The 42869-nt window shown below is 63.3% G+C and carries 33 protein-coding genes and 2 pseudogenes; 25 read left to right on the forward strand and 10 right to left on the reverse strand.

What is annotated here, in order from left to right; translation table 11 throughout:
* Positions 1–71: 71 nt before the first annotated feature.
* Together mreC and mreB are read right to left on the reverse strand one after the other, a co-directional pair.
* A pseudogene (gene mreC / locus B3361_RS13625) lies at positions 72–1025 on the reverse strand (rod shape-determining protein MreC); the annotation flags it as partial.
* Between the two features lie 165 nt (positions 1026–1190).
* Entirely contained in the window at positions 1191–2228 is a 1038-nt protein-coding gene (gene mreB, locus B3361_RS13630; protein ID WP_003255163.1) for a rod shape-determining protein MreB, read from the reverse strand.
* Between the two features lie 205 nt (positions 2229–2433).
* On the opposite strand from mreB, the gene gatC reads away from it, so the two are divergent.
* The 5 genes from gatC (at position 2434) to B3361_RS13655 (ending at position 7234) form a co-directional block, all read left to right on the forward strand.
* On the forward strand, positions 2434–2721 hold the full coding sequence (gene gatC, locus B3361_RS13635) for an Asp-tRNA(Asn)/Glu-tRNA(Gln) amidotransferase subunit GatC (protein ID WP_003255165.1): 288 nt from the start codon (positions 2434–2436) through the stop codon (positions 2719–2721).
* A 15-nt stretch (positions 2722–2736) separates the two neighbouring features.
* Complete coding sequence (gatA, locus tag B3361_RS13640) at positions 2737–4188, forward strand: Asp-tRNA(Asn)/Glu-tRNA(Gln) amidotransferase subunit GatA (RefSeq protein ID WP_029885531.1); 1452 nt, start codon at positions 2737–2739, stop codon at positions 4186–4188.
* A gap of 11 nt (positions 4189–4199) precedes the next feature.
* Positions 4200–5645, forward strand: a complete 1446-nt coding sequence (gene gatB, locus B3361_RS13645; RefSeq protein WP_286920247.1) for an Asp-tRNA(Asn)/Glu-tRNA(Gln) amidotransferase subunit GatB — start codon at positions 4200–4202, stop codon at positions 5643–5645.
* A 110-nt stretch (positions 5646–5755) separates the two neighbouring features.
* Positions 5756–6130 carry a septal ring lytic transglycosylase RlpA family protein gene (locus B3361_RS13650; RefSeq protein WP_054905735.1) on the forward strand — a complete coding sequence of 125 codons (375 nt, stop codon included), beginning with the start codon at positions 5756–5758 and terminating at the stop codon, positions 6128–6130.
* A gap of 60 nt (positions 6131–6190) precedes the next feature.
* Positions 6191–7234 carry a calcium/sodium antiporter gene (locus tag B3361_RS13655; protein WP_054905741.1) on the forward strand — a complete coding sequence of 348 codons (1044 nt, stop codon included), beginning with the start codon at positions 6191–6193 and terminating at the stop codon, positions 7232–7234.
* A 16-nt stretch (positions 7235–7250) separates the two neighbouring features.
* Here the strand turns inward: B3361_RS13655 and B3361_RS13660 are convergent, their stop codons facing one another.
* The 4 genes from B3361_RS13660 to B3361_RS13675 all read right to left on the reverse strand — a co-directional run bounded on the left by B3361_RS13660 (position 7251) and on the right by B3361_RS13675 (position 11579).
* Positions 7251–8612, reverse strand: a complete 1362-nt coding sequence (locus B3361_RS13660; protein ID WP_286920248.1) for an amino acid permease — start codon at positions 8610–8612, stop codon at positions 7251–7253.
* Between the two features lie 56 nt (positions 8613–8668).
* Positions 8669–9610, reverse strand: a complete 942-nt coding sequence (locus tag B3361_RS13665) for an AEC family transporter (protein WP_029885057.1) — start codon at positions 9608–9610, stop codon at positions 8669–8671.
* Positions 9611–9762: 152 nt separating this feature from the next.
* The gene (locus B3361_RS13670) at positions 9763–10323 is read right to left on the reverse strand and encodes a response regulator transcription factor (protein ID WP_029885058.1); all 561 of its coding nucleotides are present in this window, start codon (positions 10321–10323) and stop codon (positions 9763–9765) included.
* The gene (locus B3361_RS13675) at positions 10323–11579 is read right to left on the reverse strand and encodes an ATP-binding protein (RefSeq protein ID WP_009685158.1); all 1257 of its coding nucleotides are present in this window, start codon (positions 11577–11579) and stop codon (positions 10323–10325) included. The genes B3361_RS13670 and B3361_RS13675 overlap by 1 nt, the downstream gene beginning before the upstream one ends.
* Before the next feature lie 201 nt (positions 11580–11780).
* Between B3361_RS13675 and B3361_RS13680 the strand changes: the two genes are divergently transcribed.
* The 9 genes and pseudogenes from B3361_RS13680 (at position 11781) to B3361_RS13720 (ending at position 23474) form a co-directional block, all read left to right on the forward strand.
* A complete protein-coding gene (locus tag B3361_RS13680) occupies positions 11781–12497 on the forward strand; it encodes an SIMPL domain-containing protein (protein WP_054905733.1) in 717 nt (238 codons plus the stop codon).
* A 413-nt stretch (positions 12498–12910) separates the two neighbouring features.
* Entirely contained in the window at positions 12911–14536 is a 1626-nt protein-coding gene (locus B3361_RS13685; protein WP_009685156.1) for an ABC transporter substrate-binding protein, read from the forward strand.
* Between the two features lie 145 nt (positions 14537–14681).
* Positions 14682–16274: pseudogene (locus B3361_RS13690) on the forward strand (ABC transporter substrate-binding protein).
* 146 nt (positions 16275–16420) lie between these two features.
* On the forward strand, positions 16421–17800 hold the full coding sequence (locus tag B3361_RS13695; RefSeq protein WP_029885060.1) for an OprD family porin: 1380 nt from the start codon (positions 16421–16423) through the stop codon (positions 17798–17800).
* Positions 17801–17878: 78 nt separating this feature from the next.
* Complete coding sequence (locus B3361_RS13700) at positions 17879–19489, forward strand: ABC transporter substrate-binding protein (protein WP_054890023.1); 1611 nt, start codon at positions 17879–17881, stop codon at positions 19487–19489.
* 90 nt (positions 19490–19579) lie between these two features.
* On the forward strand, positions 19580–20590 hold the full coding sequence (locus B3361_RS13705) for an ABC transporter permease subunit (RefSeq protein WP_009685151.1): 1011 nt from the start codon (positions 19580–19582) through the stop codon (positions 20588–20590).
* 10 nt (positions 20591–20600) lie between these two features.
* A complete protein-coding gene (locus B3361_RS13710; protein WP_009685150.1) occupies positions 20601–21527 on the forward strand; it encodes an ABC transporter permease subunit in 927 nt (308 codons plus the stop codon).
* Between the two features lie 10 nt (positions 21528–21537).
* Entirely contained in the window at positions 21538–22506 is a 969-nt protein-coding gene (locus B3361_RS13715; protein WP_029885062.1) for an ABC transporter ATP-binding protein, read from the forward strand.
* A complete protein-coding gene (locus B3361_RS13720; RefSeq protein ID WP_009685148.1) occupies positions 22506–23474 on the forward strand; it encodes a peptide ABC transporter ATP-binding protein in 969 nt (322 codons plus the stop codon). The genes B3361_RS13715 and B3361_RS13720 overlap by 1 nt, the downstream gene beginning before the upstream one ends.
* A 317-nt stretch (positions 23475–23791) precedes the next feature.
* Here the strand turns inward: B3361_RS13720 and B3361_RS13725 are convergent, their stop codons facing one another.
* Entirely contained in the window at positions 23792–24691 is a 900-nt protein-coding gene (locus B3361_RS13725) for a hypothetical protein (protein WP_029885064.1), read from the reverse strand.
* A gap of 211 nt (positions 24692–24902) precedes the next feature.
* Here B3361_RS13725 and B3361_RS13730 point away from each other — a divergent pair, with 211 nt between their 5' ends.
* The 4 genes from B3361_RS13730 to B3361_RS13745 all read left to right on the forward strand — a co-directional run bounded on the left by B3361_RS13730 (position 24903) and on the right by B3361_RS13745 (position 28679).
* Positions 24903–25703: an AraC family transcriptional regulator gene (locus tag B3361_RS13730; protein ID WP_009685145.1), complete on the forward strand. Its 801-nt coding sequence runs from the start codon at positions 24903–24905 to the stop codon at positions 25701–25703.
* A gap of 64 nt (positions 25704–25767) precedes the next feature.
* A complete protein-coding gene (locus B3361_RS13735) occupies positions 25768–27174 on the forward strand; it encodes an NAD(P)/FAD-dependent oxidoreductase (protein ID WP_029885065.1) in 1407 nt (468 codons plus the stop codon).
* 31 nt (positions 27175–27205) lie between these two features.
* Entirely contained in the window at positions 27206–27547 is a 342-nt protein-coding gene (locus tag B3361_RS13740) for a cupin domain-containing protein (RefSeq protein ID WP_009685143.1), read from the forward strand.
* Between the two features lie 52 nt (positions 27548–27599).
* A complete protein-coding gene (locus tag B3361_RS13745; RefSeq protein WP_029885066.1) occupies positions 27600–28679 on the forward strand; it encodes a polyamine ABC transporter substrate-binding protein in 1080 nt (359 codons plus the stop codon).
* Between the two features lie 132 nt (positions 28680–28811).
* Here the strand turns inward: B3361_RS13745 and B3361_RS13750 are convergent, their stop codons facing one another.
* Positions 28812–30395: a peptide chain release factor 3 gene (locus B3361_RS13750; RefSeq protein ID WP_003248481.1), complete on the reverse strand. Its 1584-nt coding sequence runs from the start codon at positions 30393–30395 to the stop codon at positions 28812–28814.
* Positions 30396–30850: 455 nt separating this feature from the next.
* Here B3361_RS13750 and B3361_RS13755 point away from each other — a divergent pair, with 455 nt between their 5' ends.
* From B3361_RS13755 to B3361_RS13775, 5 genes are all read left to right on the forward strand, one after another.
* Positions 30851–31564: an ABC transporter permease gene (locus B3361_RS13755; RefSeq protein WP_054905882.1), complete on the forward strand. Its 714-nt coding sequence runs from the start codon at positions 30851–30853 to the stop codon at positions 31562–31564.
* 13 nt (positions 31565–31577) lie between these two features.
* Positions 31578–32492 carry a glycine betaine ABC transporter substrate-binding protein gene (locus B3361_RS13760; protein ID WP_029885068.1) on the forward strand — a complete coding sequence of 305 codons (915 nt, stop codon included), beginning with the start codon at positions 31578–31580 and terminating at the stop codon, positions 32490–32492.
* Positions 32489–33142: an ABC transporter permease gene (locus tag B3361_RS13765; RefSeq protein ID WP_054905881.1), complete on the forward strand. Its 654-nt coding sequence runs from the start codon at positions 32489–32491 to the stop codon at positions 33140–33142. Before B3361_RS13760 ends, B3361_RS13765 begins: the two co-directional genes overlap by 4 nt.
* Positions 33139–34296, forward strand: coding sequence for a betaine/proline/choline family ABC transporter ATP-binding protein (locus B3361_RS13770; RefSeq protein WP_054882130.1), 1158 nt, complete (start codon positions 33139–33141; stop codon positions 34294–34296). The genes B3361_RS13765 and B3361_RS13770 overlap by 4 nt, the downstream gene beginning before the upstream one ends.
* Positions 34297–34801: 505 nt before the next feature.
* Positions 34802–35965, forward strand: a complete 1164-nt coding sequence (locus tag B3361_RS13775) for a type III PLP-dependent enzyme (RefSeq protein WP_029885071.1) — start codon at positions 34802–34804, stop codon at positions 35963–35965.
* Between the two features lie 105 nt (positions 35966–36070).
* On the opposite strand, the gene B3361_RS13780 is transcribed toward B3361_RS13775, so the two are convergent.
* Entirely contained in the window at positions 36071–36820 is a 750-nt protein-coding gene (locus tag B3361_RS13780) for a tetratricopeptide repeat protein (protein ID WP_054882129.1), read from the reverse strand.
* 2 nt (positions 36821–36822) lie between these two features.
* The gene (locus B3361_RS13785) at positions 36823–37503 is read right to left on the reverse strand and encodes a Fe2+-dependent dioxygenase (protein WP_054905880.1); all 681 of its coding nucleotides are present in this window, start codon (positions 37501–37503) and stop codon (positions 36823–36825) included.
* A gap of 220 nt (positions 37504–37723) precedes the next feature.
* On the opposite strand from B3361_RS13785, the gene B3361_RS13790 reads away from it, so the two are divergent.
* The gene (locus B3361_RS13790; RefSeq protein ID WP_054905879.1) at positions 37724–40027 is read left to right on the forward strand and encodes a TonB-dependent receptor; all 2304 of its coding nucleotides are present in this window, start codon (positions 37724–37726) and stop codon (positions 40025–40027) included.
* Between the two features lie 149 nt (positions 40028–40176).
* Positions 40177–42732: a sulfite reductase flavoprotein subunit alpha gene (locus B3361_RS13795; RefSeq protein WP_286920249.1), complete on the forward strand. Its 2556-nt coding sequence runs from the start codon at positions 40177–40179 to the stop codon at positions 42730–42732.
* The last annotated feature ends 137 nt before the right edge of the window (positions 42733–42869 follow it).

The following is a 42869-nucleotide window of genomic DNA, read 5'->3' on the forward strand; positions in this document are numbered from 1 at the left end:
CAGCCTCCCAAAGTGCTGGGATTACAGGCATGAGCCAGCGCGCCCTTTTTTTTTTAATGATACGGCGACCACCGAGCTGCAGGGGTACCCGTGGCCGGTGCGGCCTGCTCGCCGGTTGTGGCTGGCTGGCCGGCGGGCGCGGTGCCCTTGCGGTCGGCTTCTTCCTGGGCCATGGCAGCATCGGTGGCACGCTGCTCTGGGGTGCGCCGGTCACTGAACACCAGCAGCATGTAGCGGCTGCGGTTGAGCGCGGCGGTGGGGATGGCACGCACGATAGCGAACGGCTGCCCGGAGTCGTGGATCACTTCATTGACGGTGGCCACCGGGTAGCCGGCCGGGAAGCGCTGGCCCATGCCGGAACTGACCAGCAGGTCGCCTTCCTTGATGTCGGCGGTATCGGCCACATGGCGCAATTCCAGGCGCTCGGGGTTACCGGTACCGCTGGCGATCGCGCGCAAGCCATTGCGGTTGACCTGCACCGGAATGCTGTGGGTGGTGTCGGTCAGCAGCAGCACCCGCGAGGTATAGGGCATCAACTCGACCACCTGCCCCATCAGGCCGCGGGCATCGAGCACCGGCTGGCCAAGGAACACGCCGTCACGCTCGCCCTTGTTGATCAGGATACGGTGCGTGAAGGGGTTGGGGTCGACCCCGATCAGCTCGGCCACTTCGACCTTTTCGTTGACCAGCGCCGAGGAGTTGAGCAATTCGCGCAGGCGCACGTTCTGCTCGGTCAGGGCCGCCAGCTTCTGCAGGCGCCCCTGCAGCAGCAGGGCCTCGGTCTTGAGCTTCTCGTTTTCGGCAATCAGTTCGGTGCGGCTACCGAACTGGCCCGCCACGCCCTGCCAGGCACGCTGCGGCAAGTCGGTGATCCAGTACGACTCCATCAGCACCAGGCCCATCTGGCTGCGCACCGGTTTGAGCACGTCGAAGCGCGCGTCGACAACCATCAACGCGACTGACAGCACCACCAGAACGAGCAGGCGAACGCCCAGCGAAGGGCCCTTGGAGAAAAGCGGTTTAATGGGCCGTTCCTCGTGGACGACTCAGGAGGTCATTGGACATGGGACAACGCACCAGCCTGGTTGCGGGTTGACGGATACGGCGCCCGTGTGGGCGCCAGCCCAGCACATACAGGTAGCACTGTGCGTACTACCTGTAAACCGGGCGCTCATGAACCGCGAGCAGGATCACTCGCTGGAGAGCAGGTCCATCGCGTGCTTGTCCATCATCTCCAGGGCGCGACCACCGCCACGGGCGACACAGGTCAGCGGGTCTTCGGCGACTATCACCGGCAGGCCGGTTTCCTGGGCCAGCAGCTTGTCGAGGTCACGCAGCAGCGCACCACCACCGGTCAACACCAGGCCACGCTCGGCGATGTCGGAGGCCAGCTCGGGCGGCGATTGCTCGAGGGCGCTCTTCACTGCCTGAACGATGGTCGCCAGCGACTCCTGCAGCGCTTCGAGCACTTCGTTGGAGTTCAGGGTGAAGGCACGCGGCACGCCTTCGGCCAGGTTACGGCCACGCACGTCGACTTCGCGCACTTCGCCGCCCGGGTAGGCAGTGCCGATTTCCTGCTTGATGCGCTCGGCGGTGGACTCGCCGATCAGGCTGCCGTAGTTGCGGCGCACGTAGGTCACGATGGCTTCGTCGAAGCGGTCACCGCCAACACGCACGGACTCGGCGTAGACCACACCGTTGAGCGAGATCAGGGCGATTTCGGTGGTGCCGCCACCGATATCGACGACCATCGAACCGCGGGCCTCTTCTACCGGCAGGCCGGCGCCGATGGCGGCAGCCATTGGCTCTTCGATCAGGAACACTTCACGGGCACCGGCACCCAGGGCCGACTCGCGAATGGCGCGGCGCTCTACCTGGGTCGATTTGCACGGTACGCAGATCAGCACGCGCGGGCTTGGCTGCAGGAAGCTGTTCTCGTGAACCTTGTTGATGAAATATTGCAACATTTTTTCGCAAACGCTGAAGTCGGCGATCACGCCGTCCTTCATCGGACGAATGGCTGCAATGTTGCCAGGCGTACGGCCCAGCATGCGTTTGGCTTCGGTACCGACGGCGACGACGCTTTTCTGGTTGCCATGGGTACGGATGGCAACAACCGAGGGCTCATTCAGGACGATACCGCGCTCACGCACGTAAATAAGGGTGTTGGCAGTACCCAGGTCGATGGAAAGATCGCTGGAAAACATGCCACGCAGTTTCTTGAACATGGGAAAGTGACCCTGGGGAAAGCGTGGGTAAAAAAGTGCGGCAAACTCTAACAATGGCAGGGATTTTGGGCAAGGAGCCAATATGTTAAATTGGCTGTTTTTCCGAGCACGCCAGCAGAAATTCGCGGCTGTTAGACCGCCAAAAAGCTGACATGTTCCTCACTGCGGACCTAAATTCCGTTCTTTGTTTCCCTTGGAGATCCCCATGGCGCTTGAACGCTGCGACGTGGAAAAGATCGCCCATCTGGCCCGCCTGGGCCTGAATGATGGCGAACTGCCACGCATTACCGACGCCCTCAACAGCATTCTTGGGCTGGTCGACCAGATGCAAGCTGTCGACACCACTGGCATCGAGCCTCTGGCTCACCCGCTGGAGGCCAGCCAGCGCCTGCGTCCCGACCAGGTCACCGAAAGCAACCAGCGCGACGCCTACCAGGCCATCGCGCCATCGACCGAAAGCGGTCTGTACCTGGTTCCCAAAGTCATCGAGTAAGGGATAGAGCCTGCCATGCACCAATTGACCCTGGCCGAGATCGCCCGCGGACTCGCCGACAAGTCGTTTTCTTCCGAAGAGCTGACCGGCACGCTGCTGGCGCGCATCAAGCAGCTCGACCCACAGCTCAACAGCTTCATCAGCGTCACCGACGAGCTGGCCCTGGGCCAGGCGCGTGCCGCCGACGCCCGTCGCGCCGCTGGCGAGACCGGCGCGCTGTTGGGTGCGCCCATCGCCCACAAGGACCTGTTCTGCACCAACGGCGTGCGCACCAGCTGCGGCTCGAAGATGCTCGACAACTTCAAGGCGCCGTATGACGCCACCGTGGTCGCCAAGCTGGCCGAAGCCGGCATGGTCACCCTGGGCAAGACCAACATGGACGAGTTCGCCATGGGTTCGGCCAACGAATCCAGCCACTACGGCGCGGTGAAGAACCCATGGAACCTGGAACACGTGCCAGGCGGCTCGTCCGGCGGTTCTGCCGCGGCCGTGGCGGCGCGCCTGCTGCCAGCCACCACCGGCACCGACACCGGCGGGTCGATCCGCCAGCCGGCGGCGCTGACCAACCTCACCGGTCTGAAACCGACGTACGGTCGTGTTTCGCGCTGGGGCATGATCGCCTACGCTTCCAGCCTCGACCAGGGTGGCCCACTGGCGCGCACCGCCGAAGACTGCGCCTTGCTGCTGCAAGGCATGGCCGGCTTCGACGCCAAGGACTCCACCAGCATCGAAGAGCCGGTGCCGGACTACAGCGCCAACCTCGGCGCCTCCTTGCAGGGCCTGCGCATCGGCCTGCCCAAGGAGTACTTCGGTGCAGGCCTGGACCCACGCATTGCCGACCTGGTGCAGGCCAGCGTCAAGGAGCTGGAAAAGCTCGGTGCCGTGGTCAAGGAAATCAGCCTGCCGAACATGCAGCACGCCATTGCCGCGTACTACGTGATCGCACCTGCCGAGGCCTCGTCCAACCTGTCGCGTTTCGACGGTGTGCGCTTCGGCTACCGCTGCGAGGCGCCCAAGGACCTGACCGACCTCTACAAGCGTTCGCGTGGCGAAGGTTTCGGCGTTGAAGTCCAGCGCCGCATCATGGTCGGCACCTACGCCCTGTCGGCCGGCTACTACGACGCGTACTACGTGAAGGCGCAACAGATCCGCCGCCTGATCAAGAACGACTTCATGGCCGCCTTCAACGAGGTTGACCTGATCCTTGGCCCGACCACGCCGAACCCGGCCTGGAAGCTGGGCGCCAAGAGCAGCGACCCGGTCGCCGCCTACCTCGAAGACATCTACACCATCACCGCCAACCTGGCAGGCCTGCCGGGCCTGTCGATGCCCGCGGGCTTCGTCGACGGCCTGCCGGTCGGCGTACAGCTGCTGGCGCCGTACTTCCAGGAAGGCCGGTTGCTCAACGTCGCGCACCGCTACCAGCAAGTGACCGACTGGCACACCCGTGCCCCCAACGGCTTCTGAGGAGTTCACACATGCAATGGGAAGTTGTGATCGGGCTGGAAATCCACACTCAGCTCGCCACCCAGTCGAAGATCTTCTCCGGCAGCGCTACCACCTTCGGCTCCGAGCCGAATACCCAGGCCAGCCTGGTTGACCTGGGCATGCCGGGCGTTTTGCCGGTGCTGAACCAGGAAGCCGTGCGCATGGCCTGCATGTTCGGCCTGGCCATCGATGCCGAGATCGGCAAGCGCAACGTGTTCGCGCGCAAGAACTACTTCTACCCGGACCTGCCCAAGGGCTACCAGATCAGCCAGATGGACCTGCCGATCGTCGGCAAGGGCCACCTGGACATCGCCCTGGAAGACGGCACCATCAAGCGCATCGGGGTCACCCGCGCGCACCTGGAAGAAGACGCAGGCAAAAGCCTGCACGAAGACTTCAGCGGCTCTACCGGCATTGACCTGAACCGCGCCGGCACACCGCTGCTGGAGATCGTGTCCGAGCCTGACATGCGCAGCGCCAAGGAGGCCGTGGCGTACGTCAAGGCGATCCACGCACTGGTGCGCTACCTGGGCATCTGCGACGGCAACATGGCCGAGGGCTCGCTGCGTTGCGACTGCAACGTGTCGATCCGCCCGAAAGGCCAGGCTGAATTCGGTACCCGCTGCGAGATCAAGAACGTCAACTCGTTCCGCTTCATCGAGCGTGCCATCAACAGCGAGATCCAGCGCCAGATCGACCTGATCGAGGATGGCGGCAAGGTGGTGCAGGAAACCCGCCTGTACGACCCGAACAAAGATGAAACCCGTTCCATGCGCAGCAAAGAGGAAGCCAACGACTACCGTTACTTCCCCGACCCGGACCTGCTGCCGGTCGTGATCGAAGACAGCTACCTCGACAGCATCCGCGCTGCCCTGCCCGAGCTGCCGCCGCAGAAGGTCGAGCGCTTCCAGCACCAGTACGGCCTGTCGGCCTACGATGCCAACGTGCTGGCCTCCAGCCGCGAACAGGCCGACTACTTCGAAGAAGTGGTGAAAATTGGCGGTGACGCCAAGCTGGCCGCCAACTGGGTCATGGTCGAACTGGGGAGCCTGCTGAACAAGTTGGGCGTGGAGATCGACCAGGCACCGGTCAGCGCTGCGCAACTGGGTGGCATGCTGCTGCGCATCCGCGATAACACCATCAGCGGCAAGATCGCCAAGACCGTGTTCGAAGCCATGGCTGGCGGTGAAGGCGATGCCGACAGCATCATCGAAAGCAAAGGCCTGAAGCAGGTCACCGACACCGGCGCAATCGAGAAGATGCTCGACGAAATGCTGGCCGCCAATGCCGAGCAGGTGGAACAGTACCGCTCGGCTGATGAAGCCAAGCGTGGCAAGATGTTCGGCTTCTTCGTCGGCCAGGCCATGAAAGCCTCCAAAGGCAAGGCCAACCCGGGGCAGGTGAACCAAATGCTCAAGGCCAAGCTCGAAGGGTGATTGTCTTATCCCTGTAGTCCTGCGAGGGCTTCGCCCTCGTTCGCGGGCATGCCCGCTCCCACAGGTACAGCGCCGACCTGTGGGAGCGTCGCACTAGGAGAGCACCTGACTTGCTAAAACGATCCCTCGGCACCCTCGCCCTGTTTTCGTTCCTGGCCGGCTGCGCCAGCCATGACATCGACCCACGCGGTTACGACCAGACCGGCACCGCTTCCTATTACGGCTCGCGCCACCACGGCAAACGCACCGCCAGCGGCGAACCGTTCAACCAGCACGGCCTTACCGCCGCCCACCGCAGCCTGCCGTTTGGCAGCCGCGTTCTGGTGACCAACATGGCCAACCAGCGCAGTGTGGTGGTACGCATCAACGACCGTGGCCCGCATACCCGCGCCCGGCTGATCGACCTGTCACGCGCCGCCGCCGAAAAAATCGGCATGCTGCGTAGCGGCACAGCGCGGGTGCGGGTACAAGGGCTTAGCGACTGACGCGACAGGAGTTCGACCATTTTCGACTTGGCCACCCTTCCCACCTTCAGCCTGCTGCAACTGGGCACAGCCCTGCTGTTGCTGGTAGGCGGCGCCGAACTGCTGGTGCGCGCCGCCCTGCGCCTGGCGCAGCGCCTGCACGTGCGCCCGCTGATCATCGGCCTGAGCCTGGTCGCCTTCGGCAGCACCGCACCACAGTTGACCGTCAGCCTGCAGGCGGCCTACCAGGGCGCGCCGGATGTAGCGGTCGGCAGCGTGGTCGGCAGCAATATCTTCAATGTGCTGGTAGTGCTCGGCCTGGCCGCATTGATCATTCCGCTGCGGGTTTCGCGCCAGTTGGTACGCCTGGACATACCGCTGATGATCCTCGCCAGCGGCCTGGTCTACGCACTGTGCGCCAACGGCCAGCTGGGCCGGTTCGAAGGTGGGTTGCTGTTGCTGGGCCTGGCGGGCTACCTGGCCATGCTCTGGCACCAGTCGCGCCATTACGCACGCACCTACCCTGCCCCCGATGCCGCCCAGGCCAGCGCCGGGCGCTTCTGGCCAGCCACCGTGCTGCAGGTGCTGTTCGGCCTGGGCCTGTTGACCCTGGCAGGCCACTTGCTGCTTGAAGCCGCCGTCGAGGTGGCCACCGACCTGGGCCTGTCCGAGCGCGTCATCGGGCTGACCGTGGTCGCTGTGTGCACCTCCCTGCCGGAATTGGCCGCTGCCTTGATTGCGGCCCTGCGGGGCGAGCGGGAGATCGCCGTGGGCACGGTCATTGGCAGCAACCTGTTCAACGTGCTGGCGGTGCTGGGCCTGACCGCACTGGTGACCCCACAGCCGCTGTCGATTTCACCCAATGCGCTGTCGTTCGACCTGCCCGTGATGCTCGGCGTTGCCGTACTGAGTATGCCGGTGTTCTATTCCGGCTACCGCATTACCCGCGCCGAAGGGCTGGTCTTCCTGTGCCTGTACCTGGCTTATGGCCTGCACGTCGCGGCCTTCACCATGGGGCTGCCGCTGGCCGGCCGCCTTGAGCGGCTGATGCTGTTCTACGTGCTGCCGGTACTGGCCCTGGTGCTGCTGTACACCACCGTGCGTGCCTGGCGGCGGCAGCATTGAGGGGCATGAGCCCGACTCAGTACTTCCCCTGGCGAGCCTTCTTCAGCTTGAAGGCCACCCACAGCGCGGCAATCCATGCCGGTATCAGCATCACTGAAATGCGAATCGGCGGGGTCAGGTACATCACCACCAGGATCAACACGATGAATGCCAGGCACAGGTAGTTGGTCAGCGGGTGCCCCAGGCTCTTGTAGAACGGGGTGATGCCCGCGGCCAGCTTGGCTTTGCGGAACTTCAGGTGGGTGATGCTGATGCTCGCCCAGTTGATCACCAGCGCCGATACCGCCAGGGCCATCAACAAGCCAAAGGCCTCACCCGGCATCAGGTAATTGATCACTACGCACAAGCCGGTGGCGAACGCCGATACCCCCAGTGCGGTCAGGGGCACGCCGCTGCGGCTGACCTTCAGCAACTGGCGCGGCGCATCGCCCTGGCTGGCCAGGCCGAACAGCATGCGGCTGTTGGCATACACGCAGCTGTTGTACACCGACAGCGCCGCGGTAAGCACCACAATGTTGAGAATGGTGGCCACCAGGTCGCTGTCCAGTTCGTGGAAGATCATCACGAACGGGCTACCGCCTTGCACCACCTTCTGCCACGGGTACAACGACAGCAGCACGGCCAGCGCGCCGATGTAGAAAATGAGGATACGGTACACCACCTGGTTGGTGGCCTTGGGGATGCTCTGGCGCGGGTTGTCGGCCTCGGCAGCGGTAATGCCCACCAGCTCCAGGCCGCCAAACGAGAACATGATCACCGCCAACGCCATCACCAGGCCGCTGACGCCATTGGGGAAGAACCCGCCGTACTGCCACAGGTTGGCTACGCTGGCATCGGCGCCGCCCTGCCCGTTGCTCAGCAACCAGGCACCGAAGCCGATCATGCTGACAATGGCCACCACCTTGACCAAGGCGAACCAGAACTCCATTTCGCCATAGACCTTTACCTGGGTAAGGTTGATCAGGTTGATCACCACGAAAAAGATCGCCGCAGTGGCCCAGGTCGGGAATTCCGGCCACCAGTACTGCACGTAGATACCCACAGCCGTGAGCTCGGCCATGCCGACCAGCACGTACACCACCCAGTAGTTCCAGCCCGAGACGAAACCGGCGAACTCGCTCCAGTACTGGTGGGCAAAATGGCTGAAGCTACCGGCAACCGGCTCTTCCACCACCATTTCACCCAACTGGCGCATGATCAGGAAGGCCATCAGGCCGGCGATGGCGTAACCCAGCAGTACCGATGGGCCAGCCAGCTGGATGGTCTGGGCGATGCCCAGGAACAGCCCGGTACCGATGGCCCCACCCAGCGCAATCAGCTGGATGTGGCGATTCTTCAGCCCGCGCTGTAACCGCTCGGGCGTGCTCTGGTCTTGCATGAAGTGTCCTTTAGCTCAGTGAGGCAGTGCTGTTGCTGTTGTTTGCAGTCAAGGATCTAGATCCATCCGCCCCACTGCAAGATGAAAATACCAATGTTGGTGGTGATTGCTGCCATCAACGTGGTGATCACGATGATCGACGCCGCCAATTGGTGGTTGCCGTTGGCCGCGCGCGCCATCACGTAGCTGGCGGCCGCCGTCGGGCTACCGATGTACAGGAACAGGATGCCCAGCTCGGCACCGCGAAAACCACACAGCCAGGCACCCAGGGTGCCGAGCAGCGGTAACCACACCATCTTCACCAGGCTGGCATCGATGGCCAGGCGGCCACTGTCGCGCAGTGCCGCCAGCGACAGGGTGCCGCCGATGCAGATCAGCGCCAGTGGCAGGGTCATCTGCGCCAGGTAGTCGCCTGAAGTGAGCAGCCAGTTGGGCAGCGGCACCTGGCCGTAGGCCATCGGGGTGGCCACCAATACGCTGATGATCAGCGGGTTGCTGAAAATGCTCTTGCAGATGCTCCAGGGGTCGGACTTGAGGTCCGGGCTGTACACCGCCAGCACCACCGCGGACAGCGAGTTGTACATGAGGATGACCACGCCGGCGAGTACCGCCCCCAGGGAAATACCATAGTCCCCGTACAGGCTGGCGGCCAAGGCCAGGCCAATGACGCCGTTGTTGCCGCGAAAGGCGCCTTGGGCATAGATACCGCGATCGGCCATGGGGCTGCGCCAGATAGCCATGCCCCAGGCAAGGGCGAAGCCGATCAGGGTCGCTGCGATGAAGTACAGGATGACCCCGGGCTGGACCGCCGTAGCCAGGTCAGCGTGGTAGATGCCCAGGAACAGCAGGGCCGGCATGCACACATTGAACACCAGCTGCGAAGCGACCTGGTTGAAGTTATCGTCGATCAGGCGAATGCGTTTGAGCAGCACGCCCATGAACAGCATGGCGAAAACCGGTGCCGTAATATTCAGCGTCTGGATGAGAAGGGCGAGCATGCGCTAGCGATCCTGGAGGGGTTGCCGTCAGGTGGCAATGATACGCCAACAGCCGGGATTTGCGGGGATCGCGGGGTGTTACAGATAAATTTCTGTCCACACCGGCCCTATCGCCAGCTTGCCAGCGATGAGGCCGGTACAGGCAATATGAATCAGCGCCGAACCGGACGCTTCTGCAGTTTGCGCTGCAAGGTCCGCCGGTGCATGCCCAGCGCCCGTGCGGTGGCCGAGATATTGCCATCGTGCTCGGTCAGCACACGCTGGATATGCTCCCACTGCAGGCGGTCGACCGACATCGGGTTTTCCGGCACCAACGTGTCCAGGTCGGTGTGCTCCGACAGCAACGCCGCCAGCACGTCGTCGGCATCAGCCGGTTTGCACAGGTAGTTGCAGGCGCCGCGCTTGACCGCCTCCACTGCTGTGGCAATGCTCGAATAACCGGTCAGGATCACCACGCGCATTTCCGGGTCCAGCTCCAGCAGCTTGGGCAGCAGCACCAGGCCGGAGTCGCCGTCCATCTTCAGGTCCAGCGTGGCGTAATCCGGCAGGTCCTGCTGGGCCAGGATCAAGCCCTCTTCGGCGGAACCGGCAATGCTCACGCGGAACCCGCGACGGCTCATGGCGCGCGCCATGACCCGGGTGAAGGTGGCATCGTCATCCACCAGCAGCAGGTGCGGCAGCTCTTCGCTCTCGACCTGGTTTTCTTCGCTCATCATTCATCTCCTCGCTTGCCATAGGGCAGGCGCAGTTCGGTCAGGGTGCCACCCTGCTCATGACTATAAAGTTTTACCGAACCGCCCGCACGGGTCACGCTGGCCTTGCTCAAGAACAGGCCCAGGCCGAAACCTTTGCCCTTGGTGGTAATGAAGGGTTTGCCGATGGCTTCGGCAATGGCCGGCGGCACGCCAGGGCCATGGTCGCGGATGCTGATAACGATATCCTGAGCGTCCCAGTCAAGGCGCACTTCAAGGTCATCGGGGCAGGCATCGGCCGCATTGTTCAACAGGTTCAGCAGCGCCTGGGTCAGGTCCGGTGGCGGGGTCAGGCGCGGCACCTGGCCGTCACGCAGGCGCTGGAAGCGGTAGCTGCTTTCCGGGCGCATCAGGTGCCAGCGGTTCAGCGCTTCGTCCAGCCAGGCGGTGACATCCTGCTCGACCACCGCCAGGCGGCGGTTGGCTTCAGCGGCGCGTACCAGTTGCTGCAGGGTTTCCTTGCACAGCTTCACCTGGTCCTGAAGGATTTGCAGGTCTTCCTGCAACAGCGGGTCGGTGTGGTCCTGGCGCATTTCATTGATCAGCACACTCATGGTGGCCAGCGGCGTGCCCAGCTCATGAGCGGCGCCGGCGGCCTGGGTGGCTACGGCCAGCAACTGCTCGTCGCGCAGGCTTTCTTCACGCCGCTCGGAGCGTAGTTGCTCCTGGCGCCGCAGCTCTTCAGCCATGCGTGCCGCGAAGAAGGTGATCACCGCCGCCGCCAGGGCAATACTCAGCCACATGCCGTACACCTGCATCTTGTCCCGCGCCATGGGCAGGCCTTCGAGCGGGTAGAACTGCACCAGCAGCAAGCTGTAGGCGGTCAGGGCAATACCGGACAGGATCAGCGAATACAGCCACGGCAGGGTCACTGCGGCAATGGCCAACGGTACCAGGTAGTAGGACACGAACGGGTTGGTCGAGCCACCGGAGTAATACAGCAAGGCACTGTGGATCAACAGGTCACAGGCCAGCTGCAGGGCGTATTCCATTTCGGTGACGGGCACCGACAAGCGCAGGCGCAGGGCGGTGAAGGCACACAGCAGCGACGACAAGGCCAAGGTACCGGCCAGCGATAGCCAGGGTAAGGGCAGCAGTTCGGTCCAGTAGGCGACACCGACCGAGCCGGCCTGGGCAGCCAGGACCAGCACACGAATGACGGTCAGGCGCCAGAGGTTCTGGCGGGTAGCGGACAACGGTTGTACGGCGGCGAGCATGAGCTCTCCTGATGAGTGCTCCAGAAAATCGGCTGGAGTATACCGAAGCCGGGCCCCCTGCTGCAGCGCTGCGGCAAAGCGCCACACTTTGTCACACTGTCATGATGGCACTGTTGAACCCACTACACTGATGCCGGTCTGATTGGCCATGCGTGGCATGGATGACCAGCGACCACGCCTTTTATTGCCAAGGAGTACCACATGCACATTCCACGTCACGGCGCCGCCCTGATCATGTCTTGCGGCCTGCTCGCCAGCCTGCCGGCACTGGCGGCCGATGAACCGCGCTACAACCAGGTATCGCTGCGCGCCGAGGTCAGCAAGGAAGTGGCGCGCGACCTGATGGTCGTGACCTTGTATAGCGAAGCGCAGAACAGCGACCCCGGCAAGCTCGCCAAGCAGATCACAGAAACCATGAACAAGGCCGTGCAGCAGTCGCGCCAGGTCAAGGATGTGAAGATCAGCCAGGGCAGCCGCAACAGCTACCCCGTTTACGACAGCAAAGGCCAGAAGATCACCGGCTGGCGTGAGCGCGCCGAGCTGCGCCTGGAAAGCGCCGATTTCCCGGCCCTCTCGCAACTGACCGCCGACCTGCTGCAAGAGCTGAAAATGGGTGGCATGGACTTCTCCATCGCGCCGGCCACGCGCAAGTCCAGCGAAGACGAGCTGCTCAAGGATGCCATGGATGCGTTCAAGGCCCGTGCACAACTGGCCACGCAAGCCTTGGGCGGCACAGGCTACAAAGTGGTCAGCCTGAACCTGAACAGCAGCGGCTACCCACGGCCGTACCTGCGCAGCGCCCCCATGGCCATGAAGGCCATGAGCGCAGATGAAGCGGCGCCGGCGCCCGACATCGAAGCCGGTACCAGCGAGGTGAGCATGAATGCTGATGGGTTGATTGAAGTGCAGATGCCTTAAGCAACTAGCGCCGATATGCGCGGCCTGGGGTCGCGACGGGGCGGGGGCGCTCCCCTGTTGTAGCAGTGTGCTGCACAGGGGGCCGCTGCGCGCGGCCCATCGCGACGCAAGGCCGCTCCTACAGGGGCCGTGTGGGGGGCTGAAAAAAGCGTTTCAGACCTTTCTTACGCACCGTTCAGGTGCATCCTACAAAATTCCCGCCTCGAAACACCTCGAAAAAAGCCATCATTTTGCCCACGCAAACGTTTAACTTCGCCGAAAGTTATAGCGATGCGACATCCATGTACGTTCGTGCCACATTCCAGGCGCCAACTATCCTTGTACCTGTTGCATTGGGAACATCCCCTGCATAAGTATCCGCAGGTCGGCTCACGAGGCCACCTCACTCGAAAAATGACAAAAATGAGGCCACCATGCTCAAACACGCAGTCATACCGTTCCTGCTCGGTGCAGGCTTGCTCACCGGTGCTCCGTCGGCACTTGCCGCGTCCAACCTGGTGTTCTGCTCCGAAGGCAGCCCGGCCGGCTTCGATCCAGGGCAATACACTACCGGCACCGACTTCGACGCCTCGGCCGAAACCGTCTTCAACCGCCTGACGCAGTTCGAACGCGGCGGCACTGCAGTGATACCCGGCCTGGCCACCCGCTGGGACGTGTCCGACGATGGCAAGACCTACACCTTCCACCTGCGCGAGGGGGTGAAGTTCCACACCACCGACTACTTCAAGCCGACCCGCCCGTTCAACGCCGACGACGTGCTCTTCACCTTCAACCGCATGCTCGACAAGGACCACCCCTTCCGCAAGGCCTACCCGACCGAGTTCCCGTACTTCACCGACATGGGCATGGACAAGAACATCGCCAAGCTGGAGAAGCTTGACGAGCACACCGTCAAGTTCACCCTCAACGAGGTCGATGCAGCGTTCATCCAGAACCTGGCCATGAGCTTCGCCTCGATCCAGTCCGCCGAATACGCCGACCAGTTGCTCAAGAACGGCAAGGCCGCCGACATCAACCAGAAGCCGATCGGCACCGGCCCGTTCGTGTTCAGCAAGTACCAGAAGGACGCGCAGATCCGCTTCAAGGGCAACAAGGATTACTGGAAGCCCGAGGACGTGAAGATCGACAACCTGATCTTCGCCATCACCACCGACGCCTCGGTACGCATGCAGAAGCTGAAAAAGAACGAATGCCAGGTCACCCTCTTCCCACGCCCGGCCGATATCGAGCCGCTGAAGGCCGACAAGAACCTGCAGATGCCCCAGCAGGCCGGCTTCAACCTGGGTTACATCGCCTATAACGTGATGGACCAGATCAAGGGCAGCAACCAGCCCAACCCCATGGCCCAGCTGAAAGTGCGCCAGGCGCTGGACATGGCCGTGGACAAGAAGCGCATCATCGAGTCGGTCTACCAGGGCGCCGGCCAGTTGGCGGTCAACGCCATGCCGCCCACGCAGTGGTCGTATGACACCAGCATCAAGGACGCACCGTTCGACCCGGAAAAAGCCAAACAACTGCTCAAGGAAGCCGGCATCAAGGAAGGCACCGAAATCACCCTGTGGGCCATGCCCGTGCAACGCCCGTACAACCCCAATGCCAAGCTGATGGCCGAAATGCTGCAGTCCGACTGGGCCAAGATCGGCATCAAGGCAAAAATTGTCAGCTATGAGTGGGGCGAGTACATCAAGCGCTCCAAAGCCGGCGAACAGGGCGCCATGCTGATTGGCTGGAGCGGCGACAACGGAGACCCGGACAACTGGCTAGGCACCCTCTACGGCTGCGATGCCATTGACGGCAACAACTTCTCCAAGTGGTGCTACAAGCCCTACGACAGCCTGATCAAACAGGCCAAGGCCACCTCCGACCAAGCCAAGCGCACCGAGCTGTACCAGCAGGCACAGCGCATCCTCAAGGAGCAGGTGCCGATCACCCCGATCGCCCACTCCACCGTCTACCAGCCGATGAGCGTCAAGGTGAAGGACTTCAAGATCAGCCCGTTCGCGCTGAACGCCTTCTACGGCGTCAGCGTGGACAAATAGGGTAGCCCCGGCACCCGCCAGGCGGTGGGTGCCCTCCCCTCCAATCACTGATTTCTGTCGGCCTGCAGCTATCCGCTGCGGGGTCGGCACACTGTTGCCGCCATTCGTACCCGTAGGCGGTGCAAACAGAGGAAAAGGACTTGCCATGCGCCACGCCACCCGACTTGCTGCCCTGCTGGCCCTGGGCCTGATCAGCCAGGCCCCCCACCTGTACGCCAACAGCCTGGTGTTCTGCTCCGAAGGCAGCCCTGCCGGTTTCGACACCGCCCAGTACACCACCGCCACCGACAACGACGCCGCCGAACCGATCTACAACCGCCTGGTCGAGTTCGAACGTGGCGGCACCGCCGTGCACCCTGCCCTGGCTACCCGCTGGGAGGTGTCCGACGACGGCTTGAACTACACCTTCCACCTGCGTGAAGGGGTCAGGTTCCACAGCAACAAGGCCTTCACGCCCAGCCGCGACTTCAATGCCGACGACGTGTTGTTCACCTTCAACCGCATGCTCGACAAAGGCCACCCGTTCCGCCAGGCCTACCCCACCGAGTTCCCCTATTTCATCAGCATGGGCCTGGACAAGAACATCGCCCGGGTCGAGAAACGCGACCCTCTGACCGTGGTGTTCACCCTGAACGCGGTGGATGCCGCATTCATTCAGAACCTGGCCATGAGCTTCGCCTCGATCCTCTCTGCCGAGTACGCCGAGCAGCTGCTGGCCAGCGGGCGTGCCAGTGACATCAACCAGCACCCGATCGGCACCGGCCCGTTCGTGTTCCAGCGCTACCAGAAGGACTCGCAGATCCGCTACAAGGGCAACAAGGCCTACTGGGCCCCCGAGCAGGTAAAGCTCGACAACCTGGTGTTTTCGATCAACGTAGACCCCTCGGTGCGCATCCAGAAACTGCGCCGCAACGAATGCCAGGTCACCCTGCACCCGCGCCCGGCCGACCTGCCGGCCCTTCGCGCCGACAGCCAGCTGCAGGTGCTGCAGCAGCCGGGCTTCAACCTCGGCTACATCGCCTACAACACCCGCCATGCACCGTTCGACCGCCTGGAAGTACGCCAGGCGCTGGACATGGCGGTGAACAAGCAAGCCATCATCCAGGCGGTGTACCAGGACGCCGGCCAGTTGGCAGTCAACGCCATGCCACCGACCCAATGGTCCTAGGACAACAGCCTCAAGGATGCCCCTTACAACCCGGAAAAGGCCCGCCAACTGCTGCGCCAGGCCGGCGTAGCGCCAGGTACCGAGGTCACCTTGTGGGCCATGCCGGTGCAGCGCCCGTACAACCCCAACGCCAAGCTGATGGCCGAAATGCTGCAGGCCGACTGGAACAAACTCGGCCTCAAGGTGCGCATCGTCAGCTACGAGTGGGGGGAATACATAAAGCGCATGAAAAACGGCGAGCACGACATCGCCCTGATCGGCTGGACCGGTGACAACGGCGACCCCGACAACTGGCTGGGCACCCTCTACAGCTGCGCCGCCATTGGCAGCAACAACTACTCGCAGTGGTGCGATCCGCAGTACGACAGCCTGGTCATGCAGGCCAAGCGCGTGAGCGACCCGGTGCAACGCAGCGCCCTGTACCAGCAGGCACAGCAGCGCCTCAAGCAGCAGGTGCCGATCACCCCGGTGGCCCATTCCACCGTCAACCAGCCGCTCAGCGTCAAGGTTTCCCAATTCAAGGTCAGCCCGTTTGGGCGCAATGATTTCTCCGGTGTGAGTGTTGACTGATGGCCAACCTGCACCGGCCGCTTCGCCGGTACAGGCAACACAGCGTCCGGATCAAGCCCGGCAACCCCGCGGCAACCCTGGCAACACCGCAGCAAGCACCCGGCCCACAAGGCCGGCCATAACTAGAAAAGAAAGGGAGCTTCAACTTGAAACTATTCACCTTGAGCGCACTGGCCTTATCCATCAGTGCAGTGACCACCGTGGCCCAGGCTGACCCGCAAAGCCAGGCGTTCATTCCCATCACCCTCAAGAGCACCAGCGAGCAAGCCCAGGCCAGCGGTTTTATCGAGGGGCAGAACCTGTCCGGCAGCACCCGTAACTGGTACGCCCGCGAACGCGCGGCGCGCGCCCCCCTGTGGAAGTACTACAAGAACGACGGCACCCGCCACGACACCCACAGCCGTGAGAACTGGGTGCAGGGCACCATCCTCAACTACAGCTCCGGCTTTACCGAGGGTACCGTCGGCATCGCCGTCGAGGCCGCCGGCTACAATGCGATTGCGCTGCAGCAGAGCCGCCAGGCCGTAGCCGGCCCCAACAACCGCACCCTCACCCACAGCGACGGCGACCCCATCGGCCAGTGGAGCAAGCTGGGCCTGGGCAACATCAAGGCACGCGTGTCCAACACCACCCTCACCCTGGGCCGGCAATCGGTGGACACACCCATGATCGCCTACATCGGCAACCGTGCCCTGCCGTCGAGCTTCCAGGGCGTGTTCCTGCACAGTGCCGAGTTCGACAACCTCAACTTCGACCTGGGCACCTTCGACCGCGTCTCGCCGCGTACCGAGCAAAGCCTCAGCAAGTTCCGCAGCGAGTACAGCGCCACTGGCGTGGAAACCGACCGTGCCAGCACTGCCGGCATCAACTACCAGCCGTTCAAGAGCCTGAGCACCAGCCTGTACGCCACCAAAGTCGATGACTTCTGGAACCAGTACTACTTCGGCGCCAACCACGTGCTTGGCGACAGTGCGGTGCTCAGCCTGACCACTGGCCTGAACTACTACAAGACAGTCGACGCCGGCAGCCAGAAAATGGGCAAGATCGACAACGACACCTACAGCCTGTCGTTCGGCCTGACCCACCAGGCGCACACCCTCAGTGCTTCGTGGCAGCAGGTCAACGGCAACGAATACTTCGACTACCTGCACGAAACCAACGGCATTTTCCTGGCCAACTCGTTGCTCTCGGACTTCAACGGCCCGAACGAGAAATCCCTGCAGATTTCCTACGTGCTGAACATGGCGCCCTACGGCGTGCCAGGCTTGAAGTTCAACCTGTACAACGCCCGCGGCTGGGGCATCGATGGCACCCACTACCGTGGCACCGCCTATGACGTGAGGGGCCTGGATGGCGAAACCCACTACGAGTGGGGTATCGGCACCAGCTACGCGGTGCAGAGCGGGCCGTTGAAGGACACCAGTATCCGCGCCACCTACACCACGCACCGCGCCAGCAAGGCGCAGGCCGATGGCAGCCTGGACGAGTTCCGCGTGGTCACCACCATCCCATTCAACATTCTCTGACCGTTTGCGCCACGGCCCGCTGCACGGCGGGCCTTGGCGGCTACGCTGGAATCAATGCACGCAGGGAGTCTTCAACCCATGCACAGAGTTTTCATCAAGTCGCGACCGCTACGCCTGGCGCTGGCTGCGCTGGTGCTCGGCAGTGCCACGCAACTGGCGGCCAAGCCGCTGGTGGTCTGCACCGAAGCCAGCCCGGAGGGCTTCGACGTGGTCCAGTACACCACCGGCGTCACCTTCGATGCGTCCTCTGAAACACTGTTCAACCGCCTGGTGGACTTCAAGCCCGGGACCACCGACATCGAGCCGGCCCTGGCCGAGCGCTGGGACATTTCAGCAGATGGCCTGACCTATACCTTTCACCTGCGCAAGGGCGTGAAGTTCCACAGCACCGACTACTTCACACCCACCCGCGAATTCAACGCCGACGATGTGCTGTGGAGCCTGCGGCGCCAGCTGGACCCGGCGCACCCGTGGCACGACAAGACCAGCGTCGGCTACCCTTACTTCGAGAGCATGGCCTTCAGCCAGTTGCTCAAGGCGGTGGACAAGACCGACGAGCATACCGTGGTGATCACCCTCACCCGCCCCGAAGCACCGTTCCTGCATGACATGGCCATGGGCTTCACCTCTATCTATTCGGCAGAATACGGCGACCAGTTGCTCAAGGCCGGCAAGACCGCCGAGCTGAACAGCAAACCCATCGGCACCGGGCCGTTCATCTTCCAGCGCTACAACAAGGACGCGCAGGTCCGCTTCAAACCCAACCCCGACTACTTCCGCGGCAAACCGCCGGCCGACGCCCTGATCTTCGCCATTGCCACCGACAGCAATGTGCGCCTGCAGAAATTGCGCGCCAACGAGTGCCAGGTGGCGCTGTACCCCAAGCCGGACGACGTGCCCTCGATCAAGGCCGACCGCACCCTCAAGGTGGCCGAAACCGAAGCGCTGGTGACCGGCTATGTTGCCATGAACACCCAGCACAAGTACCTCAGCGACGTGCGTGTGCGTAAAGCCATCAACATGGCATTCGACCGCCAGACCCACGTCGACCAGCTGTTCGGCAAAGGTAATGCCTTGGTCGGGGTGAACCCCTACCCGCCCAGCATGATGGGCTTCAACCCGGCCAACCAGAACCCGCCGCGTGACCTTGCCAAGGCGCGCGCCCTGCTCAAGGAGGCGGGTGTGCCGGAGGGCACCGTCATCACCCTGTTCACCCGCAACGGCGGTGGCATGACCAACCCCAACCCGCGCCTGTCGGCCGAGATGCTGCAGGCCGACCTCGGCCAGATCGGCCTGAAGCTGGATATCCGTGTGATGGAGTGGGCCGAGATGCTGCGCCGCGCCAAGCGCGGTGAAGCCGACCTGGTTTCCACCGGCTGGGCGGGCGACAACGGCGACCCGGACAACTTCCTCACCCCCCTGCTCAGTTGCGAGGCGGCCAAGACCGGCGAGAACTATGCGCGCTGGTGCAACCCTAAGTTTCAGGAGCTGATCAGCCGAGCCCGCGAGGTGGTCGACAACGACGAACGGGCAAGGCTCTATAGCGAGGCATTGAAGGTGTACGATGACGACCAACCGTGGATCAGCATGGCCCACCCGAAGATGTTCACCGCCATGCGTGACAATGTAGAGGGCTACGTGATCAGCCCTCTGGCCAAAAACAACTTCGCCACCACCCGGGTGAAGTAGAACAACGACGACCGCCGGCGCCCAGCAGGGAACCGGCGGCATTGCCGTAGCGTGCTGCTGGCCGTACGGTCTGATGAGGTAACCCCGACAATGTTGAGTTTTATTGCCCGGCGCCTTGGCCTGCTGATACCGACCTTTTTCGGCATCACGTTGCTGACTTTCGCGCTCATACGCCTGATCCCCGGCGACCCGGTGGAAGTGATGATGGGCGAGCGCAGGGTCGACCCCGAAATGCATGCCCAGGCCATGGAGCGCCTGGGCTTGAACAAACCCCTGCCGGTCCAGTACCTGGACTATGTCGGCAAGCTGGCCCAGGGCGACCTGGGTGAATCGCTGCGCACCCGCGAAAGCGTGTGGCGCGAGTTCCTGACCTTGTTCCCGGCCACCCTGGAACTGGCCTTTGCCGCGCTGTTGTTCGCTGGCGTGGTCGGCCTGCTGGCCGGGGTGATCGCGGCGCTCAAACGCGGCTCGCTGTTCGACCACGGGGTAATGGGCATATCCCTGGCGGGCTATTCGATGCCGATCTTCTGGTGGGGTCTGATCCTGATCATGTTCTTCTCGGTGAGCCTGGGCTGGACCCCGGTGTCCGGGCGCATCGACCTGCTCTACGACATCGAGCCGAAAACCGGCTTCATGCTGATCGACACCCTGCTCAGCGATGAGGAAGGTTCATTCAAGGACGCAGTGATGCACCTGATTCTGCCTGCCATCGTGCTCGGCACCATCCCGCTGGCGGTAATCGCGCGCATGACCCGCTCATCGATGCTTGAAGTGCTGCGCGAGGACTACATCCGTACAGCCCGTGCCAAAGGCCTGTCGCCGGCCCGGGTAGTGTTCGTGCATGGCTTGCGCAACGCATTGATCCCGGTGCTCACCGTGTTCGGCCTGCAGGTCGGCACGCTGTTGGCCGGTGCGGTGCTGACCGAAACCATCTTCTCCTGGCCGGGCATCGGCAAATGGCTGATCGAAGCCATCGGCGCCCGTGACTACCCCGTGGTCCAGAACGGCATCCTGCTGATCGCCTGCCTGGTAATCCTGGTCAACTTCGTCGTGGACATTCTCTACGGCCTGGCCAACCCACGCATCCGTCATCAGCGCTGAGGCCCTTGCCATGACTAGCCCGATTCCGAAATCCGTGTCGCCGGCCAGCCCGGTGGACCAAAGCCTGCTCTACCCTTCGCCGTACAAAGAATTCTGGCAAGCCTTCGCGCGCAACAAAGGCGCGGTGATGGGCCTGGCGTTCATGTGCCTGGTGGTGTTCTGCGCGCTGTTCGCGCCATGGGTCGCCCCCCATGACCCCAGCGAGCAGTACCGCGACTTCCTGTTGACCCCACCGGTGTGGCTGGAGGGCGGCACCTGGCAGTTCATCCTTGGCACCGACGAACTCGGCCGCGACCTGCTTTCACGCCTGATCCAGGGCGCGCGGCTGTCGCTGCTGATCGGCCTGTCCTCGGTGGTGATGTCGCTGATCCCGGGCATCCTGCTAGGCCTGCTGGCCGGGTTCTTCCCGCAACTGCTGGGCCCGTCGATCATGCGCCTGATGGACGTGATGCTGGCCCTGCCGTCGCTGCTGCTGGCGGTGGCGATCGTCGCCATTCTCGGCCCAGGCCTGATCAACACGGTGATTGCGATCGCCATCGTATCGCTGCCCTCTTACGTGCGCCTGACCCGCGCCGCCGTCATGGGCGAGCTGAACCGCGACTACGTCACGGCCGCACGCCTGGCCGGCGCCGGCTTGCCACGCCTGATGTTCGTCACGGTGCTGCCCAACTGCATGGCACCGTTGATCGTGCAGGCCACCTTGAGTTTTTCCTCGGCGATCCTCGACGCCGCCGCCCTGGGCTTCCTTGGCCTGGGCGTGCAGCCGCCCACCCCCGAGTGGGGCACCATGCTGGCTTCGGCGCGTGACTACATCGAGCGTGCCTGGTGGGTGGTGAGCCTGCCCGGCCTGACCATTCTGCTCAGTGTGTTGGCAATCAACCTGATGGGCGACGGCCTGCGCGATGCGCTGGACCCGAAACTCAAGAACGCCGCCTGAGGAGAACGCCATGTCACTGTTACAGATCAACAACCTGAACGTGCGCTTCGGCGACGCCACTGCCGTACCGGTGGTCGATGGCCTGGACCTGGCGGTGGACGCCGGCGAGATCCTGGCGATCGTTGGCGAGTCCGGCTCGGGTAAATCGGTCACCATGATGGCCCTGATGGGCCTGATCGATGCGCCTGGGCGCATTACCGCCGACGCCCTCACGTTCGACGGCACCGACATGCTCAAGCTCAGCGGCCGGCAACGGCGCAAGGTGGTGGGCAAGGACATCGCCATGGTCTTCCAGGACCCGATGACCGCACTGAACCCCAGCTACACGGTAGGCTTCCAGATCGAGGAGGTGTTGCGCCAACACTTGGGCCTGAAGGGCAAGGCAGCGCGCCAACGTGCCCTTGAGCTATTGAAAAAGGTCGAGATCCCGGCGGCGGAAAGCCGCCTGGATGCCTACCCGCACCAGTTGTCCGGCGGCATGAGCCAGCGTGTGGCAATTGCCATGGCGATTGCCGGCGAACCCAAGCTGCTGATCGCCGATGAGCCCACCACCGCGCTGGACGTGACGATCCAGGCGCAGATCATGGAACTGCTGGTGAACCTGCAGAAAGAGCGCAACATGGCGCTGATCCTCATCACCCACGACCTTGCCGTGGTCGCCGAAACGGCCAGGCGGGTGTGCGTGATGTATGCCGGCCAGGCGGTGGAAGTTGGCCAGGTTCCGGAGCTGTTCGACCTGCCGGCCCACCCTTACAGCGAAGCCCTGCTGGCGGCCATCCCCGAACACAGCCTTGGCGCCGAACGCCTGGCTACCCTGCCCGGCATCGTGCCTGGCCGCTACGACCGGCCCGTGGGCTGCCTGCTGTCGCCGCGCTGCCCTTATGTACAGGACAACTGCCGGCGCCAGCGCCCGCCCCTCGACCCTCAGGCGCACAGCCTGGTGCGTTGCTTCTACCCGCTGAACCAGGAGGTGGCGTAATGGCCGTGGTTCTGACTGCCCGGGAATTGACCCGGCATTACGAAGTATCCCGCGGGCTGTTCAAAGGCCACGCACTGGTCCGCGCGCTCAACGGCGTGTCGTTCGAGCTGGAGGCCGGCAAGACCCTGGCGGTGGTGGGTGAGTCTGGCTGCGGCAAGTCGACCCTGGCCCGCGCCCTGACATTGATCGAAGAGCCGTCTTCCGGCTCCCTGCAAATTGCCGGCACCGAAGTCACTGGCGCCAGCAAGGCCCAGCGCAAGCAACTGCGCCGCGACGTGCAGATGGTATTCCAGAGCCCCTACGCTTCGCTCAACCCGCGGCAGAAGATTGGCGACCAGTTGGCCGAACCTTTGCTGATCAACACCTCGCTAAGCAAGGCCGAACGGCGAGACAAGGTGCAGAAGATGATGGAGCAGGTCGGCCTGCGCCCCGAGCATTATCAGCGCTACCCGCACATGTTCTCTGGCGGCCAGCGCCAGCGCATCGCCCTGGCCCGGGCGATGATGCTGCAGCCCAAGGTACTGGTGGCAGACGAACCGACTTCCGCGCTGGACGTGTCGATCCAGGCACAGGTACTGAACCTGTTCATGGACTTGCAGAAGGAGTTCAACACCGCCTACGTGTTCATCTCGCACAACCTCGCGGTGGTGCGGCACGTGGCCGACCAGGTGCTGGTGATGTACCTGGGAAGGCCTGCGGAAATGGGGCCTAAGGAGGACATCTACGAGAAGCCGCTGCACCCGTACACCCAGGCACTGCTGTCAGCGACACCGGCGATTCATCCCGACCCGCTGAAGCCGAAAATCAGAATTGCCGGGGAGTTGCCCAACCCGCTGAACCCGCCGGACGGCTGCGCGTTCCACAAGCGCTGCCCACATGCCACTGAGCGCTGCGCCAAGGACGTGCCGGCGTTCAGGCAAGTCGGTACACGGCAAGTGGCCTGTCATTACGCGGAGCAGTTTCTTTAATCAGTTGCCAGAGCGGTCTGCGCTGGCGTGAGGTTCACGCGACCTCTGCAGAAGCGGCCTTGCGCCGCGATGGGCCGCACCGCGGCCCCCAGCCGCTCAATGCATGAAAATCCAGATCAGGATAATCACCGGTATCGGCACGCCGATCATCCACAGCAATATCGAGCGCATGTTCAACCTCCGTCAATGGTGGCAATAGCAAAGGGCGGCCTGGGCCGCCCTTACTGTCAGTGCATGAACAGTGCAATCAGGATGATCACGGGAATCGGTACTCCAAGCATCCACAGCAATATCGAGCGCATGATAATTCTCCTTGCTTAACGTTGAACGGTGCGGGTAGTGACGTAGTCGCCTTCCAGCCACTGCACGCGGTCGCGCAGGCGGCCGCCATACAGGGCCGCGACGCTGGCGATAAAGGCGCCGCACAGCAGCGCGACGAAGGTCCACAGGGCAGTCCAGGCAGCTACCTTGGCGGCAGTGTCGGCCGCTTGCTTGGCATCGTTTTTCAGCTGCTGCACCTGAGCCATTACCTGGTCCACGCGAGCTTCGGCTTCGGCCTGGGTCAGGCGGGTACGCTGCGCCACCAACTGCGCCAGGTAGGTACGGTCCTCCGGAGGCAATGCGCCGTCCCCGGCAATGCCCTTGGCCAGAATGCGCGCGGCAACCCCATTGGCGGCGTCTTCGCTGACTGGCGCCGGGCCGTCACCGCGGAACAGGCTGTCGACGAAGTACCCCATCGAGTCATTGTTGCTGCCGGTAGCCGCCGATGCACCTGCGGCAGCAGACACCGTGGCCGCTTGCGACGCAGCGCTGGCCCCGGCACCTACCAGGTTGCCCGCCGCACCCAGCACCAGCATGGCGGCGACCAGGGTGGCCACTGCCCACGACAGGAAGCCATGCGCGGTATCGCGGAAGTACACCTCGTCACCGTGCAGGTTCGCCCACTTCACCCGCAGCCGGCCGGCAATATAACCGCCCATGCCCGATGCGATGATCTGCGTGAGCAGCAGCCAGACAATGGTAGAAACGCCCAGGGCTTTGGCACTCGCCCCTTCGTCAGCCCAAGGCGAGGTGGCGGCGAAGCCCAATCCCGCGCCCAGTACCACAAGGATGAGGGAAACGGATGCGGCAGCAGCCGCGCCAGCGAAGATGGCCGCCCAGGAAACACCTGAACGGCTTTGCGTATCGACAGCGGGGTAGTCGGCAGAGGTGATCATGATGTGTGCGCCTTATGTTGTTAGCGAGAATTCCATTCGCGCAGTAACCTTTGCAGTAGCTGTGCCAGCTGTGACAAAAAATGACGCCCATACAAATCAGTGGCTTAGCTCGCTGGCCGCCTGCTGAACCGTGCAAAATGCGCGAAAGCGCCCTATCCATCAGGTGTTCTGCATTCTTGTGATGGCTTGGCCGGCAAGGCATGATCCAGCCATGACGCTTCCCGATGACCCCGCCCAGACCCCACTCACCGCCGAGACCGTGCTGCGCTACCACCTGTGCTGGAAGCACCGTGACCTCGACGGCGTGATGGCGCTTTATCACCCCGATGTCCAGTATCACGACTTCTTCCAGAACCGCGTGCTGGGCTATCGCGAACTGCGCGACTACGTGCGCGCCTGCCTACCCCACGAAGCCGGCGAAGACATCGTCCACAGTGACCGTATCCGCGTCGATGGCTGCACCGCGTTCATCCAGTACCAGGTTACGGTGCAGGGCGGCGATGGCCTGGTGGCGTTTCAGTCCAGCGAGGCAATTACGGTGAGGGACGGCCTGATCTGGCGGGTCAACGAATATGCGACCCTGGTGCGCCAGCACGGCAACACCGCGGGCACCGGCGGCGCGCGGCCAGCCACCAGCCGCCTGGGCCTGTCACCGCGGCAGCTGTCGACCATGGCCCAGGACCTGGAACACTATTTTCAGCGCCAGCGCCCCTACCTGGACCCTGAACTGGATCTGCAGCAAGTTGCCGATGCCAGTGGCTACAGTCGCAACCAGATTTCCTACCTGCTGAACCAGGTGCTTGGGCAAAGCTTCTACCGCTACGTCAACCAGGCGCGCCTGCAGCACCTGATGGCCAGCCTTGATGACAACAGCGCCGGAACACCCATCGATGACCTGGCGTTCAACGCTGGCTTCAATTCGCTGTCGGCGTTCTACAAGTGCTTCCGTGAACACACCGGGCTCACACCCAAGGCCTACCTGAAGCAAATTTCCCTGCGTGCACGCACGTAAGACAGCCGCCCACTCGCCCGACTAGGATCGGCCACAGACCTTGACGGACGTGGAGCCGAACCCGATGCAACCCCTGCGCACGCTCAGCCTGTGGATGGACCAGCTCGACGAGCCGCTGTGCGCCCGCCCGGCCCTGCGCGACGACCTGGACGCGGATGTGTGCATCATCGGCGCGGGCTACACCGGGCTGTGGACCGCCTACTACCTCAAGCGCCAGGCACCCCAGCTGAACATTGCACTGATCGATGCCAACATCGCCGGTTTCGGCGCCTCTGGGCGCAACGGTGGCTGGCTGATGGGCAACCTGCTCGGCGAAGACCGCCTGCTCGCCAGCCTGTCACCGCAGCAGCGCCGCGCCAGCATCGACCTGCTGCACGGGATTCCGGACGAGGTGCACAGCGTGCTGCAGCGCGAAGGCATCGACTGCCACTACCGCAAAGGGGGCGTGCTGTATTGCGCCGCGCGCTACCCGGAACAGGAACGCAGCCTGCGCGCCTACCTCGACGACCTGTACCGCCAGGGCATGACCGAAGACGACTACCGTTGGTTGCGCCCCGAACAGCTGGACGCGCAGCTACGGGTCAGCAACGCCTATGGCGCGATCTACAGCCCGCACACGGCGACCATTCAGCCGGCCATGCTCGCCCGGGGCCTGGCCCGGGCGCTGGAAGCGCTGGGTGTACCGATCTACGAAAATACCCCAGCCATCGACTGGCAACCGGGTGAGGTGCGTACACCACTGGCGCGCATTCGCTGCCAATGGGTGGTGCCCGCCGTGGAAGGCTACGCCGCCAGCCTGCCACCGTTGGGCAAACACCAACTGCCGGTGCAGAGCCTGCTGGTGGCCACCGAGCCACTACCCGAGGCGACCTGGGAACAGATCGGCCTGAGCCAGGGCCAGGCCTTCAGCGAAAGCAGCCGCCAGGTCACCTATGGCCAGCGCACGGCCGACAACCGGCTGGTATTCGGCGCCCGGGGCGGGTACCGCTTCGGCGGCCGCCTGCGTGAAAACTTCAACCTCGACGAACACGAAATCGAGCTGCGCCGCTACCTGTTCAGCGAACTGTTCCCACAGCTCAAGCATGTGCGCATCACCCACTCGTGGGGTGGCAACCTTGGCATGGCGCGGCGCTTCCGCCCACACATGCTCTGCGACCGCCAGCGCGGCATCGCCCTGGCCGGCGGTTACGGCGGCGAAGGCGTTGGCGCCACCAACCTGGGCGGGCGGACCCTGGCGGCCCTGATCCTCAACCAGCACAACGCGCTGACGGCGCAACCGTGGGTGCTCGACAACCGCCCGGTTTCAAGCCTGGCCAGCTGGCCCCCCGAGCCCTGCCGCTGGCTGGGCTACAACGCAATCATCCAGAGCTTCGTCCACGAGGACCGGACCCTCGCCAACCCCGCCAGCGCGCCTTGGAGGCGGCGCCTGGCCAGCTCGCTCGCGGACTTCATGGAAGGCTTCATGCACTGATTCCCTTTCCCCTACACAGGATCCACCGGTCATGCGCATCACCCAGTTCAAGAATACCGACAGCGTCGCACTGGCTAGCGCCAGCCCGGTAGCGGTGCCGCTCGGCGAACCCGTGGCAGTGGCTTCGGTCACCAGCGTGGAACGCGACGACGGCGTCGAAACCGGTATCTGGGAGTGCACCCCCGGGCGTTGGCGGCGGCAGATCGTGCAACAGGAGTTCTGCCATTTCATCAAGGGCCGCTGCACCTTCACCCCCGACGGTGGCGAGCCCCTGCTTATAGAAGCCGGAGACGCATTGATGCTACCGGCCAATAGCACCGGCACCTGGGACATCCAGGAAACCGTGCGCAAGACCTACGTACTGATTTTCTGATCCGCTAATCGCCTGCCTTCGATAACGACAGACAAAGCAAGGTAACCCCGACATGCGCACACGCCTTCTTGCACCCTTGATGCTGGCCGCCAGTGTGGCCAGTGCCGCCGAAACGGTGAAAATCTACAACTGGTCCAGCTACGTGGCACCCGACACGCTGAAAAATTTCCAGCAAGCCACTGGCATCGTGCCCACCTACGACGTGTATGACAGCAACGAAACCCTCGACGGCAAGCTGATGACCGGCAACTCTGGCTACGACGTGGTGTTCCCCTCCAACCACTTCATGGCCCGGCAGATCCAGGGCAAGGCCTTGAAACGCCTGGACAAGTCGCAGCTGCCCAACTGGCAGAACCTCAACCCGGTGCTGCTCAAGGCGCTGGAGGTGAATGACCCGGGCAACCAGTACGGTTTCCCCTACCTGTGGGGCAGCACCGGAATCGGCTACAACATCGACAAGGTCAAGGCGGTACTGGGCGACAACGCGCCGCTGGACTCGTGGGACCTGATCTTCAAGCCCGAATACATGAGCAAGCTGAAAAGCTGCGGTGTAGCGGTGCTGGACAACGGCCCCGAGCTGCTGCCGATTGCCCTGCACTACCTGGGCCTGCCGCACCACAGCCAGAACCCGGCAGACTACGACAAGGCCAAGGCGCTGTTGATGCAGGTACGGCCCTACATCAGCTACTTCCACTCCTCGAAATACACTGGCGACCTGGCCAACGGCGATGTCTGCGTGGTGGTGGGCTTCTCGGGGGATGTGCTGCAGGCGAAGAACCGCGCCGAAGAGGCGCACAACGGCGTCAAGGTGGGCTATTCGATACCCAAGGAAGGCGCGCCGTTGTGGTTCGACATGGTGGCCATGCCGGCCGATGCGCCGGATGAAAAGGCTGGCTATGCCTACATGAACTACCTGATGCAGCCGGAGGTGATGGCCAACATCAGCAACCATGTGCAGTATGCCAACGGCAACCTCAAGGCAGACGGGCTGGTGGACCCTGCGCTGAAAGGCAATGCGATGATTTACCCGAGCGAGGCCGTGATGGGCAAGCTGTATGCGCTGGAGGCGATGCCGGCCAAGATCGACCGTATCAGGACGCGGATCTGGACCAGTATCAAGGCCGGGAATTGAAATGGGGCCGCTTTGCGGCCCTTCGCGGGCACGCCCGCTCCCACAGGGATATCACCAGAGCTGAGGGCAGTGATAGCCTTGTGGAAGCGGGCGTGCCCGCGAAGGGCTGCAAGGCAGCCCCAAATCCAATAGTCAGTGGTGCTCGCGGGTAGCGCGGAACTTGATGTCCGGCCAGCGTTCTTCCATCAGCGCCAGGTTGACCCGGGTCGGCGCCAGGTAAGTGAGGTGGCCGCCACCATCGATGGCCAGGTTTTCCATGGCCTTGGTCTGGAATTCCTCGAGCTTCTTCTTGTCGTCGCAGCTGATCCAGCGGGCCGACCACACGGTGATCGGCTCGTAGGCGCACTCGACCTTGTACTCTTCCTTCAGGCGGCTGGCGACCACGTCGAACTGCAGCACACCGACCGCACCCAGGATGATGTCGTTGCTGCGCTCAGGGAAGAACACCTGCGTGGCACCCTCTTCCGCCAGCTGCTGCAAGCCCTGGCGCAGCTGCTTGGACTTCAGCGGGTCCTTCAGGCGCACACGGCGGAACAGCTCCGGGGCGAAGTGCGGGATACCGGTAAAGCCCAGGGCCTCGCCTTCGGTGAAGGTATCACCGATCTGGATGGTGCCGTGGTTGTGCAGGCCGATGATGTCGCCGGCAAAGGCCTCTTCCAGTTGCTCACGCTCGGAGGAGAAGAAGGTCAGCGCATCGCCGATACGCAGGTCCTTGTTCAGGCGCACGTGGCGCATCTTCATGCCCTTTTCGTACTTGCCCGAGCAGATGCGCATGAACGCGATACGGTCGCGGTGTTTCGGGTCCATGTTCGCCTGGATCTTGAACACGAAACCGGTGAACTTCTCTTCGACCGGCTCTACGGTACGTTCGTGGGCCACACGCCCCAGCGGCCGCGGCGCCCAGTCGACCACCGCGTCGAGCACGTGGTCGACACCGAAGTTACCGAGTGCCGTACCGAAGAACACCGGGGTCAGTTGGCCATTGATGAACTCTTCCTGGTTGAACTCGTGGCAAGCACCCTGCACCAGCTCCAGTTGCTCGACGAACGAATCGTATTGGTCACCCAGGTGGGCACGGGCCTCGTCGGAGTCCAGCTTCTGGATGATCTTGGCCTCGGTGCGCTCATGGCCGTGGCCAGGGGTGTACACCACGATGTAGTCACCGGTGAGGTGGTACACGCCCTTGAAGTCACGGTAGCAACCGATCGGCCAGGTGATCGGCGCGGCCTTGATCTTCAGCACCGCCTCGATCTCGTCGAGCAGTTCGATCGGGTCGCGAATGTCACGGTCGAGTTTGTTGATGAAGCTGACGATGGGCGTGTCGCGCAGGCGGCAGACGTCCATCAGGGCGATGGTCCGCGGCTCTACACCTTTACCGCCGTCCAGCACCATCAGCGCCGAGTCCACGGCGGTCAGGGTACGGTAGGTGTCTTCGGAAAAGTCTTCGTGGCCGGGGGTGTCGAGCAGGTTGATCATGTGCTCGCGGTACGGGAACTGCATCACCGAGGTGGTGATGGAGATGCCGCGCTGCTTCTCCATTTCCATCCAGTCGGAAGTGGCATGGCGGTCGGACTTGCGCGACTTCACGGTACCGGCGACGGCAATGGCCTTGCCCATCAGCAGCAGCTTTTCGGTGATGGTGGTCTTACCGGCGTCGGGGTGGGAAATGATTGCGAAAGTGCGGCGCTTCGCGACTTCGGCGGCCTGGTTGGTCATGGGAAATCGCCTGACTGGGGGATTTGAAAGGGGCGATATCATACCTGAAGTTGGGCGGGGACCAAAATCTGCTGATTGAGAGGTTGCAGGTCTGGCAGCAGATTCACCACACAATCGCTTTATCACGACAAATGGCCACAGGGCAGTTATTTCAACGCCTGCAGCGCGCCAAGCCGCTGTTTTCTCGCGCCAGGTTTGCATTCCCCCAGTGATTAACGCTGGCCAAATGCCGCCTCAAATGGGAACCTTTAGGGCCTTGGAGACGTCCACTCCCCTGCAACCCGCTTCGGTTGAGGGCTGGTTTCATCAGCATTTTCGGGCCCGACGGGGTTCGGCTCATGGCCAGATCGCAGCCTGCGGTTTGCATCTGGCTGCTACTCGCGAACACACCACCCGCCGCCACCCCTGGCCGGCAACCAAGAAGTGTGCTCGCCGACAACACAAGGAGTCCGCCTGTGGCTAAACGCTACGGTAAAGGGCTGTTGGGATGGGCCGCCGTGCTCGTCATCCTGGCCCTGCTGGTCCACTGGATCGGCATCGACACGATCGCGCGGTATCGCGACGATCTTGGGTTCTACCTGCAAGCGCACCTGGTATTGGTGCTGGCTTCGATGGCGGCGGCACTGGCCGTGGGCATCCCCGCCGGCATTGCGCTCAGTCGGCCGCACCGGGTCGACCAAGCCGAGCGCTTCATGCAGTTCTTCAACGTTGGCAATACCATTCCTCCCCTGGCCGTTCTGGCCATCGCCCTGAGTATCCTGGGCATCGGCGCCGGGCCGGCGATCTTCGCACTGTTCCTCGCCTCCCTCCTGCCCATCGTGCGCAACACCTACGAAGGCCTGAAAAACGTCCCCGCCTCGCTCAAGGAAGCCGCCACGGGCATTGGCATGACCCCACGCCAGCAACTGTGGCAGGTCGAGCTGCCCAACGCCGTGCCAATCATTGTCGGCGGTGTTCGCGTGGCCCTGGCCTTGAACGTGGGCACCGCACCGCTGGCATTCCTGATTGGCGCCAATAGCCTGGGCAGCCTGATCTTCCCCGGCATCGCCCTGAACAACCAGCCCCAGCTGCTGCTGGGGGCCGCCTGTACCGCACTGCTGGCCCTGCTACTGGACGCGGCGGTGAGTTTCTCCAGCAAGCGCTGGCTGGAACGTGGCCTGGCCCACTAAGGATAGGGAACGCATGAAGAAAACAATCGCCTTGCTGCTGGGCGCGGCCTTGCTGTTCGCAGGAGTTGCCCAGGCAGCGGAAAAGCCCCAGATCCGCATCGGCGCGCGGGTGTTCACCGAACAGACCGTACTGGCCGAAATCACCGCGCAGTACCTGCGTGCCAACGGTTTCGACGTGCGCGTCACCACCGGCCTGGGTAGCAACATCGCGCGCCAGGCCCAGGAAACCGGCCAGCTCGACCTGATGTGGGAATACACCGGCGTATCGCTGGTGTCGTACAACCACATCGAAGAACGCATGCCCAGCGCCGAAGCCACCTACGCCAAGGTCAAGGCGCTGGACGCGAAAAAAGGCCTGGTCTGGCTGACCCCGTCGAAGTTCAGCAACACCTACGCCTTGGGCCTGCCCAAGCAAGTGGCCGAGGCCTATCCGCAGGTCAACAGCATCAGCGACCTTAACCAGGTACTGCGTGACGAAAGCGAGCGCAAGCACTTGGTGGCGCTGGACACCGAGTTCGCCAACCGCCCCGATGGCCTGGTCGGCCTGAAGGCGATGTACGACCTGCAACTGGGCCGCGCCAACATCCGCCAGATGGACGCGGGCCTGGTCTACACCGCCATGCGCAACAACCAGGTGTTCGCCGGCCTGGTGTACACCACCGATGGCCGCCTGAGCGCCTTCAACCTGAAGCTGCTGGAAGACGACAAGCACTACTTCCCTGACTACACGGCCGCGCCGGTGGTGCGCAAGGCCGTGCTCGACGCCAACCCGCAGCTGGCGGGGCTGCTCAAACCGCTGGCCGAGCAACTGGACGATGAAACCATGCGCCAGCTCAACGCCAAGGTCGATGTCGAGCACCAGAACCCGACCGCCGTGGCCGCCGCCTTCCTGCGCGATCACCCACTGACCAGCGAGGGCCAGCCATGAACCTGATCGATACCTTCAACCACCTCGACTGGACCCAGGTACTGAACCTGACCGGCCAACACATCATGCTGGTCGGTGTGGCCGTGGGCCTGGCGATTCTGGTGGGCGTGCCGCTGGGCATCCTCATGACCCGCTTCCCTGCCCTGGCCGGCCCGCTGCAGGCCAGCGCCACGGTACTGCTGACCATCCCGTCGATCGCCCTGTTCGGCCTGTTGCTGCCGCTTTACTCCAAATTCGGCCAAGGCCTCGGGCCGCTCCCAGCGATTACCGCCGTGTTCCTGTATTCGCTGTTGCCGATCATGCGCAACACCTACCTGGCCCTGACCAATGTCGAACCCGGCATCCGCGAAGCCGCGCGCGGCATCGGCATGACCTTCGGCCAGCGCCTGCGCATGGTCGAGCTGCCCATCGCCGTGCCGGTGATCCTCGCCGGCGTGCGTACCGCCGTGGTGATGAACATCGGCGTCATGACCATTGCCGCCACCATCGGCGCCGGCGGCCTTGGCGTGCTGATCCTGACCTCCATCAGCCGCAGCGACATGTCGATGCTGCTGGTCGGCGCGGTACTGGTCAGCCTGCTGGCCATCATCGCCGACCTGCTGCTGCAAACCCTGCAACGTGCCCTGACTCCAGAAGGACTGCGCTCATGATCGAACTGAAGAACCTCAGCAAAACCTTCAACGTCAACGGCAAGGACGTCAAAGCCGTCGACGCGGTAAGCCTCACCGTCAACGAAGGGGAAATCTGCGTGTTCCTCGGCCCATCGGGCTGCGGCAAAAGCACCACGCTGAAAATGATCAACCGCCTGATCACGCCAACCTCGGGCCAGGTGTTCATCAATGGCGAGGACACCACCGGGCTGGACGAAGTGACCCTGCGCCGGCACATCGGCTATGTGATCCAGCAGATCGGCCTGTTCCCCAACATGACCATCGAAGAGAACATCACCGTGGTGCCGCGCCTGCTCGGCTGGGACAAGCAGAAATGCCACGAACGCGCCCGCGAACTGATGCACATGATCAAGCTCGAGCCCAAACAGTACCTGCAACGCTACCCGCGCGAGCTTTCCGGTGGCCAGCAGCAGCGTATCGGCGTGATCCGCGCGCTGGCGGCCGATGCGCCGGTGCTGTTGATGGACGAACCGTTCGGCGCGGTCGACCCGATCAACCGTGAAATGATCCAGAACGAATTCTTCGAAATGCAACGGGCGCTGAACAAGACCGTGATCATGGTCAGCCACGACATCGACGAAGCGATCAAGCTTGGCGACAAGATTGCCATCTTCCGTGCCGGCAGGTTGCTGCAGCTGGACCACCCGGACACCCTGCTGGCGCACCCGGCAGACGAGTTCGTGAGCAACTTCGTAGGCCAGGACAGCACCCTCAAGCGCCTGCTGCTGGTGCGCGCCGAAGATGCGGCAGACAACGCCCCGGCGGTCAGCCCGGAAACCCCGGTAAGCGATGCGCTGGAACTGCTCGACGAACACGACCGCCGCTACGTGGTGGTCACCAACGCGCAGAACAAGGCCCTGGGCTATGTACGCCGGCGGGACATGCACCGCCAGCAGGGCACCTGTGGTGACTTCCTGCGCCCGTTCAACGCCACTGCCTCGCACGACGAGCACCTGCGCATCCTGCTGTCGCGCATGTACGAGTTCAACCGGGCGTGGCTGCCGGTGCTGGATGCCGAGCAGGTGTTCCTCGGCGAGGTGACCCAGGAGTCGATTGCGGCGTACCTGAGTTCCGGCCGCTCGCGCGGCGCCAAGACCAGCATCGTCTCCCCGGCCGAGGCGGTGGCATCCTGAGGAGCGCTGCCCAGTGATGCGCAGCAAGGTGCGGATACGGGTTTCCCGCACCTGAAACGTCGCATCCGTTGGTCGGTAACAAAAAATTTATGCGCGATTTTCGGTACGTGGGTACCAGAAAAGCGTGGCCATAAATATGAACACCTCCGGTGCCATCGGGCATCAAGCTGCTGCCACAGGGTAGGTCAAAACCCTGTAGCAGCGGCTTCACCCGCACATGGGCCGGCGTGGTCCATTCCACAATTTTTTACGCTTGAAACACCACCGGGAACATCAGCCGGTCATATGAGTCGTTTATTCAAACGACAGGTGGCCGATCAACGCCGATCACGCCAGGATTGCCTGTTGATTCTGCATTCTTCACGCCCTAAAGTGCGCGCCGAACGTCCATGCTGGAAACGATCCATCCGGCTCAAGTACTGAGTAGGCGAACCAAAGTGGGGATACGGAGGACGTTCAGTTTGCAGCCACTTAATCTTTCAGTTTGCCCATGGAGTCCCTGAGCATGTCGATCCAGGTCGAAGACTATTTCGCGCGTGATACCTTCCAGAAAATGAAGGCGTTCGCCGACAAGCAGGAAACCCCGTTCGTACTCATCGATACCCAGATGATCAGCCAGGCCTACGACGACCTGCGCGCGGGTTTTGAATTCGCCAAGGTCTACTATGCGGTGAAGGCCAACCCGGCTGTCGAGATCATCGACCTGCTCAAGGAGAAAGGTTCGAGCTTCGACATCGCCTCGATCTACGAGCTGGACAAGGTGTTGGGCCGCGGCGTCAGCGCTGACCGCATCAGCTATGGCAACACCATCAAGAAGTCCAAGGACATCCGCTACTTCTACGAGAAGGGCGTGCGCCTGTATGCCACCGACTCCGAAGCCGACCTGCGCAACATCGCCAAGGCCGCCCCGGGCTCGAAAGTGTACGTGCGTATCCTCACCGAAGGCTCGACCACTGCCGACTGGCCGCTGTCGCGCAAATTCGGCTGCCAGACCGACATGGCCATGGACCTGCTGATCCTGGCCCGCGACCTGGGCCTGGTGCCCTACGGCATCTCCTTCCACGTCGGTTCGCAACAGCGCGACATCAGCGTGTGGGACGCCGCCATCGCCAAGGTCAAGGTGATCTTCGAGCGCCTGAAGGAAGAAGACGGCATCGAACTGAAGCTGATCAACATGGGCGGTGGCTTCCCGGCCAACTACATCACCCGTACCAACAGCCTGGAAACCTACGCCGAAGAAATCATTCGCTTCCTCAAGGAAGACTTCGGTGACGAGCTGCCGGAAATCATCCTCGAACCTGGCCGTTCGCTGATCGCCAACGCCGGCATCCTGGTCAGCGAAGTGGTGCTGGTTGCACGCAAGTCGCGTACCGCCGTCGAGCGCTGGATCTACACCGACGTGGGCAAGTTCTCCGGCCTGATCGAAACCATGGACGAAGCCATCAAGTTCCCGATCTGGACCGAGAAGAAAGGCGAAACCGAAGAAGTGGTCATCGCCGGCCCTACCTGCGACAGCGCCGACATCATGTACGAGAACTACAAGTACGGCCTGCCGCTGAACCTGGCCATTGGTGACCGCCTGTACTGGCTGTCGACCGGTGCCTACACCACCAGCTACAGCGCAGTGGAATTCAACGGCTTCCCGCCGCTGAAGGCCTACTACCTGTAATGCACAACGGGGCCGCGAGGCCCCGTTTTCATGTGTGCAGATGCCGAGATCAGCGCTGTCGAGGTGGGAGCCGGCTTGCCGGCGATTGGGCCAGCACAGGCAACTTCAAGCTTCGCGCCGTTCGATTTCCTCGGCATAGCGCGCGGCAAACGCCATGAGCACCGGCCCCGCGCCCTGCAGGGTCACCAGCGCCGCACGCAGGAAATTCAGGTTACCCTCGACCCGCGCACGCTCCAGCCAAGGCGCAGCCTCGGCTACCTGGCCACGCTCGACCAGCACCAGCCCCAGGCTGAACATGCCGCGAAAATCCCCTGCCTCGGCCGACCGGCGATACCAGCGCACCGCACGCGCGGGGCTGGGCGCGGTGGCAATGCCCTGCTCCAGATAGCGCCCGTACAGGTTCATCGACTTGGCATGCCACTGCTGTGCGGCCTTCTCGTAGCACATCAGAGCCTGCGCCTGGTTGGCCGGCACACCACGCCCGGTCGCCAGCAGGTTACCCAGGTTGTACAGCCCCCAGGCAAGCCCGGCATCGGCGGCGCGGGCATAGTGCACGGCGGCTTGAGCCAGGTTTACCGCACCGCCCCAGCCATGCTCCAGGCAACGCCCGAGCATGTTATGCGCCATGGCGTTGCCACCTTGCGCGGCAATGGCAAACCAGCGCCGGGCAACCTCGGCGTCGGCTTCAATCCCGCGCCCATCGAGCAGGATCTGCCCGAGCAGCAACTGCGCTTCGACCACGCCCTGCCCCGCCGCTGCCAGGATGGCCTGGGCCGCCTTGCCCGGGCTTTGCTCAAGCATGGCCCGCAACCCGGCCACGTCCAGCACTTCCTCACGCCGCAACTGATAGCCCACGGTCAGACCTCGGCCCAGTTGCGCAGCAGGTTGTGGTAGGTGCCCGTCAATTGCAGCAACGCAGGGTGTTCTGGCACATCGGCCGTCAGTTGCTGGATGGCATTGTCCATTTCGAACAGCAGCGCGCGCTGGCTGTCCTCACGCACCAGGCTCTGGGTCCAGAAGAAGGCGGCATAGCGCTGCCCGCGGGTGACCGGGTTGACCTTGTGCAGGCTGGTGCCGGGGTACAGCACCAGGTCTCCGGCCGCCAGCTTGACCTGCTGCTCACCATAGGTGTCCTGAATGACCAGTTCCCCCCCGTCGTAGCTGCCCGGGTCGCTGAGAAACAGCGTGGACGACAGGTCGGTACGCACGCGCTCCGGGCTGCCCTTGGGCTGGCGCAGGGCATTGTCGATGTGAAAGCCGAAATTGCCGCCCTCGCGGTAGCAATTGATCAGTGGCGGGAACACCTTGTGCGGCAACGCCGCCGACAGGAAGCGCGGGGTCTTCCACAGGCGGTCGATCAGCGCGGTGCCGATTTCCTTGGCCAGCGGGTGCCCTTCTGGCAGTTGCAGGTTGTGCTTGGCCTTGGCCGACTGGTAGCCGGCAGTCACCTTGCCATCGGCCCAGTCAGCCTGCTCCAGCGCCTCGCGAATACGGGCCAGTTCGTCAGCGGCGAACAGGCCTGGGATGTGCAGCAGCATGGCAAGGTTACCGTCGGGAACTGTAAAGGCCCAATGATATTGATTCCCTTTTGCGCTACACAAGCCTTTTCGCCGCTTAGGACGTTTCAGCCGATTGGAAATTTAAGGGCAAATTGTAAAGATTGTAAATTCTTCACGAATGGTAACGAATATCAATTGTTAGTCACAATCGATTACATTAGTATCCGCCGCCTCACCACCTTGGGGAAGGTTTCCAGCAATGCGCCAGTCCGTACCATCTGCAGTAAGCTCACCGCGTCTGATCGTTAGCGCCATAGGCATCGCGCTTGGCGCATCGTCGGCCTACGCCGCCGACCCGGCTGCCAGCAGTGCCATCACCCTGGATGCCACCAGCGTGAACGGCAAGGCTGAGCAGGCCAGCAGCGACTACAAAACCGAGCGCGCTGCTTCGCAGAAGTACACTGCGCCGTTGGTGGACACCCCGCGCTCGGTCACGGTGATCCCGCAACAGATGATCAAGGATACCAACGCCCTGACCCTGCAAGACGCGCTGCGCACCGTGCCAGGCATTACCTTCGGCGCCGGCGAAGGTGGCAACCCGCAAGGCGACCGCCCGTTCATTCGCGGTTTCGACGCCCAGGGCGACACCTACCTGGACGGCGTGCGCGACACTGGCGCACAAACCCGCGAAATCTTCGCCATCGAGTCGGTTGAAGTGGCCAAGGGCCCGAACTCCGCCGTAGGTGGCCGCGGGGCAGCGGGCGGTACCATCAACCTGGTGAGCAAGCGCGCGCACCTGGGCAACTCGCTGGACGGTGCCTGGACCTGGGGCAGCGACCAGACCCAACGCTATACCTTCGACGGTAACTACCAATTCAGCGATACCGTGGCCGGCCGCCTGAACCTGATGACCCATGAAAGCAACGTCGCCGGCCGCGACAAGGTGAACTACGACCGCTGGGGCATCGCCCCGTCGCTGGCCTTCGGCCTGGGCACGCCAACCCGCGTCAACCTCGACTACTACCACCTGGAAAGCGACGACCTGCCGGACTCGGGCATCCCGTACAGCATTCCGTTGGCTGGCAGCGCTGCCCGTACTTCGGCCCACCCGAGCAAGCCGGATGATGGCGGCGACAGCGACAACTTCTATGGCCTGAGCGGTCGCGACTTCCGCAAGAGCCGGGTGGATATCGCCACCTTCGCCATCGAACACGACCTGACCGACGCGCTGACCGTGAAGAACACCCTGCGCCACGGCAACAGCATGCAGGACTACATCCTCACCCAACCGGACGACAGCAAGGGCAACGTCAACAACGGCAGCGTCTGGCGCCGGGCCAACACCCGCGTTGGCAACACCGCCACCACCACCAACCAGACCGACCTGTTTGGCGAGTTCTACCTGGGCGGCATGAAGAACAGCTTCTCCACCGGCATCGAGCTGGGCCGCGAAGAAAGCGACCGCTCCAGCTACACCGTCAACACCAACACCGGGCTGAACGCATCCGTGTGCAACCCCGGCCTGATCGGCGCCAACAGCGGCTACAACTGCACCTCGCTGAGCAACCCGAACCCGGATGACCCGTGGAACGGCAGCATCGCCCGCAACTACGCCGGCACCGACACCAAGAGCGACACCCGCGCCCTGTATGTATTCAACACCCTTGAGTTGTCGCCTGCATGGCTGGTGAACATGGGCCTGCGTTACGACCACTTCGATACCCAGTACCGCACCTATGACGCTGCTGGCGCCACCGTGGTCAATGCCAAGGGCGTAGCCGCCAAAGGCAAGGATACCAGCGAGTTCGTCACCGGCCAGCTGGGCCTGGTATGGAAACCGGCCGACAACGGCAGCGTCTACGTGTCCTACGCCACCTCTGCTACCCCACCGGGTGCAATGCTGGGCGAAGGCATGGAGGCCAACCCACTGGGCAACACCACCGACCGTGCCGGCAACCTGTTGAGCAGCGACATGGAGCCGGAAGAAACCACCAACTACGAAATCGGCACCAAGTGGGACCTGCTCGACCAGCGCCTGTCGCTGACCGCCGCGCTGTTCCGCACCGAGAAGGAAAACGCGCGCGTTCAGGTCGGTACCACAAGCTACGAGAACGTCGGCGAAACCCGCGTGCAGGGTATCGAACTGTCGGCCAGCGGCAAGATCACCGCCAAGTGGCAAGTGTTCGCTGGCTACACCTACATGCAGGCCCGCCAGATCGACGGCGGCCCGCTGGGCAAGGCCAACGACGGCAACCAGTTGCCGAACACCCCGAACAACAGCGCCAGCGTGTGGACCACCTACGCGATTACACCAAAGCTGACCGTGGGCGGCGGTGCGTTCTACGTGGATGACGTGTACGGCAGCGTAGCCAACACCACCATGGTCGACAGCTATGTACGCTACGACGCCATGGCTGCCTACAAGCTGACCAAGAACATCGACCTGCAATTGAACGTGCAGAACCTGACCAACGAGGTTTACTACGACAAGACCTTCTCCACCCACTTCGCCAACCAGGCGGCTGGGCGCACGGCATTGCTGACCACCAGCGTGCACTTCTGACAGGGGTTGGGTTGACCGGGCGGCGCTGGTAAACCGCAACACGCTAAAAAACACCCACCCCGGCCCCGTTCATCTCCGTGAGCGGGGCTTTTGCGTATCAAGGCATAATGCACGCCGCGCAGCATGCGGCAGAAACACAAGGTGATGATGTGGTGAAGAAGACGCTGTTCCAATTGCACTGGTTCTTTGGCATCACCGCTGGCCTGGTGCTGGCCTTGATGGGCATTACCGGAGCGCTGTACTCGTTCCAGGAAGAACTGCTGCGCGCCTTCAATGCCGACGTGCTGAAGGTCGAGGTGCGCGCCGAAGGCGTACTGCCGCCAGCCGAGCTGGTGCAACGGGTCGAAGCCCAGCAACACGAGAAGGTATCGATGCTGTGGGTGGATGTGCGCGAAGGCAATGCCGCCCGTATCTTCTTCATGCCCGCACCGGGCGAACGCCGTGGCCTGCTGCGCTACGCCGACCCGTACACCGGCGAGCTCAAGGGCGAAGTGGCCGGGCAAGGCTTCTTCAACCTCATGCTCACCCTGCACCGCTTCCTGGCGATGGGTGATACCGGCCGGCAGATCACGGGCGCTTGCACCCTGCTGCTGGTGTTTTTCTGCCTGTCCGGCCTGTACCTGCGCTGGCCGCGCAAGGCGCTTAACTGGCGCACATGGCTGACCTTGGACTGGGCCAAGAAGGGCCGCGCCTTCAACTGGGACCTGCACGCCGTGGCCGGCACCTGGTGCCTGCTGTTCTACCTGCTGTTTGCCCTGACCGGGCTGTTCTGGTCCTACGAGTGGTACCGCGAAGGCCTGAACAGGCTGCTGGCCGATGTCCCGGCCGCTGGCCAGCAGCACAAACGCGGTGAGGGCCGCGGCCGCCACGGGCCGCAAAAGGTCGACCCCAATGCGCCGCCGCGGGTGGTCGACTACGATGCCATCTGGGCCAGCCTCAAACAGGCTGCCGGGCCCGGCCTGGCGGCGTACAACCTGCGCCTGCCAGCGGCAGGCGGTCAGCCGGCCAACCTGTTCTACTTGCTGGACAGCGCCGACCACCCACGGGCCTTCAACACCCTGGTGCTGGACCCGGCCACCGGCCAGGTCAGGCGCCAGGAGCGCTATACCGACAAATCCTTCAAGGCCCAACTGCTGCAAAGCGTCTACGCCCTGCATGTGGGTGAATACTTTGGCCTGCCGGGGCGCATCATCGTCACCATCGCCAGCCTGACCATGCCGCTGTTCTTCGTCACCGGCTGGCTGCTGTACCTCGACCGCCGCCGCAAGAAGCGCCAGGTGCGCGCCGCTCGCGGCAGCGTGGCCGCCAACAGTGGCAACGGCGACAGCTGGCTGATCGGTTTCGCCAGCCAGAGCGGCCTGGCCGAGCAACTGGCCTGGCAGAGCGCCGGCCAGTTGCAGGCAGCCGGCCTGCCGGTGCAGGTCCGCGCCCTGGCCGAACTGGGTGAGGAAGACTTGCGCCAGGCCCGCCGCGCACTGTTTGTAGTCAGCACCTTCGGCGACGGTGAAGCCCCCGACAGCGCGCGCGCCTTCGAGCGCAAAGTGCTCGGGCAGCCCTGGGCGCTGAACAACCTCAGCTACGCCCTGCTCGCCCTTGGCGATCGCCAGTACCCGCACTTCTGCGGTTTCGCCCGCCGCCTGCAAGCGTGGCTCGCCGAGCGCGGGGCCAACAGCGCGTTCAGCCCGGTGGAAGTGGACAATGCCGACCAGTCTGCCCTGCAGCAGTGGCAGCAAGCGCTGGCGCAACTGACCGGGGCCCAGCCGGTGGCCGCCTGGCAAGCCCCATGTTTCGCCAACTGGACGCTGGTGCAGCGCAAGCTGCTCAACCCCGGCAGCCAGGGCCGGCCGGTCTACCTGCTCGGCTTGCAACCGCAAACCCCGGTCAGTTGGGAGGCTGGCGACCTGGTGGAAGTGCTGCCACTCAATGGTCCACCGCGGGTAGCCGCGTTCCTCAAGGGCATGGCGGTCGATGCAACCACAGCGGTGCAGGTCAATGGCCTGAGTGAAACCCTGGCCCAGGCGCTGGCCGGTCGCCAGTTGCCCACGCGCCGTGATCACTTGGTCGGGCTGCAGCCGCAGGCGCTGGTCGATGCCCTGGTGCCGATTGGCAGCCGTGAATACTCCATCGCCTCGATTGCCAGCGATGGCGTGCTCGAGTTGATCGTACGCCAGGAGCGCCACGCCGATGGGCAGCTGGGCCTGGGTTCCGGCTGGTTGACCGAATACCTGCCGCTCAATGGCACCTTGAGCCTGCGCCTGCGCCGCAACAGCAGCTTCCACCTGCCGGGCCACGCCGCACCCATGATCCTGATCGGCAACGGCACTGGCCTGGCCGGCCTGCGCAGCCTGATGCGGGCGCGGGTGAATGCGGGGGAGCAGCGCAACTGGCTGCTGTTCGGTGAGCGTAACCGCGCCCATGACCTGTTGTGTGGTGAAGAGCTGCAAGGCTGGCTGGCCAACGGCGACCTGGCACGGCTGGACCTGGCGTTCTCTCGCGATCAAGCCGAGAAAGTGTATGTGCAGGATGTGTTGCTGCAGCAGGCCGAGGCGTTCAAGCGTTGGCTGGCAGAGGGTGCGTGTGTGTATGTCTGCGGCAGCCTGCAAGGCATGGCTGCGGGGGTGGATGCGGCGCTCAATGGCATCCTTGGGGAGGCTGCTGTGCAGCAATTGATCGAGGATGGGCGGTATCGGCGGGATGTGTACTGATCAGCCTTTGATGTAGCCGGCACGGGCCCTATCGCTGGCCAGCCAGCTTGTATGGCTAGACTTGAAGGGAGGAGGAGGGACAAAGCCAGCTTCTGACTGTTAGCGCAGTACAGACCGTGGGAGACCTCGCCCCTCCT

It is taken from the genome of Pseudomonas sp. UBA6699 (assembly GCF_002454615.1).
Classification (GTDB): Bacteria; Pseudomonadota; Gammaproteobacteria; order Pseudomonadales; family Pseudomonadaceae; genus Aquipseudomonas; species Aquipseudomonas juntendi.

Excerpts from the sequence above, each read along its gene's own strand:
- mreB (WP_003255163.1), bottom strand. The coding sequence starts at position 2,228 with ATGTTCAAGAAACTGCGTGGCATGTTTTCCAGCGATCTTTCCATCGAC.
- gatC (WP_003255165.1), top strand. The coding sequence starts at position 2,434 with ATGGCGCTTGAACGCTGCGACGTGGAAAAGATCGCCCATCTGGCCCGC.
- B3361_RS13660 (WP_286920248.1), bottom strand. The coding sequence starts at position 8,612 with ATGCAAGACCAGAGCACGCCCGAGCGGTTACAGCGCGGGCTGAAGAAT.
- B3361_RS13750 (WP_003248481.1), bottom strand. The coding sequence starts at position 30,395 with ATGACCAACCAGGCCGCCGAAGTCGCGAAGCGCCGCACTTTCGCAATC.
- B3361_RS13680 (WP_054905733.1), top strand. The coding sequence starts at position 11,781 with ATGCACATTCCACGTCACGGCGCCGCCCTGATCATGTCTTGCGGCCTG.
- B3361_RS13735 (WP_029885065.1), top strand. The coding sequence starts at position 25,768 with ATGCAACCCCTGCGCACGCTCAGCCTGTGGATGGACCAGCTCGACGAG.
- gatB (WP_286920247.1), top strand. The coding sequence starts at position 4,200 with ATGCAATGGGAAGTTGTGATCGGGCTGGAAATCCACACTCAGCTCGCC.
- B3361_RS13765 (WP_054905881.1), top strand. The coding sequence starts at position 32,489 with ATGAACCTGATCGATACCTTCAACCACCTCGACTGGACCCAGGTACTG.
- B3361_RS13740 (WP_009685143.1), top strand. The coding sequence starts at position 27,206 with ATGCGCATCACCCAGTTCAAGAATACCGACAGCGTCGCACTGGCTAGC.
- B3361_RS13665 (WP_029885057.1), bottom strand. The coding sequence starts at position 9,610 with ATGCTCGCCCTTCTCATCCAGACGCTGAATATTACGGCACCGGTTTTC.
- B3361_RS13770 (WP_054882130.1), top strand. The coding sequence starts at position 33,139 with ATGATCGAACTGAAGAACCTCAGCAAAACCTTCAACGTCAACGGCAAG.
- B3361_RS13725 (WP_029885064.1), bottom strand. The coding sequence starts at position 24,691 with ATGATCACCTCTGCCGACTACCCCGCTGTCGATACGCAAAGCCGTTCA.
- B3361_RS13675 (WP_009685158.1), bottom strand. The coding sequence starts at position 11,579 with ATGCTCGCCGCCGTACAACCGTTGTCCGCTACCCGCCAGAACCTCTGG.
- B3361_RS13730 (WP_009685145.1), top strand. The coding sequence starts at position 24,903 with ATGACGCTTCCCGATGACCCCGCCCAGACCCCACTCACCGCCGAGACC.
- B3361_RS13720 (WP_009685148.1), top strand. The coding sequence starts at position 22,506 with ATGGCCGTGGTTCTGACTGCCCGGGAATTGACCCGGCATTACGAAGTA.
- B3361_RS13710 (WP_009685150.1), top strand. The coding sequence starts at position 20,601 with ATGACTAGCCCGATTCCGAAATCCGTGTCGCCGGCCAGCCCGGTGGAC.
- B3361_RS13685 (WP_009685156.1), top strand. The coding sequence starts at position 12,911 with ATGCTCAAACACGCAGTCATACCGTTCCTGCTCGGTGCAGGCTTGCTC.
- B3361_RS13670 (WP_029885058.1), bottom strand. The coding sequence starts at position 10,323 with ATGAGCGAAGAAAACCAGGTCGAGAGCGAAGAGCTGCCGCACCTGCTG.
- B3361_RS13785 (WP_054905880.1), bottom strand. The coding sequence starts at position 37,503 with ATGCTGCTGCACATCCCAGGCCTGTTCGCCGCTGACGAACTGGCCCGT.
- B3361_RS13700 (WP_054890023.1), top strand. The coding sequence starts at position 17,879 with ATGCACAGAGTTTTCATCAAGTCGCGACCGCTACGCCTGGCGCTGGCT.
- gatA (WP_029885531.1), top strand. The coding sequence starts at position 2,737 with ATGCACCAATTGACCCTGGCCGAGATCGCCCGCGGACTCGCCGACAAG.
- B3361_RS13715 (WP_029885062.1), top strand. The coding sequence starts at position 21,538 with ATGTCACTGTTACAGATCAACAACCTGAACGTGCGCTTCGGCGACGCC.
- B3361_RS13790 (WP_054905879.1), top strand. The coding sequence starts at position 37,724 with ATGCGCCAGTCCGTACCATCTGCAGTAAGCTCACCGCGTCTGATCGTT.
- B3361_RS13705 (WP_009685151.1), top strand. The coding sequence starts at position 19,580 with ATGTTGAGTTTTATTGCCCGGCGCCTTGGCCTGCTGATACCGACCTTT.
- B3361_RS13745 (WP_029885066.1), top strand. The coding sequence starts at position 27,600 with ATGCGCACACGCCTTCTTGCACCCTTGATGCTGGCCGCCAGTGTGGCC.
- B3361_RS13760 (WP_029885068.1), top strand. The coding sequence starts at position 31,578 with ATGAAGAAAACAATCGCCTTGCTGCTGGGCGCGGCCTTGCTGTTCGCA.
- B3361_RS13775 (WP_029885071.1), top strand. The coding sequence starts at position 34,802 with ATGTCGATCCAGGTCGAAGACTATTTCGCGCGTGATACCTTCCAGAAA.